At 68.1% G+C, this 57,255-nt stretch carries 52 protein-coding genes and 1 pseudogene (2 of these 53 running past the window's edge); 24 read left to right on the forward strand and 29 right to left on the reverse strand.

The features are described 5' to 3' along the window. Together GEMRO_RS0116720 and GEMRO_RS30135 are read right to left on the reverse strand one after the other, a co-directional pair. Positions 1–554 carry the start of an MFS transporter gene (locus GEMRO_RS0116720; RefSeq protein WP_027134926.1) on the reverse strand. The gene continues 694 nt to the left of window position 1, outside the view, so only the first 554 of its 1,248 coding nucleotides appear in the window; its start codon is at positions 552–554; the stop codon falls past the left edge of the window. Positions 555–561: 7 nt separating this feature from the next. Next, a pseudogene (locus GEMRO_RS30135) lies at positions 562–1,197 on the reverse strand (tetratricopeptide repeat protein); the annotation flags it as partial. Between the two features lie 107 nt (positions 1,198–1,304). Here GEMRO_RS30135 and GEMRO_RS34940 point away from each other — a divergent pair. Beyond that, positions 1,305–1,673, forward strand: coding sequence for a cupin domain-containing protein (locus GEMRO_RS34940; RefSeq protein ID WP_205625006.1), 369 nt, complete (start codon positions 1,305–1,307; stop codon positions 1,671–1,673). Between the two features lie 123 nt (positions 1,674–1,796). On the opposite strand, the gene GEMRO_RS0116735 is transcribed toward GEMRO_RS34940, so the two are convergent. From GEMRO_RS0116735 to GEMRO_RS30145, 8 genes are all read right to left on the reverse strand, one after another. Next, a complete protein-coding gene (locus tag GEMRO_RS0116735) occupies positions 1,797–3,053 on the reverse strand; it encodes a DUF2254 domain-containing protein (protein WP_027134927.1) in 1,257 nt (418 codons plus the stop codon). 67 nt (positions 3,054–3,120) lie between these two features. Further along, positions 3,121–4,125 (reverse strand): alpha/beta fold hydrolase, encoded by a 1,005-nt coding sequence (locus GEMRO_RS0116740; protein ID WP_240476703.1) that lies wholly within the window; start codon positions 4,123–4,125, stop codon positions 3,121–3,123. A gap of 110 nt (positions 4,126–4,235) precedes the next feature. Then, positions 4,236–5,306: an ABC transporter ATP-binding protein gene (locus GEMRO_RS0116745; RefSeq protein ID WP_027134929.1), complete on the reverse strand. Its 1,071-nt coding sequence runs from the start codon at positions 5,304–5,306 to the stop codon at positions 4,236–4,238. Position 5,307: 1 nt separating this feature from the next. Continuing rightward, entirely contained in the window at positions 5,308–6,186 is an 879-nt protein-coding gene (locus tag GEMRO_RS0116750) for a carbohydrate ABC transporter permease (protein ID WP_027134930.1), read from the reverse strand. Between the two features lie 102 nt (positions 6,187–6,288). Next, positions 6,289–7,560 carry an ABC transporter substrate-binding protein gene (locus tag GEMRO_RS0116755; RefSeq protein ID WP_027134931.1) on the reverse strand — a complete coding sequence of 424 codons (1,272 nt, stop codon included), beginning with the start codon at positions 7,558–7,560 and terminating at the stop codon, positions 6,289–6,291. 31 nt (positions 7,561–7,591) lie between these two features. After that, on the reverse strand, positions 7,592–8,407 hold the full coding sequence (locus GEMRO_RS0116760) for a carbohydrate ABC transporter permease (protein WP_051329151.1): 816 nt from the start codon (positions 8,405–8,407) through the stop codon (positions 7,592–7,594). A gap of 242 nt (positions 8,408–8,649) precedes the next feature. Then, positions 8,650–9,705, reverse strand: a complete 1,056-nt coding sequence (locus tag GEMRO_RS0116765) for an aldo/keto reductase (RefSeq protein ID WP_027134933.1) — start codon at positions 9,703–9,705, stop codon at positions 8,650–8,652. Between the two features lie 144 nt (positions 9,706–9,849). Further along, positions 9,850–10,689, reverse strand: a complete 840-nt coding sequence (locus tag GEMRO_RS30145; protein ID WP_051329152.1) for a sugar phosphate isomerase/epimerase family protein — start codon at positions 10,687–10,689, stop codon at positions 9,850–9,852. A 153-nt stretch (positions 10,690–10,842) separates the two neighbouring features. Between GEMRO_RS30145 and GEMRO_RS0116775 the strand changes: the two genes are divergently transcribed. Continuing rightward, a complete protein-coding gene (locus GEMRO_RS0116775) occupies positions 10,843–11,544 on the forward strand; it encodes a TetR/AcrR family transcriptional regulator (RefSeq protein ID WP_027134934.1) in 702 nt (233 codons plus the stop codon). A 15-nt stretch (positions 11,545–11,559) separates the two neighbouring features. Here GEMRO_RS0116775 and GEMRO_RS0116780 read toward each other — a convergent pair whose 3' ends face one another. The 6 genes from GEMRO_RS0116780 to GEMRO_RS0116805 all read right to left on the reverse strand — a co-directional run bounded on the left by GEMRO_RS0116780 (position 11,560) and on the right by GEMRO_RS0116805 (position 18,328). After that, positions 11,560–12,561: an SDR family oxidoreductase gene (locus GEMRO_RS0116780; protein WP_027134935.1), complete on the reverse strand. Its 1,002-nt coding sequence runs from the start codon at positions 12,559–12,561 to the stop codon at positions 11,560–11,562. Between the two features lie 109 nt (positions 12,562–12,670). Beyond that, positions 12,671–13,561, reverse strand: a complete 891-nt coding sequence (locus GEMRO_RS0116785; RefSeq protein ID WP_027134936.1) for a cation diffusion facilitator family transporter — start codon at positions 13,559–13,561, stop codon at positions 12,671–12,673. A 126-nt stretch (positions 13,562–13,687) separates the two neighbouring features. Beyond that, complete coding sequence (locus GEMRO_RS0116790) at positions 13,688–14,638, reverse strand: ABC transporter permease (protein WP_027134937.1); 951 nt, start codon at positions 14,636–14,638, stop codon at positions 13,688–13,690. A 10-nt stretch (positions 14,639–14,648) separates the two neighbouring features. Continuing rightward, positions 14,649–16,172: a sugar ABC transporter ATP-binding protein gene (locus GEMRO_RS0116795; RefSeq protein WP_035485482.1), complete on the reverse strand. Its 1,524-nt coding sequence runs from the start codon at positions 16,170–16,172 to the stop codon at positions 14,649–14,651. Then, entirely contained in the window at positions 16,169–17,152 is a 984-nt protein-coding gene (locus GEMRO_RS0116800) for an ABC transporter permease (protein ID WP_051329153.1), read from the reverse strand. The genes GEMRO_RS0116795 and GEMRO_RS0116800 overlap by 4 nt, the downstream gene beginning before the upstream one ends. A gap of 78 nt (positions 17,153–17,230) precedes the next feature. Beyond that, complete coding sequence (locus GEMRO_RS0116805; protein ID WP_051329154.1) at positions 17,231–18,328, reverse strand: sugar ABC transporter substrate-binding protein; 1,098 nt, start codon at positions 18,326–18,328, stop codon at positions 17,231–17,233. A 378-nt stretch (positions 18,329–18,706) separates the two neighbouring features. On the opposite strand from GEMRO_RS0116805, the gene GEMRO_RS30150 reads away from it, so the two are divergent. The 8 genes from GEMRO_RS30150 to GEMRO_RS0116845 all read left to right on the forward strand — a co-directional run bounded on the left by GEMRO_RS30150 (position 18,707) and on the right by GEMRO_RS0116845 (position 27,684). Beyond that, on the forward strand, positions 18,707–19,645 hold the full coding sequence (locus GEMRO_RS30150) for a PRC-barrel domain-containing protein (RefSeq protein ID WP_051329155.1): 939 nt from the start codon (positions 18,707–18,709) through the stop codon (positions 19,643–19,645). Between the two features lie 141 nt (positions 19,646–19,786). Then, a complete protein-coding gene (locus GEMRO_RS32785; RefSeq protein WP_051329156.1) occupies positions 19,787–20,770 on the forward strand; it encodes a CAP domain-containing protein in 984 nt (327 codons plus the stop codon). A 99-nt stretch (positions 20,771–20,869) separates the two neighbouring features. After that, complete coding sequence (locus GEMRO_RS0116820; RefSeq protein WP_027134941.1) at positions 20,870–22,471, forward strand: M10 family metallopeptidase C-terminal domain-containing protein; 1,602 nt, start codon at positions 20,870–20,872, stop codon at positions 22,469–22,471. A gap of 95 nt (positions 22,472–22,566) precedes the next feature. Then, entirely contained in the window at positions 22,567–23,547 is a 981-nt protein-coding gene (locus GEMRO_RS0116825) for a BMP family protein (protein WP_027134942.1), read from the forward strand. Further along, positions 23,544–25,064: an ABC transporter ATP-binding protein gene (locus GEMRO_RS0116830; RefSeq protein WP_027134943.1), complete on the forward strand. Its 1,521-nt coding sequence runs from the start codon at positions 23,544–23,546 to the stop codon at positions 25,062–25,064. The genes GEMRO_RS0116825 and GEMRO_RS0116830 overlap by 4 nt, the downstream gene beginning before the upstream one ends. After that, positions 25,045–26,091 (forward strand): ABC transporter permease, encoded by a 1,047-nt coding sequence (locus GEMRO_RS0116835; protein WP_027134944.1) that lies wholly within the window; start codon positions 25,045–25,047, stop codon positions 26,089–26,091. The genes GEMRO_RS0116830 and GEMRO_RS0116835 overlap by 20 nt, the downstream gene beginning before the upstream one ends. After that, complete coding sequence (locus GEMRO_RS0116840; RefSeq protein WP_027134945.1) at positions 26,088–27,029, forward strand: ABC transporter permease; 942 nt, start codon at positions 26,088–26,090, stop codon at positions 27,027–27,029. The genes GEMRO_RS0116835 and GEMRO_RS0116840 overlap by 4 nt, the downstream gene beginning before the upstream one ends. A gap of 103 nt (positions 27,030–27,132) precedes the next feature. Continuing rightward, positions 27,133–27,684, forward strand: a complete 552-nt coding sequence (locus GEMRO_RS0116845) for a hypothetical protein (protein WP_157505615.1) — start codon at positions 27,133–27,135, stop codon at positions 27,682–27,684. A gap of 177 nt (positions 27,685–27,861) precedes the next feature. Here GEMRO_RS0116845 and GEMRO_RS0116850 read toward each other — a convergent pair whose 3' ends face one another. After that, on the reverse strand, positions 27,862–28,665 hold the full coding sequence (locus GEMRO_RS0116850) for a creatininase family protein (protein WP_027134947.1): 804 nt from the start codon (positions 28,663–28,665) through the stop codon (positions 27,862–27,864). Positions 28,666–28,722: 57 nt separating this feature from the next. Between GEMRO_RS0116850 and GEMRO_RS0116855 the strand changes: the two genes are divergently transcribed. The 7 genes from GEMRO_RS0116855 to GEMRO_RS0116885 all read left to right on the forward strand — a co-directional run bounded on the left by GEMRO_RS0116855 (position 28,723) and on the right by GEMRO_RS0116885 (position 35,256). Then, positions 28,723–29,115 (forward strand): RidA family protein, encoded by a 393-nt coding sequence (locus tag GEMRO_RS0116855; RefSeq protein ID WP_027134948.1) that lies wholly within the window; start codon positions 28,723–28,725, stop codon positions 29,113–29,115. 167 nt (positions 29,116–29,282) lie between these two features. Further along, positions 29,283–29,924: an NAD(P)H-dependent oxidoreductase gene (locus GEMRO_RS30160; protein WP_051329639.1), complete on the forward strand. Its 642-nt coding sequence runs from the start codon at positions 29,283–29,285 to the stop codon at positions 29,922–29,924. A 113-nt stretch (positions 29,925–30,037) separates the two neighbouring features. Next, positions 30,038–31,042, forward strand: a complete 1,005-nt coding sequence (locus GEMRO_RS0116865) for an ABC transporter substrate-binding protein (protein ID WP_157505616.1) — start codon at positions 30,038–30,040, stop codon at positions 31,040–31,042. Further along, the gene (locus GEMRO_RS0116870) at positions 31,039–31,827 is read left to right on the forward strand and encodes an ABC transporter ATP-binding protein (protein WP_051329157.1); all 789 of its coding nucleotides are present in this window, start codon (positions 31,039–31,041) and stop codon (positions 31,825–31,827) included. Before GEMRO_RS0116865 ends, GEMRO_RS0116870 begins: the two co-directional genes overlap by 4 nt. A gap of 8 nt (positions 31,828–31,835) precedes the next feature. Further along, positions 31,836–32,660: an ABC transporter permease gene (locus tag GEMRO_RS0116875; RefSeq protein ID WP_240476705.1), complete on the forward strand. Its 825-nt coding sequence runs from the start codon at positions 31,836–31,838 to the stop codon at positions 32,658–32,660. Beyond that, positions 32,657–33,886: a cytosine deaminase gene (locus GEMRO_RS0116880; RefSeq protein ID WP_051329158.1), complete on the forward strand. Its 1,230-nt coding sequence runs from the start codon at positions 32,657–32,659 to the stop codon at positions 33,884–33,886. The genes GEMRO_RS0116875 and GEMRO_RS0116880 overlap by 4 nt, the downstream gene beginning before the upstream one ends. Then, positions 33,883–35,256, forward strand: a complete 1,374-nt coding sequence (locus GEMRO_RS0116885; RefSeq protein WP_027134952.1) for an FAD-binding oxidoreductase — start codon at positions 33,883–33,885, stop codon at positions 35,254–35,256. The genes GEMRO_RS0116880 and GEMRO_RS0116885 overlap by 4 nt, the downstream gene beginning before the upstream one ends. A 237-nt stretch (positions 35,257–35,493) precedes the next feature. Here the strand turns inward: GEMRO_RS0116885 and GEMRO_RS0116890 are convergent, their stop codons facing one another. The 4 genes from GEMRO_RS0116890 to GEMRO_RS30165 form a co-directional block, all read right to left on the reverse strand. Continuing rightward, positions 35,494–37,101, reverse strand: a complete 1,608-nt coding sequence (locus GEMRO_RS0116890) for a DUF1254 domain-containing protein (protein ID WP_035485486.1) — start codon at positions 37,099–37,101, stop codon at positions 35,494–35,496. Positions 37,102–37,639: 538 nt separating this feature from the next. Continuing rightward, the gene (locus tag GEMRO_RS0116895) at positions 37,640–38,437 is read right to left on the reverse strand and encodes a class I SAM-dependent methyltransferase (protein ID WP_027134954.1); all 798 of its coding nucleotides are present in this window, start codon (positions 38,435–38,437) and stop codon (positions 37,640–37,642) included. After that, positions 38,434–39,165 (reverse strand): MBL fold metallo-hydrolase, encoded by a 732-nt coding sequence (locus tag GEMRO_RS0116900; RefSeq protein WP_240476706.1) that lies wholly within the window; start codon positions 39,163–39,165, stop codon positions 38,434–38,436. The genes GEMRO_RS0116895 and GEMRO_RS0116900 overlap by 4 nt, the downstream gene beginning before the upstream one ends. Before the next feature lie 159 nt (positions 39,166–39,324). Further along, on the reverse strand, positions 39,325–39,885 hold the full coding sequence (locus tag GEMRO_RS30165; protein WP_240476811.1) for a class I SAM-dependent methyltransferase: 561 nt from the start codon (positions 39,883–39,885) through the stop codon (positions 39,325–39,327). A 175-nt stretch (positions 39,886–40,060) separates the two neighbouring features. On the opposite strand from GEMRO_RS30165, the gene GEMRO_RS0116910 reads away from it, so the two are divergent. From GEMRO_RS0116910 to GEMRO_RS0116920, 3 genes are all read left to right on the forward strand, one after another. After that, complete coding sequence (locus GEMRO_RS0116910) at positions 40,061–41,329, forward strand: aminotransferase-like domain-containing protein (protein WP_051329159.1); 1,269 nt, start codon at positions 40,061–40,063, stop codon at positions 41,327–41,329. Positions 41,330–41,421: 92 nt separating this feature from the next. After that, positions 41,422–41,922, forward strand: a complete 501-nt coding sequence (locus GEMRO_RS0116915) for a DinB family protein (protein WP_027134957.1) — start codon at positions 41,422–41,424, stop codon at positions 41,920–41,922. Further along, on the forward strand, positions 41,919–42,659 hold the full coding sequence (locus GEMRO_RS0116920) for a trypsin-like serine peptidase (RefSeq protein WP_169728405.1): 741 nt from the start codon (positions 41,919–41,921) through the stop codon (positions 42,657–42,659). The genes GEMRO_RS0116915 and GEMRO_RS0116920 overlap by 4 nt, the downstream gene beginning before the upstream one ends. A 24-nt stretch (positions 42,660–42,683) precedes the next feature. Here GEMRO_RS0116920 and ettA read toward each other — a convergent pair whose 3' ends face one another. Further along, on the reverse strand, positions 42,684–44,366 hold the full coding sequence (gene ettA, locus GEMRO_RS0116925) for an energy-dependent translational throttle protein EttA (RefSeq protein ID WP_027134959.1): 1,683 nt from the start codon (positions 44,364–44,366) through the stop codon (positions 42,684–42,686). Between the two features lie 160 nt (positions 44,367–44,526). Here ettA and GEMRO_RS0116930 point away from each other — a divergent pair, with 160 nt between their 5' ends. The 3 genes from GEMRO_RS0116930 to GEMRO_RS0116940 are packed head-to-tail and all read left to right on the forward strand — an operon-like array spanning position 44,527 to position 47,933. After that, complete coding sequence (locus GEMRO_RS0116930) at positions 44,527–44,940, forward strand: response regulator transcription factor (protein ID WP_240476707.1); 414 nt, start codon at positions 44,527–44,529, stop codon at positions 44,938–44,940. A 3-nt stretch (positions 44,941–44,943) separates the two neighbouring features. Further along, on the forward strand, positions 44,944–45,207 hold the full coding sequence (locus GEMRO_RS0116935; RefSeq protein WP_027134961.1) for a hypothetical protein: 264 nt from the start codon (positions 44,944–44,946) through the stop codon (positions 45,205–45,207). A 2-nt stretch (positions 45,208–45,209) separates the two neighbouring features. Continuing rightward, on the forward strand, positions 45,210–47,933 hold the full coding sequence (locus GEMRO_RS0116940) for a sensor histidine kinase (protein WP_035485490.1): 2,724 nt from the start codon (positions 45,210–45,212) through the stop codon (positions 47,931–47,933). Positions 47,934–47,970: 37 nt separating this feature from the next. Here the strand turns inward: GEMRO_RS0116940 and GEMRO_RS30170 are convergent, their stop codons facing one another. Continuing rightward, positions 47,971–48,450: an RrF2 family transcriptional regulator gene (locus GEMRO_RS30170; protein WP_051329162.1), complete on the reverse strand. Its 480-nt coding sequence runs from the start codon at positions 48,448–48,450 to the stop codon at positions 47,971–47,973. 269 nt (positions 48,451–48,719) lie between these two features. On the opposite strand from GEMRO_RS30170, the gene GEMRO_RS0116950 reads away from it, so the two are divergent. Next, positions 48,720–49,736 carry a sulfate ABC transporter substrate-binding protein gene (locus GEMRO_RS0116950; protein WP_027134963.1) on the forward strand — a complete coding sequence of 339 codons (1,017 nt, stop codon included), beginning with the start codon at positions 48,720–48,722 and terminating at the stop codon, positions 49,734–49,736. A gap of 33 nt (positions 49,737–49,769) precedes the next feature. On the opposite strand, the gene GEMRO_RS0116955 is transcribed toward GEMRO_RS0116950, so the two are convergent. The 6 genes from GEMRO_RS0116955 to GEMRO_RS30185 all read right to left on the reverse strand — a co-directional run. Further along, entirely contained in the window at positions 49,770–50,885 is a 1,116-nt protein-coding gene (locus tag GEMRO_RS0116955; RefSeq protein ID WP_205625010.1) for a serine hydrolase domain-containing protein, read from the reverse strand. A gap of 133 nt (positions 50,886–51,018) precedes the next feature. Further along, positions 51,019–52,314 carry a serine hydrolase domain-containing protein gene (locus GEMRO_RS30175; protein WP_084507070.1) on the reverse strand — a complete coding sequence of 432 codons (1,296 nt, stop codon included), beginning with the start codon at positions 52,312–52,314 and terminating at the stop codon, positions 51,019–51,021. Positions 52,315–52,486: 172 nt separating this feature from the next. Further along, positions 52,487–53,548 (reverse strand): endonuclease/exonuclease/phosphatase family protein, encoded by a 1,062-nt coding sequence (locus tag GEMRO_RS0116965; RefSeq protein WP_051329164.1) that lies wholly within the window; start codon positions 53,546–53,548, stop codon positions 52,487–52,489. A 172-nt stretch (positions 53,549–53,720) separates the two neighbouring features. Beyond that, positions 53,721–54,626, reverse strand: coding sequence for a diacylglycerol/lipid kinase family protein (locus GEMRO_RS0116970; RefSeq protein WP_051329165.1), 906 nt, complete (start codon positions 54,624–54,626; stop codon positions 53,721–53,723). Next, positions 54,617–55,342, reverse strand: a complete 726-nt coding sequence (locus GEMRO_RS30180; protein ID WP_157505618.1) for a phosphatase PAP2 family protein — start codon at positions 55,340–55,342, stop codon at positions 54,617–54,619. The genes GEMRO_RS0116970 and GEMRO_RS30180 overlap by 10 nt, the downstream gene beginning before the upstream one ends. After that, a protein-coding gene (locus GEMRO_RS30185) for an LTA synthase family protein (protein WP_051329167.1) crosses the window boundary here: on the reverse strand, positions 55,339–57,255 show its 3' portion. 72 nt of this gene lie beyond the right edge of the window; only the last 1,917 of its 1,989 coding nucleotides appear in the window; its start codon lies off the right edge, out of view — the gene reads right to left on this strand; its stop codon occupies positions 55,339–55,341. Before GEMRO_RS30185 ends, GEMRO_RS30180 begins: the two co-directional genes overlap by 4 nt.

Below are 57,255 nucleotides of genomic sequence, written 5' to 3' on the forward strand. Positions count from 1 at the left end.
AAGGTGACGGCGAACAGGTAGGGCGGCCACAGGTCCATGGTGAAGGTGACCAGCTGCGGTCCGATGACCCCGGCGAATACCCCGCCCGCCATGACGGCGGACAAGGCGCGCGGACGCCGCTCCGGCGGCGCGCAATCGGCGGCGGCGAAGCGGAAGGAGAGGACCACGGCGGCATAGGCTCCGCCGAAGAAGGTCGCAGCACAGAACAGCCAGAAGGAACCCAGCACCACCGCCAGGGCCGCCACCAAGCCGGCAAGCACTCCGCCGCCGGTTCCCGCCAGGAAGGCGGCCCGGCGGCCGTGGCGGCGGGCAACGGCGCCAGCAGGCAAGGTGCAGGCCGCCATGCCCACCACGAAGATGGAGATGGGCAGCGTGGCCAGCGCCGGGCTTGGCGCCAGCGAGTTGCCGACGATGGCGCCCGTCGCGAAGACGATGGTCGAGTTCGCCCCGGCCATGGCCTGCGCGACCGCCAGTCTCAGGACGTTGCCCCGCTCATACCGGTAGGCGGCGCTGGCTGACGGTCCGGCTGCGGCGCCGGCGTTCGTGTAGGACATGGTTTCCTCAAACAGCCAGAAGGCTTTGCCAATGCATGTCGCGCGGCGACGGGCGGCGATGCAGGCGACGGTCGAGAAGGGCACGGGCCTTCACGGCTTCGCCGCTCCGCATCAGGGCGAGGAGCAGCATGTCCTCGATCATCTCGCGCTGGGCGCCGCTGCCACCGATGCGCACGATTTCGGCCGCGACCGGCTCCAGGATACGCGCGCAGCCCGCATGGTCTTCCTCGGCGAAGGCGAGGGCCGCCCGGCAGATGGCGGGCACCACCGGCCCCGCGGCCAGGGCGCCCGCCTGGACCAGATCCCCCAGCGCCTCCACGCGCTGCTCAACCGCGGCCCGATTGCCAGTCGCCGCCGCCTCCTCCCACAGACCCGTCGGCGCGGTGTGGCCACAGGCCTGGAGCCGCCAAAGGAACGCGGCGGTGTCGCTGACCGCGTTGACCGGCATTCCGGCAGAGACCGACGGCTGGATATGGTCGGCATAGATCACGAGGGCCCCCTCCGGGTCGCCACGCTCCAGGGCGCCGAGGGCCGCGTGGCAGGCGATGTGGCCGTGGAGGGAAGCGGTGCGGTCGTAGCCCGGCAGCCACTCCGCGATCAACCTTCCCGCATCCTCGCCCGCACCGCTCTCACATGGAAGGTGATCGAGACGCCAGCTGGCCTGGCGCCGCCCCGGCCGACCACCGTCCGTGCCCAGGCGATCCGGAGTACCTGCACCGCTGGAACCAGATGGTGTAAGCGATCTCCGGCGTGCTGACCGTGGCCGTGGAGGGGCGCCCCTTCATGATCTCGCCGGAGCAGACCGTCTGGCTGCCGACCGGCCTGCGGCGCCGGGTGGGATCACTGCTCGGCGCAGAGTTCCGCAGCCTCTGGATCGCCGACGAGACTGGCCGCGACCTTCCGGCGATACCGACGATGTTCGGCGACACGCCGCTGCTCAACGCGCTGATCGTCGAGGCTACCCAGATCGAAGGGGACGAGGATCGTGACGGCTATGCCAGCCGCGTGATCGACCTGATCCTCGACCGGCTCCGGCGTGCGCGTGCCCTCCCGGGCGCTTCTTCCTTGGCCACGTGGGGGATCATCCCTGACGGCGCTGTGCGAGGCGCTCGACGCTGACCGGACCGACCTGCGCGGGCCGGGGGCATCGGGCCGGGAACTCGGGATGTCGGAACGGACCCTCGCCCGCCGCTTTGAGGCGGACCGCAGTGAGATGGGGTGTAGCCCCTAGTTGTTCGGTCCTCAGGCGCCGGTTTTGGGCTCGGGGATCTGGGCCGCGACCTCCGCCAGCCTGGTGTTGTCCTCGGGCAGCGACAGGGCTAGGCGCGCCCGCGCCAGCGCCATGGTCGACTGGTGCCGGGCGGCCCGGCGGTAGGCGTCGTCGCCAGTCCGGGCCAGGGCCAGCAGGGCCTTCTGCAGCCTGACCCCGACCGCCACCGAACTGGCGCAATCGTTGCCGATCGCCGCGAACGCATCGTCGAACAGGTCGTCGACCAGGATCGGCGGCACATAGATGCGGTCGAAGTAGAGCTCCGGCTCCTCGACCGGGCAGGTCCAGCGCGCCAGGACCCCGACCAGGGCGGCGATCACCGCGATCGCCGTCCCGGGATCGTTCACCCCGGGCGAGAGCGCCTTCGAGGCGATCTCCGCCAGCACGATCACCCCGAACCGCGGGTCCTGGTCATAGGATCGGTGCGTGTCGACGGAGAAGGCGTCGTGCAGGCGTTGGTGCTGCGCGTCGTCCAGCTCGAAATTCGTCCATAGCACCGGGCGCGACGGATCGACGAGCCGGCCCGGCAGCGCATCGACATGGATCTCGCCCTCGACCTCCTCCGCCAGGCGCTGCAGCGCCGCCATGTCGAGATGCTGGACATAGCCGATCTTCTCGAGCCGGACCGGATGGTGGGGACGGGGCCGGCCGGCCAGGGGGCGACCGCCCAGGTAGGGGTTCTCGCGGCGGTCATCCATCGCCTGGACCGCGGTCGCGGCCACCCGGTCGATCGAATCGCCGACCCGCCCGAGCTGGGATACATGGTCGATCGAGCGGATGAAGGTCACCACGATGAAGCCGGCCACCAGGATCGTGACGAAGAACAGCACGATCCGCCCGGCCTCGCCGTACAGCCCGGTGCTGAGGGCGATGATGCCGACCAGGCTGTAGAGGAACCCGCCGATGAAGGTCGCGATCGCGTTCTGGCTGTGGGTGTCGGCCATCAGCAGCTTGACGACCCTGGGCGTCGTGCCGCTGGAAGCGGCGGCGTAGGCCGACACCATGGTGGACAAAGAGAAGGTTGCGACCACCAGCATGCTGGAGGCCAGGATCTCCAGGATGTTGTCGATGGCGTCGGCGCCGATCTTGCTGGCCCAGCCGACCGGCAGGATCGGGCTCAGGACGATGGCGGCAAGCGCGCTGATGATGCCTACCAGGGCGAACAGGAAGGCCCGCACCCAGAGCTTCCGCGCATAGCGGATGAATACCCATTTCCATCGCGACAGCACGTCGGCACGCCTCCTGTCCTGCGCCGGCCCCAGCAGGCCCGCGATCCCCCCCAGCGTCTGGCGCGGGTCAGCCGGCGGCCTTGTCGATGGCTGCCATGACCTGCTCCGGCACGAGATGATGGATCATGTGCCCGCCCGGCGCGATCGGCTCGATGCTGCCCTGCGCCAGCACCTGGGCCAGGCGCTCCGACTGGCCGTGGAAGTCGACGATGCGGTCGCCGGTGCCGCACAGCACCACCGCCGGGATCGCCAGCTCCTTGTAGCGCCGCGCCAGGGAAGCGGCGGCCGGAACCATCATGGCAGTCTCCTCCGCGCTGGCGCGCAGCTGCGAGGGACGCAGGGACAGCTCCACCGGGAAGGCCTGGAACGAATCTGGGACAGGAGAGGGTGCGAACACCTTCCGGATCAGCCCGGGCGCCAGCATCCGGCCGATGATCGGGGCGATCGTGTAGCGCAGGATGTCCCCCAGGATCGGGATCGCCGGGCCGGAACCGAGGGGAACATCCCGGCGCAGGCTCGGGAAATAATAGCCCGCCAGGAGGACCACGCCGCGGATCACGGTCGGATGCTCGGTGGCCAGCGCCATGGTCACCAGCGTGCCCCAGGAGTGGCCGACGACCACGGGACGCTCGACGCCCAGTTGCCGGAATGCCTTCGCCAGCAGGCGCGCCTGCGCCGAGGGCGTCCAGATCCGGTCGCGCGGTCGCTCGCTGTAGCCATAGCCCGGACGGTCGAAGGCGATCACCCGGTAGCGCCCGGCTGCCAGGTCGACGAGTCCGCTGAGCTCGAAATCCCTCGCCATCGAGCCGTTGCCGTGCAGCATCACGACCGGCTGGCCGCTGCCGCGCTCGACATAGTGCAGGCGGACTCCGTCCACCTCCACGAAGCGGCCGCCGGGCGGGTGGTCGCGCTCGGCCTGGCGCGCCTTGAGGTGGTTGTAGAGCGCCATCGCTCCCAGGGCCGCGGCCGTGGCGGCGAGGGCGGGCGCCACGCCGGGCGACATGTTCCGATGGGGACGAGGCCGGTAATGCTTGGGCAGCCGGCCTGCCAGCAGCGTCTTGAGCGGGTTCATCTTTGCTCCTGGACCACCTCGGCCTCCCGGCAAGAGCAAGCCGCCGCTGCCGGAGGATGAGGTACTTCCATGAGAACAGGTGGCGTCCCCCCCGGCTCCCCGCCTACCGGCTAGACGTGGCGCGGGATCGCCCGGGTCGTCTTCACGTCGAACAGGCGGAGGCGGTCCGGGTCGAGATGGATGGTGACGGCGCTGCCGGGGGGCAGGCGGGTCTCGGCCGGCACCCGCATCTCGATCTCCTGGCCCTCCTTCAGGCCCGCCACCAGGATCGCGTCGGCGCCCAGGGTCTCCACGGCGACCACGCTCGCCTGGATCGGCAGGCCGTCCGGCCGCGGCTCCAGGCTGAGATCTTCCGGCCGGAACCCTGCCGTGACCGGACCTGAGCGGGCCTGGGCCTGGAAGGGCAGGCTGGTGCCGGCGAAATGCACAAGGCCGTCCTCGATCCGCCCGGGGATCAGGTTCATGGACGGGCTGCCGGTGAAGGTTGCGACGAAGGTGTCGGCGGGATTGCGGTAGACGTCCATCGGCGCGCCCACCTGGGCAACCTTGCCATCATGCATGATGCAGATCCGGTCGGCCATGGTCATGGCCTCGATCTGGTCATGGGTGACGTGGATGATCGTCCGGCCGACCCGGCGGTGCAGCTTGACCAGCTCGGTGCGCATCTGCGCGCGCAGCTTGGCGTCGAGGTTGGAAAGCGGCTCGTCCAGGAGAAACGCGATCGGGTCGCGCAGGAGTGCCCGGCCAAGGGCGACGCGCTGGCGCTGCCCGCCGGACAGCTGGCCGGGCTTGCGGTCCAGGTAGGGGCCGAGCCCAAGCATGCCGGCGACCTCCGCCAGCCGGCTCTGCTGCTCCGGGGCGGGGACACCGCGCAGCCTCATGCCGAAGGTCAGGTTGCCGTGCACGGTCAGGTGCGGGAACAGGGCGTAGTTCTGGAACACAAAGGCCAGGTCGCGGTCCTTAGGATCGACATCGTTCATCCGGCGCTCGCCGATGAACAAATCTCCCGACGAGATCGCTTCCAGGCCGGCGATCATCCGCAGCGTGGTCGACTTGCCGCAGCCCGACGGCCCCAGGAGAACGAAGAACTCGCCGTCCCGGATGGTGAGGTCGACCCGGTCCACGGCGGTCTGGCCGCCGGCATAGGTCTTGGTGACGTTGGCGAGGCGGATTTCGGTCATGTCATTGGGCCAGCGAGCGCATGTAGCGGTGGAGCCAGGCGGTGAGGAACAGGACGGCCAGCAGCAGGATCACCGCCATGGCGCTGGCCTGCGAGATGTCGAGGCCGACAAAGGCCTGGCGGTAGATGAAGTAGCTGACCAGGTCGGTCGCCTGCCCGGGCCCGCCCCGGGTCATGATGTAGATCAGGTCGTAGGTCTTCACCGCGAAGATCAGCCGGATCAGCAGCGTCACCACGATCACCGGGCGCATCAGGGGCAGGGTCAGCCAGAAGAAGCAGCGGATCGTGCCCGCGCCTTCCAGCCTTGCCGCCTCGTAGGGCTCCTTGGGCAGGGCCGCCAGGCCGGCCAGCAGGAGGACGACCATGAACGAGACCTGGTGCCAGATGTCGACCAGCACCACCGTCATGAACGCGTTGTCCGGGGTGCCCAGCCAGTCGACCGGCCCCAGGCCCACCAGGCTCAGCACGTAGTTCACGATGCCCAGCGTCGGGTGCAGGAACATCTTCCAGATCAGCCCGACCACCACCGGGTTCATCAGGAGCGGGAACAGCAGCACCACATAGTAGAAGGTCTTGCCGTGCTCGACCTTGTCCAGCGCCAGCGCCGCCGCGAACCCGATCAGGAACTCCAGCGCCACGACCGCCAGGACGAAGGACAGCGTCACCGTCAGCGTATGCAGGAACTCGGCGCTGTCGAACGCATTGGCGTAGTGGGCGAGCCCGACGAACGCGTCGTTGCTGGGCTTGAGCAGGGTGAAGTCGGAGACGCTCGTCCAGAGCGTGAAGAACACCGGGAACAGCACGACCAGCATGAGCGCCAGGAGACCCGGGGCGGACATGACAAGGCCGAACCGCCGGTCACGCCGTGCGATCGCGGTCATAAAGGGCCGTCTAGCTAGGGTGGCCGGAAGCGGGAAGGCCGCTCCCGGCCTGGGTTGCGCTCGTCGAGGGAGGGGCTGCCCCTGGAATGGACAGCCCTCTCGTCACTGCAGCTTGCCGTCCTTCTTCAGGAGCTCCGCGAACTCCCGGTCGACGGTTTCCAGGGCTTCCTTGGGATCCTTGCCGTCGGTCACCGCCAGGCTCAGCTCGCGGCCCAGCACCTCGACGAATTGCGGGGTGTAGGTGAAGACCGGGAAGTTGTGGGAGCTCTCCAGCAACTCCTTCAGCTGCGGATAGTAGGTGTACTTGTCGATCAGCTCCTGGTCCTCGAACACCGCCGCCTGGGTCGCGGCGCCACCCAGCGCGGCGCGCTTCTTGGCGATTTCCGGGCTCTCGATGAACTTGATGAACTCCCAGGCCGCCTCCGGATCCGGCGAAGAGTTCGGGATCGCCCAGCCCCAGGACCCGTTCAGCCCGCCACCCGGCACCGGGGCGATCTCCATCTTGCCGACCACCTGCGAGCTGGCCGGGTCGTCGTAGACCGGCCGGAACATGTTGAAGGTCAGGTAGCTGTAGGCCTTGCCCTGGGCGGCGACGTTGAAGGCGTCGTCGAAGCTGAAGTTGGCAGCGCCGATCGGGCCGTACTTCTGGATGTTGTCGCGGTAGTCCTCCAGCGCCTGGATGCCTTCCGGCGTCGCCAGGGTCGGCTGCCAGGTCGCCTCGTCGTAGTAGCGGCCGCCGCGGGCGAACAAATAGTTCGACCATTCCATGGCGATGGGATCGGGGCGCTGTCCCTGATTCACCACCCCGGTGAAGCCCTCGATCCCGGCGTCCTCGGAGAAGTACTTCACCTGGTCGAGATATTCCTGCCACTCGGTCGGCACCTTCAGGTCCCGGCCGTACTTGGCCTTGAACGCCTCCTGGTGCTTGGGGTCCTCGAGCAGGTCGGTGCGGTAGGTCAGGCCCATCGCGTAGTTGTAGAAGGGCAGCATCAGGGTCTGCCCGTCGACCGTGCCGGTCAGGTTCATGATCGAGGGGATGTAGCGGGAGGTGTCGATGCCGTCCGCCGCCAGGCGCTCGTCCAGCGGCTGCAGCCAGCCGGCCTTGGCGAACTCGCCGACCCAGTAGAAGTCCACGATGATCACGTCGTAGGAGCCTTCCGGCGCCACCAGCTGCGGGACCAGCTTGGTGTGCATCTCGGCGTAGTTCACGACCTCCAGCTGGACGTCGATCCCTGTCTTCTCCTTGAACTCGGGAAGCATCTGCTGGACGTAGTTGGTGTCCGGCACGCCTTCCATCAGGATGTTGATGGTCTGGGCATCGGCGGCGAAGCTCGACGCGATCAGCATGCTGGTGGCAAGCAGGAGTTTCTTCATGACGGCTCCAGGTCGTTGTTCGGAGAAGGCTCTACTTTAGTGCACCGAGCGATAGACCCTTGATCAGGTAACGTTTGAGGAACGGCATCAGCAGGAACACCGGCAGGATCGCCACCATGTTGGCGGCGGCCAGCAGGGCGATCTCGACGCCGCGATGGGTGTCCAGCGTGGACAGGCCGACCGGCAGCGTGGCGGTGCTCTTGCCGGTCAGGATCAGCGCGAACAGGAACTCGTTCCAGGACATGATGAAGGCGAGCAGGCTGGCCGCGAGCAGTCCGGGCGCGGCCACCGGCACCGCCACCTTCCAGAACGCCTGGAAGCGGGTGGCGCCCTCGATCCGGGCGGCCTCCTCGAGCTGGCGGACCTCGCCCTCGAAGAACGCGATCAGCATCCAGGCCAGGAACGGCAGGTTCATGCCGACATGGGCGATGATCACCGCCGAGCGGCTGTTCAACAGGCCGATGCTGAGGAACACCGCGAACAGCGGCAGGACCATCACGATCGGCGGCAGCATCTGGCTGGCCAGGATCGACAGGCGCAGGGGCGCCCCGCCGGTGTCGTAGCGGGCGAACGCGAAGGCCACCATGGTCGCCAGCGGCATGGCGATCGCCGTGGAGACCAGCGCCACGGTCAGGCTGTTCGCGAACCAGGTGGCGAACGGGTAGGCCGTGAAAATCTCGACATAGTTGCCGAGATGCGGCTGCGTCCATTCGGGCGGGATCTGGTAGGCGGTCCGCTTGTCGGTGAGGCTGACGCGCAGGAGCCAGAGCAGGGGCAGCACGATGGCGAGCGAGAAGGGGATCAGGACGAGGTGAGGCACCAGCCGGCGCAGGAAGGACGTCCGCACCCCGGCCTCCTCAGCTCGTGGCCGGGCGCGGGCCCGGAACGGAGCCTGACGTCATGCGGACAAAGAAGGCGGCAGTCACGCGTCAGAATGTCCCCATAAAAGCCAGGAACACCACATTTGGTGCCCGGCTTGCCAACTTGTCATGACATGCGCATCGCCCCGCTGCCAAGCGGGTTCTCCAGTTAATTTGCGTGGCATCGTCCGGCGCCGGGCGGCCCGGCATCCTCCCGGCGCCGGATGGTTCAGCGCTTCAGATGCGGCGACAGCAGCGACAGGTCGGCCGGGGACAGGCGGTCGGCGGCGGTCTTGGCCTGGTGCCAGTAGGGGTAGAGCAGCGGCGGCGCGCTCACCTCGTCCAGGCGGGCGCGCTCTTCCGGCGCCAGGCTCAGATCGGCGGCGGCGAGGTTGGCGGCGAGCTGCTCGTCGGTGCGGGCGCCGATCACCAGCGAAGCGACGCCTGGCCGGCCGAGCAGCCAGGCGAGCGCCACCTGCGCCGCCGGGACGTCCCGCTCCTTGGCGATCGACACCAGCACGTCCACGATGTCGTAGAGCTTGCCCTCGTCACGGATCGGCGGCTCGCCCCAGTTGGCGAGATGGCGGCTCCCTTCCGGGCTGGCCTCGCCGCGCCGGTACTTGCCGGACAGGAGGCCGCCCGCCAGCGGGCTCCAGACCAGGATGCCGACGCCCTGGTCGATCGCGATCGGGACCAGCTCGTACTCCGCCTCGCGCGCCTGCAGCGTGTAGTGGATCTGCTGGCTGACCGGGCGGATCAGGCGGTGCAGCTCGGCGGCCCCGATCGTCTTCATCAGGTGCCAGCCCGAGAAGTTGGACACCCCGACATAGCGGACCTTGCCGGCGCGCACGAGGCTGTCCAGCGCCTCCAGCGTCTCCTCGATCGGCGTGTGCCCGTCCCATTCGTGGAGCTGGTAGAGGTCGATATGGTCGGTGCCCAGCCGCCTCAGGCTGGCCTCGCAGGCGGCAATCAGGTGCTGGCGCGAGGAGCCCGCGTCGTTGGGGCCGTCGCCCATCGGGAAGCGCGCCTTGGTGGTGATCAGCACCTGGTTGCGCTTACCCTGGAGCGCCTGCCCCAGGATCTCCTCGGACTGCCCGGCCGAGTACATGTCGGCGGTGTCGAACAGGTTGACCCCGGCATCGATGCACCGGTCGATCTGACGCCGCGCCCCCGTGACGTCGGTGGCGCCGGTCTTGGCGAAGGCGCCCTTGCCGCCAAACGTCATGGTGCCGAGCGTGAGCACGGACACGCGCAGGCCGGAGCGGCCGAGCTGGCGATATTGCATGGGAGCGGTTCCTCGGTTGGTCGGGCCTGGGTGGCAGGCCGGTCGGGGCAGGCGGATCGCCAGGGCGCGACCCGTCCCGTCACCCGGCAAAGGTGATCCCATCGATGGTCCGTCGCTGTCCAGGCAGACCGACGCGATTGGGGCCTAGTCTTCCGTCAACGCCAGCCGGGCAAAGCGGGCGCACAGCACGTCCAGGGTCTCCGCCATCGGCCGCTGGTCCCAGTCCAGGGCGGAGAAGATCTCGACCTCGACCATGCCCTGCCAGCCGGCATCGAGGACCTGGCGATGCATCCGCCGCAGGTCGATCACGCCGTCGCCGATCATGCCGCGGTCCTGCAGGAGGTCGCGGGTCGGCACCTGCCAGTCGCAGATCTGCCAGCCGAGCAGGCGGTCCGCGCCGGCCCGGGCCAGGCCGGCCGCAAAGTCCGGATCCCACCAGAGATGGTAGGCGTCGATCATCACCCCCAGCTCCGGGCCGACCCGGTCGCAGATGTCGAGTGCCTGGGCCAGGGTTGAGACGCAGGAACGGTCGGCCGCGTACATCGGGTGCAGGGGCTCGACCGCCAGGCGCACGTCGTGGGCGCGGGCGTGCGGGAGGAGGGCGGCCAGCTGCTCGGCGACCTGCCCGCGGGCGCGGGCCAGGTCGGTCATGCCGTCCGGCAGCCCGCCCACCACCATGCACAGGGTCGGTGCGCCGATCGCGGCCGCCTCGTCGATGGCGCGCCGGTTGTCTTCCAGGATCGCGTCGCGCTGCAGTTCCGAGCCGAAAGTCAGGTAGGAGCCGCGGCAAAGGCAGGTCACCGCCAGACCGGCATCGGCGAACAGCCGGCGGGCCTGCGAGACCGGCGTGTCCTGGAACTCGCGCCGCCAGGGAGCAATCCCTGCTATGCCGCGCGACGCTGCCGCATCGACGACCGCCGCCAGCGGCTGCTTGAACCCGAGGGTCGCGGTGTTGAGCGCCAGCTTGCACAGGGGGGCGGACATGGAGGCTCTTTCTTGTTGCAGGAAGCGGTCTCGCCGGGTGCCGCAGCCGGCAAAAGTAACGGACCGGTTCGTTCGCACAAGACCATCGCGGAGGGAATTGCTAGGGTCCGGATCGTCGAGGCCAGGGCCAGCCTGAACCAGGGATGACGGTAGATGAGTCGCGCCAGCGAGGCGGAGCCCATCACGACGGGCAAGAGCAAGGACGAGGCCGCGCCTGCCCGAACCCCGCGCGCTCGCGATCCCAAGATCACCAGCGGCCGGATCCTGGCCGCGGCCAAGACCGAGTTCGCCCGCAAGGGCCTGGCCGGGGCCAGGGTCGACACGATCGCCGCCCGGGCCAAGATCAACAAACGGATGATCTACCACTATTTCAAGAGCAAGGAGGACCTTTATCTCTGCGTGCTGGAGGAGGCCTATGGCGACCTGCGCCGGGCCGAGCGGCTGGTCGACTTCGAGGGGCGCGAGCCGGAAGATGCGATCGTGGCGCTGGTTGAGTTCACCTGGGGCTACTACCGCGCCAACCCGGAACTCCTGCGCCTGATCGTCACCGAGAACATCCACCAGGCCCGCTACCTCAAGCGCAGCAAGAAGATCCGCGAGATGCACTCGCCGTTCGTGGCTCTGATCGGCGACCTGCTGGACCGGGGGGTGCGCAAGGGCGTGTTCCGCGCCGGCATCGACCCGAACCAGCTCTACATCTCGATCGCGGCGCTTGGGTTCTACTACCTGAACAACCGCTGGACCCTGTCCGTGATCTACGGCGTCGACCTCGGCGCCGAGCCGGAGATGGAGAAGCGCCGGGCCGCGATGGTGGACACGATCCTGAGCTACCTGCGGAGCAACCCGGCGCTTTGAGGAACCGCGGCGCCGTCAGGAGCGCCGGCTGCTCCTGCTGGCCAACGCGATACCGGCTACCGCCAGCAGCGCCAGGGCTGGGACGGGATGCCGCTCCACCAAGGTATAGGCGCTGAACGGCCTGCCCCGACCCCGTGAGCAGTAGCGCTCGCCGTCGCCTGCCGGCTCGAACAGGTTGTCGGTCGGCGTCGACGGTTCGCCGGTGCGCTGGATGGCCGGCAGGGTCCAGCTGAACAGGCGGTCCATCAGCGTCGGGGCCACTGTGGTTGCTCCCGCCATGATGCGACCGGCGCCACCGACCACCACATCCCGCACCTGATGCTCGGCGGCATGCAGGATGGCCCGCGCCACCACTTCCGGAGCATAGACCGGCGGAGCGACAGCCGGCTCGGAATCGAGGTGGTTGCGCGCATGCTGCGGGAAGGGGGTGCCGATTCCGGACGGCTTGACCAGGGTGACCGAGACAGGGGTGCCGGCATGCAGGAGTTCCATGCGCAGCCCGTCGGTGAAGCCCTTCACCGCATGCTTGGACGCGGCGTAGGCGCTCAGGAGCGGAATGGCGAAATCGGAGTTCACCGAGCCCACGTTGATCAGCGCGCCACCTCCGGGCCGGCCCGCAAGATGCCGGACCGCCACGCGCGAGCCGTGCACGACGCCCCAGTAGTTGGTCTCGAAGATCTGCCGATGCTCCTCGAGCGGCAGATCGGTTAGCTCGCAATAGACGCCGACGCCGGCGTTGTTGACCCAGGTGTCGAACCCGCCGAACCGGTCGGCCGCGACCTCGGCGACCCGCTCCACGGCGGCCTGGTCGGCGACGTCGGCGACCACATGGACGGCCCGGCCGCCGGACCGGCGGATGTCGTCCGCAACCTTTGCGAGCGCATCCTCGTTGCGTGCCACCAGCACGACCGCGGCGCCCGCTTCCGCGGCAAGCGACGCCGTCGTCAGGCCGATGCCGGAGGAAGCGCCGGTGATGACGATGGTCTGCTGCGCAATCGGCTTGAGGTGGATCGACATCTTGCTGGCCATCCGGAACGAAACGGGGTGCCATCCGAATGCCCCGTGGCGGGCGGGGTTCCATGGGCGGTGGCGCGACAGGCTCCGGCTCCTCGGGACCCCAAGCGGATCAGAGCACCGGCACGCCGCCCGGATGCTTCGCCTTCTCCTCCGGCTCCACATGGATGTTGACCACGATGTCCTCGATGCCCTCGCGCAGGGCCGCCTCGATGCGGTCGCACAGCGCGTGGGATTCGGACACGGTCATCGATCCCGGCACCACCAGGTGGAATTCCAGGAACACCATGCGCCCGGCATGGCGGGTGCGCAGGTCATGCGCCTCCAAAGCACCCTCGGCATGCTGGGAGATCACCTCGCGCACCCGGGCCAGCGTGGCCTCCGGCGCGGTCTCGTCCATCAGGCCGCCGATCGATTCGCGCATCAGCCGCCAGCCGGACCACAGGATGTTGACGGCGACCAGGGCCGCCAGGATCGCGTCGAGCTGCAGCCAGCCGGTGAGTGGCACCAGGGCTACGCCCAGGATCACGCCCAGGGAGCTGACCACGTCGGTCCACAGATGGCGGGCGTCGGCCACCAGGGCCGGTGAGCGCCAGCGCCGTCCGTAGCGGAGCAGGATCCAGAACCACACGGCGTTGATCGCGCTCGCCATCCCGTTGATCAGCAGGCCCTCAAACGGCGCGTCGATCGGCTTGGGCGTGATCCACCCGAGATAGGCTTCCCGGAAGATCGACAGCGCCGCCACGATCACCAGCGCGCCTTCCAGCACCGCCGACAGATACTCGGCCTTGTGGTGGCCGTAGGGGTGGTTGGCGTCGGGCGGCACCGCGGCCAGCCGCACCGCGAACGACGCCGCGATCGCCGTGGCAACGTTGATGATGCTTTCCAGGGCATCCGAATAGAGCGCCACGCTTCCGGTGATGTGGAACGCGTAGTACTTCAGCCCCAGGACCACCAGGCCAACGACAATACTCCCGAGCGCGAGCTTGAAAGTCTTGTCCATTGGGAAGGTCACCCGGTGCGCCATGTTGCAGATCGACGACCGTCGCTTCCGGCCGCACGCGTGGGGGCGGCAATAGCCACCGCCACCGCGAGCGACAATCGCAATCTTCTTAGCCGGGACTGAACTTCATTTGACGATCGGGATCTTGGCGCGGTCGATGGTGATCCACACCGCCACGATCAGCACGACGCCCAGGACGATCTGCTGGACGAACACGTCCACGCCGAGAAAGGTCATGCCGACCCGGACCACCGAGACGATCAGGGCGCCGATCAGGGTGCGCCAGACGCTGCCGACCCCACCGGTCAGCGCGGTGCCGCCCACCACCACCGCGGCCACCGCCGGCAGCAGGAACTCGTTGGCGAGCGTCGGCGAGCCGGCGACCAGCCGGCCGCCCAGCACCAGGCCGGAAAAGGCGGCGAAGGTCGCCGAGAACACGCAGGCGCCGAGCTTGACCAGCCCCACCGGCACTCCCGAAGCGATTGCCGCGGGCTCGCCGGCGCCCACCGCCAGGCTCCAGCGGCCGAACAAAGTGTAGCGCTCCAGGAACAGGCAGATCAGCAGGACCAGCAGGCCCAGCCAGAGCTCGGCGGGGATCCCCAGCATTCGGCCGGTGATCCACCAGAGATAGGCGTGGCGCAGTTCCTCGCTGATCGGGATCGAGCGGGTGCCGGAGAACGCCAGGGCCAGGGCGGTGGCGATGCCGCCGACCGCGAGCGAGCTGATGAAGGAGGGGACCTTCAGCCGGGTGAAGGCCAGGCCGTTCATCAGGCCGAGCAGGGCGCCCGCACCCAGCGCGACCGGGAAGGCGGCATAGCCCATGCTCGGCAGGAGCAGCGCCATGACGACGCTGGTCATGCTGGCGACTGCCTGCACCGACAAGTCGATGCCGCCCAGGAGGATCACGAAGGTGATCCCGGCGGCCATGATGAACAGGGTCGAGGTGTCGGCCGCCAGCACCAGGAGGGTCTCGGGCGACAGGAAACCACGGCTGCCGACGCCGACGATCAGCACCAGCAGGAACAGAGTCAGGATGGGGGCTACGTCGCGCAGCCTCGCAGCGGTGGTGGCGTTCATCGACGGGCCCTCAAACCATGTGCCGGATCAGGTCGAGCTGGTCGGGTTTCGCCCCGGGCATCGCCTCGAACCGCTGCGTCACCCGCCTGTCCTTCATCACGATGATCCGATGCGACAGGCCGATGGTCTCCTCCAACGTGTCGGAGGTCAGCACCACCGCGACGCCTTCGGCCGTGATGCTGCGCACCAGGTCGTAGACCTCCTCCTTGGCGCCCACGTCGAGGCCGCGCGTGGGATGGTCCAGCACGATGATCTTGGCCCCGGCATTGATCCACTTGGCCAGCACCACCTTCTGCTGGTTGCCGCCCGAAAGATTCATCACCAGCGTGCGGATGCTGGGGGTCTTGATCGCCAGGCGCTTCACCCAGGTGTCGGCGGTGGCGCGCTCCTTGGCGTGGTTGATCAGCCCGCCCTTGGTCACGGCGTGCAGGTTGCCCAGCGTGATGTTGGCGACCACCGGCAGGAAGCCGACGATCCCCTCGACCCGCCGCTCGCGCGGCACGTAGCCGATGCCGAGCGACACCGCCTCGCCGGGCGTGGCGAGGCGGGTGGACCGGCCGAACACGGAAAGCTCGCCGCCGGACGCCGGCTCCAGCCCTCCCAGGGTGCGCGCCAGCTCCTCGCGGCCGGAGCCGATCACCCCGGCAATGCCCAGGACCTCGCCGGCATGCAGCTGGAAGTCGACATTCTCATAGGCGCCGGCCAGGGAAAGCCGCTTCGCCTCCATCACCACCTCGGGCCGGCAGGCGGTCTGCCGGTTCTCCTTGTAGTACTCGGCGTTGCGCGAGCGCCCGACCATCAGGGCGTGGAGCTGCTCGGTGTCGGCCTCGGCGGACGGCATCTCGGCGACCACCGCGCCGTCCTTCATCACGTAGACCCGGTCCGACAGGTCCAGGATCTCGTCGAGCCGGTGGCTGACGAATACGAAGGAGGCGCGGTCGCGCAGGGCCCGCACCCGGGCGAACAGGATGTCGATCTCGGCCTGCTCCAGGACGGAGGTCGGCTCGTCCAGCATGATCACCAGGTGGCCGTCGATCTCGTCGGCGAGGGTGAGCACCTTGGCGAGCTCGACCATCTGGCGCTGGGCGAAGGAAAGCTTGGCGGTGATGGTGTAGGGATCGACGTCGAGCTGGACCTTCTCCAGCTGCTTGGCCGCCGCCGCCGCCATCGCCTTGTGGTCGATCAGCCGCCCGCGCAGGAACGGCTTCTCCTTGCCCAGCCAGATGTTCTCGGCGACCGAGAGGTTGGTCAGGAGCGACTGCTCCTGGTGGACCATGCCGATGCCGGTGGCGGCGGCGTCGATCGGGTTGCGCAGCACCACCACCTTGCCGTCATGGCGGATCTCGCCGCTGTCCGGCTGGTAGACCCCGGACAGGATCTTCATCAGCGTCGACTTGCCGGCGCCATTCTCGCCGATCAGGCCGACCACCTCGCCCGGGCGCACCTCCAGGCTGACATTCTTGAGGGCGTGCACGCCGGGGAAATGCTTGTCGACCCCGACCAGCTCCAGGGCTGCCCTGACATCCGCACTCATTTGACGATCCTCGACCGGCTGCGGTCGGCGGCCATCGCGACCGCGGCGATGATCAGCAGGCCCTGCACCCCGGTCTGCACGTAGGGGGGCACGCCCATCAGCACCATGCCGTTGGCCAGGCCCACCACGATCAGCACCCCGATCACCGTGTTCTGCACGCCGCCCTGGCCGCCCATCAGCGCGGTGCCGCCCACGACCACCGCGGTGATCGTGGTGAACAGCCGGCCCTGGCCCATCAGCGCATGGCCCTGGCCGAGCTGGGCCGCCGAGAGCAGGCCGCCCAGGCCGTAGAAGGTCCCGGCGAGCGTGAAGGCCAGCACCCGGACCCGTCCGACCGGCACCGAGGTGAGCCGCAGGATGTCCTCGCCGCCGCCGACCGCGTAGATCCAGCGTCCCAGCCGGGTGCGGGTCTGGACGACATAGGCGACCAGCGCGGCGGCGATCGCGATCCACACGCCCATCGGGATGCCCAGGAAGCGTCCGAGCGCCAGGTCGCGGAACCCGGTATCCAGGATCCGCACGCGCTGGCCGGCCAGCATCACCGTGGCGATGCCGATCGCGATGAAGCTCATGCCGAGCGTCACCATGAAGGACGGGATCTGCAGGCGGACATGGACGAAGCCGTTCACGAAGCCGAAGGCCGCGCCCATCAGGAGCACCAGCGGGATCGCGAAGAAGCCGAGGTCGCTGCCGTTGACGCCGTTCTGGACCAGAAGGGCGGTCGCCACGGCGCCCATCGCCACCACACCTTCCACCGACAGGTCGATCGAGCCCATCAGGATGATGAACGTCGCGCCCAGCGCCAGGCAGAGCGGGATCGCCGAGGCGTTCATGATCCGCACGAGGTTGTTGATCGACAGGAAGGCCGGCGCCACCAGCCCGATGACGACGAACACGATCACCAGCACGATCGCCGGCGCGAACGGCCGGATCCGGTCGATCCTGGAAATGGGGGCACGTGTGACGGCAGAAGCGGCCATCGGCGGTTCGCTTCCCTGAAATGGAAGTGCTTGCACGACAATGAGGCGGGGGAGGGTGGTCTCCCCCGCCGGTCCGGATCAGCCCTGACGGATCTGCCCGGACACCCGACCCCACCAATCGTTCCAGTCGATGGTCGGCGTCTTGTCGACGTAGTTGGCGATGTATTCCTCAACGTTCTCGTAGGTCACCGGCACACCGGTTCCGTAGAACTCGCGATGCTCGTGCGGCTCCTTGGCGATGTCGATGTTGCCGACATGGGCGTTGTAGGCGATCGACAGGCCCATGCCGCCCACCCAGATCGGATCCCAGTCCACCGTGCCGACCATCTCGCCGGACTGCACCGCGTCGACTGCCTGCTTGATGCCGTCGATGCCGGTGACCGGGATCTCGCCGGCCAGGCCCTCGGCGCGCAGGGCCTCGATGGCGCCCAAGGCCATGCTGTCGTTGGCGGCCCAGATGCCCTTGATCTCCGAGCCGAACCGGGTGAGCCAGGCCTGGGTGATCTCGAACGACTTGGTTTCCAGCCAGTCGGCGACCTGGAAGTCCAGGAGCTGGACGTTCGAGTTGGCGGCCAGCGCCTCGTCCAGGCCCTGCTTACGCTCGATCGCGGGCGTGTTGTTGAAGATGCCGCCTAGCGCCACGATGCCGCCGGACCCGCCCATCTTGTCGATCAGCGTCTCGGCCATCAGCTTGCCGTACGGCGCGCCATCGAAGCTGATATGCGCCACGTAGTGCGGGTCGAAGTCCCACGGGTGCAGGTCGGCAGGCTTGTTCCAGATCGACACGACCGAGGCGCCGGCCTTGGCGCAGGCTTCCACGATCACGCGGGTGTCCGGCGTGTCGTTCGGGTCGATGCACAGCGCCAGGTTGCCGCCGGACTTGGCGAGCAGCGCCCGCACGTCCGAGATGCCCTTCTCGCTGTTGCCCTCGGTGACCAGCACCTCATAGGGCGCTCCCACCGACTGGGCGAACATCTCGCCGCCCTTGGCGAACGACGCATGATAGGGGTTGGTCAGCGAGCGCAGCGAGTTGGCGAGCTGCGGCTTGTCCTGGCCGAAGGCGCGGCGACCGCCGAGCCCGGTCATGCCGGCAGCGCCTAGGCTCGCCAGCGAGGTGAGGAGCAGGCGACGCCGCTCCATCTTGGCCCGTTCGAGAATGGTGCCCAACGAATCCATTGGTTCTGCTTCCCTGATCGTCCTGTCGGTGGCCGCGCACGGCTCCACCAGATAACCAGATGGTTACTTGCGGCGCAAGAGGAAGCCGCGCCTGCACCGGCCGGGCTGCGTGGTCCGGGAACAGCCGGCACCGATCACGGATGAGCTTGAGGCGACTGATGATGCGTCGGATCGGCCATGATGACCGTCAGGTTGGTGCATCGGAAGAATGAACTTCTTCTTCTTCAGGACTTGGCAGAAATCGCATAAACTTGATGTTGATTTTGAGCGCATTCATATTGTGAAGGAAAATTTGGAACCTCGACATATACGATCCTTTTGTTGGGCATGCGCCGCTAGCAGGCGTGATCAAACTGATCTTCAGGAAAGGGCCCGACCATGAAGATGTACTTGATGGGTGTCTCCGCAGCCGCCCTGCTGACTGCCGTGTCGGTTGGCGCTGCGCATGCCCAGTCCGAGGACGTTCAGGATCAGGCGGCCACAACCGATCAGACCGAGCAGCAGGCGGTTGACCAGTCCGCGGCGGCCGAACAGTGCCGCAACGACCTCCAGGCGATGCGCCAGAAGATGGAAGAGGATGGCTACTGGCTGTCCGGTTGGCGTGGCGCCGGATATGGCACCGCGATGATGCCTGGAGCGCCGGTCGCCGCCGCCAACAATGACCCGGCCGAGGTCGACCAGATGGCTGGCCAGGATGCCGGCGTCGCCTCGCCGGTGGCGGTGGGGCCCTGGGGGGCGGTGGGCTGGCAGACGCGTCCGCACATGGAGCTGCGCACCCTCTACCGCGCGGCCAGCGTGCTTGCCGCGCGCGGCAAGCAGGAAGCCTGCCAGAGCGTGGTGACGGCCGCGGAGGCCATCTACCAGGACTACTCCAGCCAGCTCCAGGAGCTGGGGGTGGATCCGAATGAGGTCAGCGTCTGGCGTCAGGAGCAGATTGCGAACGCCATGCCCGTGGCGCAGCTCGGCTCGTCGGTGCGCATCGACGACGTGATCGGGTCCGACATCCGCAACCACGAGGACGACAGCCTGGGCGAGGTCGACGACGTGGTGGTCGATCCGCAGTCCGGCCAGATCCGCTATGCGGTGGTGGCCGAGGGCGGGTTCCTGGGTATCGGCCAGGATCATGTGATCGTGCCGTGGAACCAGCTGCGGGCGACCCCGGGCTTCGAGACCCTGATCCTGCCCGTGAGTCAGGACCAGCTTGACCAGGCGCCGGACTACGACCGCATGGCAGGCGAGCAGGTCGACCTCCAGAGCGTCGACCAGTACTGGTCGCAGGCTCTGGGCGAGCAGGCGATTGGCGAGCAGGCCCAGTAAGCCGGATCAGCACTAAGCTCCGCCGTGCAGAACCAGACGATCCGCCGTGTCACCGATGCGGCGGATCGATCTGTCCTGGACTACCATGAGCCGCTGCCCTGGCAGGGAACAGCGCGCCTGAGCAAAAGGGGAGGAACGGTCATGGGATGGCATGTCCATCACGCTCGGCGGGTCCTTGGCGCCATGCTCGCGACCGCGACGATCATGATTTTGCTGGCCGGGACGGGGATGGGCCCGGCGGTCGCCGCCAGCAGTCCCGACAACCTTCCCGCGTTGCGGGAGCGGGCGCTGCAGGTCCTGAATGCCGATCGCCAGGAACATGGGCTGCCGGCCCTGAGCCGCTCGGAAAGCCTTGATGCCGCCGCCCAGGCCCATGCGGAGGACATGCTGGAGCGGGACTATTTCGCCCACGAGTCGCCGGAAGGCGAGGATGTGCGGGACCGCTACCTGGAGCAGGGCGGCTCGGGGGCGCGCCTGGTCGCCGAGAACATCTCGCAATGCACGGGCTGCAGCGCTCCGATCGGCCAGGAGCGGATCGATGCCCTGGAGGAAGGCTGGATGAACAGTCCGGAGCATCGCGCGAACATCCTCAAGCGCGGCCTCGACCAGTTCGGCTTCGGGATCGCAGTCAGCCCGGATGCCCGCCTCTACGCCGTGCAGACATTCTCCGGGGCTGGCATGCCGCTCGGGATCGGGCCGGACGAAGAGGCCCGGCAACTGGCGCCGGGCCAAAGGCGGGACGCGGTGCTGGAAGGCATCAACGCGGAGCGGACGGAACGCGGCATGGCGGCGCTCGAGCCCAGTCCCGTTCTGGACGAGGTCGGCGAGGCCTTGCTCCCGAAGGAGGGAGAGGCGTTCGAGGTGGCCGGAAAGAACCTTGCCGACGTCGTTCCGGCCGATGCCCGACAGGGTTGGGCGCTGCTGAGCGCCGCCTCGGCCGGTTGCGGAGGCTGCGGCCCGGCGATCACCGCCGCCGACCTGCGCTGGTTCCAGGACCGTTGGCTCGGCAGCGCCGAGAACAGCGAGGTCCTGCTCGATCCGGACATGACCCATCTCGGTTTTGCCGCCGTGGCCGACGGCAATGGCCGCAAGCTCGCCACGCTCGTGGTCGGGCAGGCGCGCTGACGGACGAAGCTTTTCCGTCCCGTCGAATCGGGATGCGGTGTTCCAGCCGCGCTGCAATGATGGCCGGGTTCTGCCGAGGAACATGCAGGCGAGGCTTGAATGGCGCAGATTCTCGATGGTGCCGGTCCGGAGACGAGATTGCCCGTCCGCCGGATCGACGGCCTCCTGGACGCGGATGACGGGCTGCTGGGCGACTACAAGCTCGGCCTGGAGCCTCCGGGCAATCCGCTGGTCGTCACCTACAGCTTTGCCTCGCCGGCATCGCCCTGGTCGGTGGAGTATCCGGCACAGATCCTGGCCGACACGGCCGTGGAACTCACGCCCGCGCAGCAGGATGCCACCCGGACCGCTCTGGCGGCATGGTCGAGGATCGCCGACATCACCTTCGTCGAGGTCCAGGAGACCGCCGAGAGCGTGGGGGTCATCCGGCTGGCCCGCTCGGAGGTGGCGACCGGAGCCTTCACCTTCGTGATCCGGGGCGGCGCCGCCTACGGGGCCGACATCTGGTTCGGGACGGACTTTCCCGCCGCCGCCGACCTGCTGCAGCCCGGCAGCTACGGCTACATGGGCTTCGTCCACGAGATCGGGCATGCCCTGGGCCTGAAGCACCCGCACGAGCCGCCGCGCGTGCTCCCCTTCGACGAGGACTGGCTGGGCGCGTCGCTGATGAGCTACCGGACCTTTCCCGGGCAGCCGACCGACGACCTCCTCACCGCGGAGACCTTTCCCGACGGGCCGATGGCAATGGACATCGAGGCGATCCGCTTCCTTTACGGCAAGCGGGCGGTGGCGATCGGCAACGACGTGTACCTTTTCGAGCCGGGCGAGCGGATCTTCACCACCCTGGTCGATGAGGGTGGCAACGACCTGCTCGACTGGTCGAACCAGACCGTTGCTGCCACCATCGACCTGCGCATGGGCGCCTGGAGCCTGCTGGGAGAGCCGTTCTCCTGGCAGGCCGGGTTCTTCTCCGACGCGGGAAGCTTTCCGGGCTCGCTGCGCCTGGCACCCGGCACCGTGATCGAGGCGGCCTTCGGCGGGCAGGGGGACGACCGGATCATCGGCAATGCTGCGGCGAACGTGCTGGCCGGCCGGGCCGGCGACGACGTCATCGTCGGGGGCGACGGCAACGACCGGCTCGATGGCGGCAGCGGCGACGATCTCCTGCTCGGCCAGAACGGCGACGACCGTATCCTGGGGCTTGGCGGCTCCGATCACCTGCAGGGCGGCAATGGCGCCGATCAGATCAATGGCGGCACCCTCGACGACATCCTGGACGGCGGGGCCGGGGCCGACGACCTGTTCGGCGGCGATGGCGACGACCGGATGGGCGGGGGCGGTGGCGCCGACCGCATCCATGGCGGCAATGGCCGGGACGTCCTGGCGGGTGGCCATGGCGGCGATCAGCTGGGCGGTGGTGCCGGCGACGACCTCCTCAATGGCGGGCCGGGCAGCGATTTCCTGACCGGCGGCACCGGTCGGGACCGTTTCGTCCTGGAGCCGGACGCGGGCAGCACCGACCGGCTGACCGATTTTCGGCCCGGCATCGACCAGATCCTCTTGCGGGGCGGCTACACGGCAGGGCAGTTCCTGGCCGCCGGCAGGAGCAGCGGCGGGAGCACCCTGTTCGAGCTGGACGGGGGACATGACGTGCTGGTGGTTGGAGCCGCCGGGGCCAGGATCGACTGGTTCGTCGGCTGAGCCGCCCGCCGGCGGACGAGCTCGTCAGAAACCCTGGAATCTTGACAGCCCGGTTCCGTGGGGACCGAATCAGCGGCGCCCGCTCTGGAGGTCCCATGCCCGTATCGATCACCCGCCGCAGCCTCGTGGCCGCTTCCGCCCTCGTCCCGGCTTTGAGCCTGATCCGCCCGGCGGCCGGCCAGGAGAAGCTGAAGGTCGCCGGCATCCACACCGTCCCGGTCGAGAACGCCTGGAACTCCCGCCTGCACCAGGCGCTGGTCGACGCCGGCGAGGCGGGCACGATCGAGTATGTCTACAGCGAATCAGTCGCCAACACGGACTATGTCCGGGCGATGCGGCAGTATGCCGACCAGGGCGCCAGGCTGATCGTCGGCGAGATCTACGGCGTGGAGCGCGAGGCGCGCCAGGTGGCCCAGGACTATCCCGACACCGGCTTCCTGATGGGTTCGTCCCTGCCGGCGCAGGAGCCCAATCTCGGCGTGTTCGGGACCTGGAACCACGAGGCTGCCTACCTGACCGGCATGCTCGCGGCTTCCGTGTCGGAGAAGAACGTCTACGGCGCGGTCGGCGGCTACCCGATCCCCGAGATCAACCGGCTGATCAACGCGTTCCGGGCGGGCGTGGCCGACGTGCGCCCCGATGCCAAGTTCCTGGTCCAGTTCATCGGCACCTTCTTCGATCCGCCCAAGGCGAAGGAAGCGGGGCTGGCGCAGATCGACGCCGGCGCCGACATCCTGTTCGGCGAGCGGATCGGCACCGCCGATGCCGCCAAGGACCGCGGCATCCTGGCGATCGGCTCGCTGCTGGACTACACGCCCCGCTATCCGGAGACGGTGTTCGCGAACGCGCTCTGGTTCTTCGACCCGATCCTCGCCGCCGCCGTGGCCGACGTGAACGCCGGGACCCCCACCGGCAAGGACTACAGCCAGTTCAGCTTCATGAAGTTCGGCGGCAACGACATCTCGTTCCAGCCGGAGATGGTCCCGGCCGATGCCGTGGCGGCCATGGAAGCGCGGCGGCTCGAGATCAAGTCCGGCGCGTTCACGGTCGAAATCGACGATTCGCAGCCGGCGTGAGCCTCGCCCTCGAACTGACCGGCATCACCAAGCAGTTCGGGCCTCTCCTCGCCAACGACGCCATCGATCTCGCCCTGGCCAAGGGCGAGGTCCTGGCGCTGCTCGGGGAGAACGGCGCCGGCAAGACCACGCTCATGAACATCCTGTTCGGCCACTACGTGGCCGATGCGGGGACGGTGCGCGTGTTCGGCCGCGAACTGCCGCCGGGGGACCCGCGCGCCGCGATCGACGCCGGGGTCGGCATGGTCCACCAGCATTTCACGCTGGCGGCCAACCTGAGCGTGCTGGACAACGTCACCATCGGCACCGAGCCCCTGTTCGCGCTGCGCTCGCGGCGCGGCCCGGCGCGGGCGCGCCTCCTGGCGCTGGCCGAGCGCTTCGGCCTGCAGGTCGATCCGGACCGCCGCGCCGGCGACCTGTCGGTCGGCGAGCAGCAGCGGGTCGAGATCCTGAAGTCGCTCTATCGCGACGCCCGGATCCTGATCCTGGACGAGCCCACCGCGGTGCTCACCCCGCAGGAATCCGAGCGGCTGTTCCAGACGCTGCGCGGCATGGCCAAAGAGGGGCTGAGTGTCGTCTTCATCAGCCACAAGCTGCACGAGGTCGTCTCCCATGCCGACCGGGTCGCCGTGCTGCGACAGGGCCGGCTGGTGGCCGAGCGGCCAACCGCCGGGGCCTCGCGGGCCGAACTCGCCGAGCTGATGGTCGGGCGCCGGGTCGTCCATGCCGAGCGTACCCCGCTGGCTCCAGGCCGCAGCCTCCTGCGCCTGGAAGGCGTGCGGGTCGAGCGCGCGGGCCAGCGCGAGCTGGACGGCGTGGCGCTGGACCTGCGCGAGCGCGAGGTGCTGGGCATCGTCGGGGTCGCGGGCAACGGGCAGGGGGCGCTTTCCCGCCTGTTCGCCGGGTTGGCCAGTCCCGCCGAGGGGACGATCGAGCTGGCGGGAATGCCGGTCGAGCGGCCGGATCCGGTGGGTTTCAGCCGCGCCGGCCTGGCCCATATCCCGGAGGACCGCCACCACGAGGGGGTGGTGGCCGACCTGGCGCTCTACGAGAACGCCGTGCTGGAGCGGATCGGCGACCCGCGCTTCTCCCGGCTGGGGCTCCTGCGCAAGGACGCCGCCATCGCCCATGCCAGGAGCCTGATCGAGGGGTTCGACATCCGCGGCGCCGCACCCGGCACCCGCACCCGGCTCCTGTCCGGCGGCAACATGCAGAAGCTGATCCTCGGCCGGAACCTGGTGGAGAATCCGCGCATCATCGTCGCCAGTCAGCCGACCCGCGGCCTGGACGAGGGCGCGGTGGCGGAGATCCATCGCCGCCTTCTCGAAGCCCGGGCGGCGGGCGCCGGCATCCTGCTGATCTCCGAGGACCTGGACGAGATCTTCCGCTTGGCCGATCGGGTCCAGGTAATCTTCAAGGGCCGCCTGTCGGCGTCCATCCCGATCGAGGCCGCAACCGAAACCATGCTGGGACTGATGATGGCAGGAGAGGACGGCCATGCGCCTCGAGCGGCGTGAGCGCGTTCCCCGGCTCCTGCTGGTCGCCGCCCCGACCGGGGCGATCCTGGCGGCGCTGGCCCTGTGCAGCATCCTGATCGGGCTGGCGGGCGCACCGGTGCTCGCCGCCTACGGCACGCTGTTCCAGGAGGCCTTCGGCAGCCGGCTGGGCATCACCGAGACGCTGACCCGCGCCACCCCATTGATCCTCACCGGGCTGGCCGCCGCGATCGCGTTCAGGGCACGCTTCTGGAATATTGGCGCCGAGGGCCAGTTCTACCTGGGCGCCATCGCCGTGGCGGCGATCGGGTCGCTCGACTGGGGCGCGCCCGGCTACCTGATGGCTCCCTGCCTCCTCCTGGTCGGCGCGCTGGCGGGGGCTCTGTTCCTGCTGGGGCCGGCGGTGCTGAAGCTGCGCTTTGGCGTGGATGAGGTGGTCACCACCCTGCTCCTGAACTTCGTGGCGCTGCTGCTGGTCTCGCTGCTGATCGAGGGGCCGATGAAGGACCCGCTGGCGTTCGGCTGGCCGCAGTCGGTGCCGGTGGTCCCGGAAGGGACCCTGCCGCAGCTGGTCGGGCGCAGCCGCCTGCACCTGGGCTTCCTGCTGGCCCTGCTGGCGGCGGCCGCGATTGCCTTCGTGAATGCCCGGACGTTGTTCGGCCTGTCCGCCCGGGCGGTGGGGCTGGGGGCGCCCGCTGCCCGTCATGCCGGCATCCGGGTCGGCCGGGTGCTCCTGCTCACCGCGCTTCTGTCCGGCGCCATGGCCGGCCTGGCCGGGGCGGTCGAGGTCATGGGCCTGAAGGGCTATGTCACCACCGACCTGTCGCCCGGCTTCGGCACCGCCGGGGTGATCGTGGCGATGCTGGCGGGCCTCAACCCTCTGGGTGTCATTCCCACCGCGATCTTCGTGGCGGCGGTGTTCGTGGGCGCCGACGCCATGGCCCGCGCCCATGGCGTGCCGTCCTTCATCGCCGACGCGATCGTCGCCACCTCGCTGCTCTCCATGCTGGTGGCGCTGTTCCTCGTCGAATACCGGGTGCGCCGATGACCGAGTTCCTGGACATCGTCCTGGCGGCCTCGTTCTGGGCGGCCGCCCTGCGCATCGCGACGCCGCTGATCTTCGGGACACTGGGCGCGCTCCTGGGCGAGCGCTCGGGCGTGCTGAACCTCGGCATCGAGGGGATCATGACAGCCGGTGCCATGACCGGCTGGCTGGCGGTCCACCTGGGCGCGCCGCTCTGGGCGGGCATCCTGATCGCCGCGACGGTGGGCGCGCTGATCGGGCTCCTGCACGCAGCGCTCACGGTCCATCTGGGCCTGTCCCAGCATGTCACCGGCCTGGGCATCACCCTCTTCGCCGCCAGCCTGTCCTGGTATCTCTACCGCCTCTACGTGCCGTCCTCGGGCTCGCCGCCGAAGATCACCCCGTTCGCGCCGGTCGAGCTGCCGGTGCTCAGCGGCCTGCCCTGGCTGGGCGATGCCCTGTTCGACCACACCGCGCTCACCTGGCTGGCGCTCGCCTGTGTGCTGCTGGTGGCCTGGGTGCTGTGGCGCACGCCGCTAGGCCTGGCCCTGCGCATGGCCGGGGAAAGCCCGCAGGGCTGCGAGGCGCAGGGGGTGAGCGTGTTCGGCATGCGCACCGGGGCGGTGATGGCCGGAAGCGCGCTGATGGCGATTGGCGGCGCCTTCCTCACCACCGCGGCGTTCGACAGCTTCTATTTCACCATGATCCAGGGCCGCGGCTGGGTTTGCATCGCCCTGGTGGTGTTCGCGTCCTGGCAGCCGGGCAAGGCGCTGCTGGGGGCGGTCCTTTACGGGATGTTCGACGCGTTCCAGCTCCGGCTTCAACCGCTGGTTCCGAGCATCCCTTATCAGCTGTTCCTGATGATGCCCTACCTGCTTTCAATCGTCGCGTTGGTGCTGGTCTCGCGGCGTGCGCGGGTTCCCCAGGCGCTGATGCAGCCTTTCCGCAAGGGCGAGCGATAGCGGCGTACGGCTTCGGGCAGACCACCAGCATATTCATCCCGGAAACAGGTAAGTTCTCATCCTCGAAGCGGCGTGACTGCCGAGCTTGAGCATGAGGTCGACGATGAGGATGTTCACCGCCTGCTGCCTGCTTCTTGGCGTGATGCTGGCCGCGCCCGCGCAGGCGGCCTCGAATGTCCTGGCCCGGGTCGGCCAGTGGGAAGCCTACCATACGGTGGCCAACGACGGCGGGCAGATCTGCGGGATCCTCCAGTTCAACAACGGACTGGGCCTGCTCATCAAGATGAACCAGGCGCGCCAGGCCTTCGTCCATCTCAGCAATGACGGCTGGGTGGTGCCGAAGAACGCCCGGATGGAAGTGTCGTTCGTTGTCGACGGCGCGCAGGTGGCAAGGCTTCCGTTCACCGCCACGAACCTTCCCAGCATGATCGAGGGAAACCTGGCGCCGGAACAGGCGGCCATGCTGCTCGACCGGTTCGCCCTGGGCCGGCAGATGACGATCCATTTCCTGACCGGCGACGAGGGCGCCTGGAACGTGCCGCTGCGGGGCACCTACCAGATCGCCCAGGCATTCTTCCGGTGCCTTTCCACCAGCCTGCGGAGTCGCCAGCCGTTCGGCGCTTCCGCACAGCAGCCACAGAGCCAGCCGTTCTGAAGACTGCGAAAGAAAAAAGGGGCCGTGCTCGCACACGGCCCCTGAGTGGGAGGAAACGCCTCAAGTCGGGTGTCATCGGGTGATAACCCTGCGACGACTTAAGAGATAACCCAGCTTCCGAGTTCGCGCAATAGTAGAAAATCAGAAAAAACGCTCAATTCTAAATTTGGTTCCGTCTCACCGGACGGTTGTGCGCTCCAGCCCCTCCAACGGGTAGTCGACCACCTCGCGCAGCAGCGCAGCGAGGCCCTCGGCGGCATGGTTCAGCGCCGCCTCGCCATGGTCCGGCCACGCCGCCGAGGCATCCCCGGCCGCGCCGTCCGGGTGGATGTCCTGGGCCATCCAGCCAAAGCCCGCCGCACCGGCCGCCGCCAGTCTCGGGAAGCGCGACGCCATCCGGTGCCGGGTCGCCGGGACGAAATCCTGCGCCAGCTCCATCCGCACCAGGCCCGGCTCGACCGCGCGCATCATCGAGGTCTCCACCGCGCCCGCATGGATGCCGAAACGCAGTTCCTCCTCGGAGAACAGGCCGTCGGGATAACCGAACTGCCACCAGTTGCAGGCGACCGCGAACATGCCGCTGCCGATGCGGAGCTCGCGTGCCGCCATCTGCATGGGCTGGATCTGGCCGCCATGGCCGTTGACCATGACCAGCTTGCGCACCCCCGCCCGCGCGACGCTCTGGCCGATCTCGATCCAGACCCGCAGCACGGTCTCGGCGGAGAAGGTGAGGGTGCCCGGATAGTCCAGATGCTCGTCGGACTTTCCGACCGGCATGGTCGGCAGGCGCAGGACTGGCAAATCCGCTGCCAGCGCGGTCAGCGCCCGGTCGGTGACCTCGCCGGCCAGGCGCGCGTCCACCATCACCGGCAAATGGGGGCCATGCTGCTCAATGGCGCCCAGCGGCATCACCGCCACGGTCCGTTCCGGGTCCAGATCCCGGAACTCGGGACTGCGCAATTCCTCCCAACGTCTCGCCACCGCCTGCTTCTCCCGCTAGCCTCGACCGGACAGCCAGCATCGGGGGGAGAACGGCGGGTGCGCAAGCCGATCACGGGCGAGGGGAGGGTGTTTCCGCCCTATGGCCGCTATCACCACGGGATCGCACTGGACGGCGCCAGCCGGCTCCTGTTCTTGTCCGGCCAACTCGGCATCGGCCCGGACGGCAGCATTCCCGAAGGGGTGGCCGCGCAGGCGGAGCAGATCTTCGCCAATATCGACGCCCTTCTGGCCGAGGCCGGGATGAGCCGTGGCAACGTCGTGCGCCTGAGCACCTTCCTGATCGACCCCGCCGACCGCGGCGCCTACATGGAGGTGCGCGACCGCTGGGTGGACAACCCCGCTCCCGCCTCGACCCTCCTGTTCATCAGCGCCCTGGCCCGGCCGGAGTTCAGGATCGAGATCGAGGCGATCGCGGCTGGATCAGAATGATCCGTCCCCATCCGCCAAGCGGGTCATGACCCGGCGGGCCTCCCCCGCGCGCCTTCAGGAAAGCTCCTGGACCACTTCAACATCCGGGCCGCATCCGAACCACCCTCTTGCGACGTGAAAGCCGGTCCGTCATGTCCGTCCGGCAACCTTTCTCGCCGGAGACCTTGGTGCGCATCCTGGTCGTTCACGCCCATCCCGATCCCGACAGCTTCAACGCGTCGCTGTTCCGCACGACCTGTCGGGTGCTCGCCGAGCAGGGCGGCGAGGTGGACGCGCTCGATCTGTATGCGGAAGGCTTCCAGCCGGTGATGGATCGGGCCGAGCGCGGCCGCTACCACGACCAGGGCGTCAACGAGACCGGCATCGAACGCGAGGTCGAGCGGCTGATGTCCGCGGACGGCCTGGTGTTCGTCTACCCGACCTGGTGGTACGGGCTGCCGTCGATGCTGAAGGGCTGGCTGGAGCGGATCTGGCTGCCGCACCGCAGCTTCATTATTCCACCGCCGGGCTCGCGCGGGCCGATTCGCCCGGGCATGACCCGGATCCGGCTCCTGGGAGGCATCTCGACCTACGGGGCGCCCTGGCTCTGGACGAAATGGGTGGGCGATCCCGGCCGCCGGACGGTGATGCGCGGCGTGGGGGCGCTCTGCCACCCAAGGCGCGAGACGTTCTGGCAGGGCCACTACCTGATGGACCAGTCGACGCCGGCCAGCCGCGCCACCTTCCTGGACCAGGTCGAACGGCGCCTGCGACGCCTGAGATCGGTGCAGCGCGAGCGGTCGGCTTCCTCCGTCCTGCCGCTGGCCTGAGCCGTGGGACCGGACCCGGGATGGTCTTGCCCGTGCGCCATCCAGCGGCATGGCGCTTGCTTCTTTCGCGGCACCTCGCCATGCGCGTCGTCACAGTTCAAGGGGAGATGGACATGATCGCTCGAAGGTCCCTGGCTAGCTTATGCCTCGGTCTTGGCGTGCTCGCGGCAGGGCCAGCACTCGCCCTCGACGAGGTCACCTTCGGCACCAACTGGAAGGCGCAGCCGGAACATGGCGGTTACTACCAGGCGGTCGCGACCGGCATCTACGAGGAAGCTGGGCTGAAGGTGACGATCCGTCCGGGCGGACCGCAGGTCAACCACGCCCAGCTCCTGGCCGCCGGCAAGATCGACTTCAACATGGGCGGCTCGATGTTCGAGGCGTTCAACTTCGTCCAGAACGACGTGCCGATGGTCACCATCGCCGCGATCTTCCAGAAGGACCCGCAGGTCCTGATCGCCCATCCGGACGCCGGCAACGACAGCCTGGAGGCGATCAAGGGCAAGCCGGTGATGATCGCGGCGGATTCCCGGACCACCTTCTGGGAGTTCCTGAAGATCAAGTACGGCTACACCGACGACCAGATCCGCCCCTATACCTTCAACATGGCGCCGTTCCTGACCGACAAGGACGCCGTCCAGCAGGGCTACCTCACCTCGGAGCCCTTCGCGATCCAGAAGGAAGGCGGCTTCGAGCCGGTCGTGCATCTCCTGGCCGATGCCGGCTACGACACCTACTCGACCACGATCCAGACTTCCTGGCAGCTGGTGAACGAGAACCCCGACCTGGTCCAGCGCTTCGTCGATGCCTCGGTCCGAGGCTGGTACTCCTACCTCTACGGTGATCCGGCACCGGCCAACGAGCTGATCAAGCAGGACAATCCGGAGATGACCGACGAGCAGATCGCGTTCTCCTACGCCAAGATCAAGGAAAACGGCATCGTCGATTCCGGTGATTCGCTGGATCTCGGCATCGGCGCCATGACCGACGAGCGGATCAAGTCGTTCTTCGACATGACGGTGCAGGCCGGCCTCTATCCGGCGGACCTGGATCTGTCGAAAGCCTACACGCTGCAGTTCGTGAACAAGAAGCAGGGCATGGAGATGAAGTCGAAGTGACCTTGGCTTCTCCTGGACTGCCCGATCTCGCCGCAGCCGCCCCTCTGGTCCGCTTCGAGGGGGTCGACAAGCGCTTCAAGAACGGCACCACGGCGCTGTCGGGGCTGGATGTCGGCATCGGCGCCGGCGAGTTCGTCTCGCTCCTGGGGCCGTCCGGCTGCGGCAAGAGCACGGCGCTCCGCCTCCTGGCCGGCCTCGGCCGCCCCTCCCAGGGCAGGATCGTCTGGAGCGGCCAGCCCGGCCTGCGCGATGTCGGCTTCGTCTTTCAGGAGCCGACCCTGATGCCCTGGGCGACGGTGGCGCGCAACGTCCACCTGCCGCTCAAGCTCCAGGATGTCGGGTTCGCACAGGCCCGGCCGCGCATCGAGGAGGCGCTGGCGATGGTCGGGCTGGCGGGCTTTGCCGACAGCTATCCGCGCGAGCTGTCCGGCGGCATGAAGATGCGGGTCAGCATCGCCCGGGCCCTGGTCACCCGGCCCAGGATCCTGCTGATGGACGAGCCGTTCGCGGCCCTGGACGAGATCACCCGCGGCCGCCTGAACGACGACCTGCTCCGCCTCTGGCTGGAGCGCGGCTTCACCACCGTGTTCGTGACGCACAGCGTGTACGAATCGGTGTTCCTGAGCTCGCGCATCCTGGTCATGGCGGCGCGGCCGGGCCGGATCGTCGCCGACCTGGCCATCGACGCTCCCTACCCGCGCGATGAAGCCTTCCGCATGTCGGGCGAGTATAATCAGCGCTGCCGGGCGGTCTCCGCCGCCCTGCAGCGGGCGATGGAGCCATGAGGGGCGCCATGAGCCAGGCCATGACCGACGAGATGCCGGAGAGCCGGGGACGCGAACGCTTCCTGCGGGTGGCGCTGCCGCTGCTGGTGGCAGCCCTGCTGCTCAGCTCCTGCGAGGCGGCGGTCCGCTACTACGAGATCCCGCATTACCTGGTGCCGTCGCCGTCCCGGGTGTTCGCCTATCTCTGGACCGACTTCACCTCGCTGGTGCCCTCCTGGCTGGTGACCCTGCAGATCACCTTCCTGGCCCTGCTGTTCTCGGTCCTGGGCGGGGGCGCGCTGGCGCTGCTGTTCGCGCAGAGCCCGTGGATCGAGCGGGCGTTCCTGCCCTATGCCGTGGTCCTGCAGGTCACCCCGATCGTGGCGGTGGCGCCGCTGATCATCATCTACGTCCCCAGCACCTATGTGGCGCTGCTGCTGTGCGCCTGGATCGTGGCGTTCTTCCCGATCCTCTCCAACACGACCATCGGCCTGCACTCTGCGGACCACAACCTGGTCGACCTGTTCCAGCTCTACGGCGCCTCGCGCTGGCAGACCCTGCTGCACCTGCGGCTGCCCTCGGCCCTGCCGTTCTTCCTGGCGGGCCTGAAGGTCTCCGGCGGGCTGTCGCTGATCGCGGCCGTGGTCGCCGAATACGTGGCCGGCACTGCCGGTACCGGCACCGGGCTGGCCTACCGGGTCCTGGAGAACAGCTACCGGATGAACATTCCCGGGATGTTCGCCTGCCTCCTCCTGCTGGCGTTCACCGGCGTGGCGATCTTCGGCCTCACCTCGTTCATCTCCTGGCTCCTGCTGCATCGCTGGCACGACAGCGCCCGGGCGCGCGAACGATGAAGCTCACCAACCTGACCCTGCCCAACCGCGCCGGCCGCTTCGACCTCGTGATCACCGGGGCGATGATCACCTCGGTGCTGCCGCACGATCCCAGGGTCCATGGCGACGGCCGCGATCTGGAAGGGCGGATGATCTGGCCCTGCCCGGTCGACCTGCACACCCATCTGGACAAGGGCCACGTCACGCCGCGCCAGGCCAACCCTGACGGCAGCTTTGGCGGTGCCCTGGATGCGGTCCATGCCGACCAGGCGCGATGGACGCGGGCGGACGTGGTCGTGCGCATGAAGTTCGGCCTGGAATGCGCCCTGGTCCACGGCACGAGGGCGATCCGGACCCATCTCGATTCGATGGGGCCTTTGCGGAACTGCACCTGGCCGGCCTTCGCCGAGCTTCGCGAGGCCTGGTCGGGCCGGATCGCCCTGCAGGCTGTCTGCCTGGTGCCGGCCGAGTTCTACGAGGGCCCGGACGGTGAGGACCTGGCCCGCATGGTCGCCGAGCATGGTGGCCTGCTGGGCGGCTTCCCGCTGATGGGCCCGGAGATCGACCGGCAGCTCCGGCGCCTGTTCGACCTGGCCGGGCGGCATGGCCTGGACGTCGACCTGCATGTCGACGAGAACCTCAACCCGGACGCCCAGGTCCTGGACCGGGTCGCCCGGACCGTGCGCGAGACCGGCTTTGCCGGGCAGGTGGTGTGCGGCCATTGCTGCTCGCTGGCGGTCCAGGAGGAAGCGGTCGCTTTTGCGACGCTGGATCGGGTGGCCGAAGCCGGCATCGCCCTGGTCTCGCTGCCCATGTGCAACCTGTACCTGCAGGACCGCGCCTCCGGGCGCACCCCGCGCGCCCGGGGGATTACCCTGGTCCACGAGGCGCGGGCGCGCGGCATTCCGGTCGCGTTCGGCTCGGACAACACCCGCGACCCCTTCTATGCCTATGGCGACCTGGACGGCGTGGAACTGTTCCGGGAGGCGGTGCGGATCGCCCATCTCGACCATCCCCTGGATGGCTGGCTGGACGCGGTGACCGCCGTGCCGGCCGCGCTCATGGGCATGCCGTCGCCGCTGGAGCCGGGCAGGCCCGCCGACTTCGTGATCCTGGAAGGGCGCAGCTTCAGTGAGGTGCTGAGCCGCCCGCAGGCGCGTCGCCAGGTGGTCCGCCACGGCCGGGTGCTGGACCTTGCCCTGCCATCCTATGAACTTCTTGATCCGATCGTCGGAGATCCCGCTTGAGCGCCGTCGCCACCTTCCTCGAGGCCATCAGCGGCCTGGACGTCGAGACCCAGCCGCAGAAGGTCCGCCGCCGCTCCCGCGACTTCTACTGGTACTCGCCGGTCCTCAAGCGCGAGCTCGATCACTGCCAGGCGGACGCCGTGGTCAGCGCCAGCGACGAGGCGGAGGTCGTGCGGGTCCTGCGCGAGGCCTTCCGCCATGACGTCCCGGTCACCGTGCGCGGTGCCGGCACCGGCAATTATGGCCAGGCGATGCCGCTGAAGGGCGGGATCGTGCTGGACCTGTCCCGGCTGAACCAGGTGATCGGGATCGAGCAGGGCAGCGCGCGCGTCCAGGCTGGCGCCCGGATGATGGACATCGACCTCGCCGCCCACCCGAGCGGCCAGGAACTGCGCTTTCATCCGAGCACCCACCGCACTGCCACGATCGGCGGCTATGTCGCCGGCGGCAGCTCCGGCATCGGCTCGATCACCCATGGTCTCCTGCGCGACCGCGGCAACATCATCGCCGCCCGCATCGTCACCATGGAAGCAGAGCCGCGCATCCTCACCCTGCACGGCGACGACATCCAGAAGGTCAACCACGCCTACGGCACCAACGCCGTCATCACCGAGCTGACCGTGCCGCTGGCGCCGGCCTACCCCTGGGTCGAACTGGTCGCCGAGTTCGACGACTTCATGCCGGCGGTGCGCTTCGCCGACGCGTTTTCCGGCGAGCCGGGCATCCTGAAGAAGCTGGTCACCCCGATCGCGGCGCCGGTTCCCGCCCAGTACCTGTTCCGCGACCAGGTCGGGCCGGACAAGTCGGTGATGCTGCTGATGGTGGCGCCGTTCGCCATGGATGCCACGCGCGACATGCTGGCCGAGCATGGCGGCCGGATCGTGAAGCAGCAGGCCTATGCCCTGGACGAGCGCAGTGTCCCGCTGTTCGAGTATTCCTGGAACCACACGACCCTGCACGCCCTGAAGTACCAGCGCGACATCACCTATCTGCAGGTATTGTTCCCGCCGCCCAACCACGTGGCCCTGGTCGAGCAGATGTGCGCCCGCTACGGCGACGAGGTGCCGATGCACCTGGAGTTCGTCCGCTTCGGCAACCAGATCGCCTGCTTCGGCCTGCCGCTGGTGCGCTTCACCACCGAGGAGCGCCTGAACGAGATCATCGCCGACTACAACGCGTCCGGCTGCCCGATCTTCAATCCGCACGCCTACACGCTGGAGGAAGGCGGCATGAAGCGGGTCGATCCGGTCCAACTCGCCTTCAAGCGGGAGACCGACCCGAAGGGCCTGCTCAATCCGGGCAAGATGATCGGCTGGGACAATCCGGCCTATGACGAGAGCGTCAACGACCGGGCGCTCTACGAGCGCTAGGCGGCGCTCCTGAGCCATTGGTTGCTACCGGAGCGCCAAACCCCTGCCAGTCAGCGGAAATCAGCCTGGCTGGTCTCGTGCCGAAGCACCAGGTGCAAGTGCTGGCGCCGGCCGCCTCAAGCGGGTCCGGCGCATCGCCCCTTGCGACGAGAAACGTGCTGCCGGCCATGTCGCACCTCGCCGTCGCCCCGCTCTGGCTCAAGGTCGGAGCATTCGGCTTGGCGGCATCGTGTTGGCTTAGTCGACAAGCTCGATCTCGCTGATTCGCCAGCTCTTGTCGAAGAACGGCTCGAGCGGACTGTAGAGACGCAGGCCCACGAACCAGCCATTTTCCGGCATCGTCTGGATCCAGTTGCCCCGGTCGACGCCGTCCGGCTGTGTCGGCGAGAAGTAGATGGTGGTGGAGCCGTCGGCATCGGCTTGCGCCGCCGGCGAAGGATAGCTTTGGCTGCCCGCCCGCGGGTAGCGCTGCGGCGTGTCGAGCATCGAGCGGGTCATGTTGTCGTAGACCGTCAGCGACCAGAAGTTCGCCTCGGGGATGCCCTTCGGCAGCGTGACCTTGTAGGTCTTCGACCCGTCGAAGAAGTTCTTGTCGGCGTCTTTCGCGGTGAGGAGATATTGCGAGCCGACTCCCGTCAGCCGCATCGCCATCGCCGGGGTGATTCCGGTGACGCCATAAAAGAAGCTCGTGCGCGCGTCCATCTGCCGGTAGCCCGTCGGCGGGAATGGCTTCACCCCTTCCGGCGTGATCTCGGGAATTGGGGTTTCGAACTCGTAGCCGCTCTCGAAGAGCATGTTGAACCAGGACGAGTCGGGGTAATAGAACCAGTCCGGGTCCCGCGGGTTCATGAAAAGGTTGCGCGACGCGGCATTCGCCACCGCCACGGCATCGGTCATGATCCCTTTCATGCGCTGGTCGGGCGCGAACGGCTTGCCTTTCACGATGCCGAGGGCCGCGATCGGACCCATCAACTCGACGTCGAACGCGGTCGCAGCCTCGCTCTGGACGACCTCGTTCAGAAGCTCGAAATACTCCCAGTCGTTCGGCGGGATGGTGTTCATCACCTTCCCGCTTCCCTCATGGAAGACGGTTGCCGGGGGCTCCGAGATCTTGCCGAGGCGGGCGGTTCCGGCGAGGAAGGCTGCGATCGGGGTGCCGACGCCTCCCGGAACGTAGGGATAAACCTTCGTGGACGCCTTGATCACATCGACAGAAGGCTTCGGGTCGCTTCCATCCTTCAGGAAGGAGCGGCCGAACCACAGGATGCCGTTCGTCTTGGCGTGGGCGATAAAATAGCCGCCCTGGGGCAACTCGCCGTCGTAGCCGGGCGGAACGATCAGGTATTTCCCTCCGAGGCCACGGTCGGGGCCCGGGCTGCCCATGTCGGTCACCCAGTGGAACCAGGCGTCCTGCACGATGCCGAGGAACTCGGGCGGCGATTCGATCACCACCGGGCCGTCGTTGAGGTCGAGCCAGCCCATCACATAGATCGTGTCCGCATTCGGCGTCAGGAACAGCGACTTGGCGTCCATCAGCTCGGAGAAGACCATGACCTCGTTCTTCTTGACGCCTGCGTCCTCCATTCCGCGGCGAAGCGCCCGGATGCTGACGCCGCGCATCGTGTCCATGAAGGTGCGGTAGGCGTAGGTGAAGTCGAGCTGATCGTAGAGCGCGCTGCTGGTCGCTTCAGTCGGCACGCCGTTCTTGAAGTCGAACGTGCCGTGCGACGTCTCAACAACATCAGGCGTGACGATCGAGGGTGGGATTGCTGTGTCAGCCCGTGCCTGTAGTGGTGACAGCAGTACACAGGCTGCAGCGACGGTAAACGGCAATCGATTGAGCATGGCGCTCCCCTCCAATATTCGTTGAAAAGGCAATGGCCGACCTTGCGCGGAGTGACTCGCAACTGTCACATAGCACAAGATCTCTTCCGGCTCTTCTTCTATTCAAGTTCTAAATGCCGGCCCATCAGTAGGTATCCACAAGAGAGCTTATGCGCAGTTCCAAATGTGTGAAAGCTGGTATTGTCAGGGTGCGTCTTTCTTGCGCCTCTCGGCGTCATGCGAGGGGCGGCGGCCAGCGGTTGTGGGGGCTTGCACTGCGCCCTGTGCCGGCAAAGGCGGGCAAGCGGACTTGGAGCCTTGCCAGGTTTCCTCGCCGCCTCTTCAATTGCTGCGAGCGGTCGCCCGTGCACATCGCAATATAGGCAAGTCCTTCCACGTTCTCCTGGACCGGCAACGAAATGCCGTGTGGCCCTTCATCGTCGAGAACCCGCCGCGCGAGCGCCATCTGCCCCGTGCTGCTGCCCTTTTTTAGGCCAGCGCCGTTCCGGTGCGTCTGGACCGCCTTGCCGTCTTGATCCTCTGCTTCAGCCAGGCCCGCTCAGTTCCGCACCAGCCACATCGAGGTTTCCGGAACGCCCGGCCGCAGCGCCAGTTCGGCCAGCGGGCCGGCCGCCACCCGGGCGGCATGGCGGGTCGCCAGCCAGTGGCTGGACCAGAGCAGCGACCAGCCGCCGGTGTGCAGAAGCGGAGCGATCACGCTCTGCTCCGCATAGCCGCGCCACGACCAGGCCTTGGGATAGGCATCGGGCAGGAAGATGTCGTGCACGTGCAGGAGAACCCCGGCCGGAAGCCTGGGCAGGAGGTCGTTGACGATCCGGTCCACGTCGCAGCCCGGCACCAGCAGGTGGCTGGAATCGACGAACAGGATGTCGCCCGGCCCCAAAAGGCCCGCGAGCGCCTCCGTGTCGACCTCCTCGAAGCGGCGTGGCTCGTGTCGGAGCGGGAGGGCGGTGATGTCGGCGCGGGGCTGGGGATCGATACAGTGGAGATCGGTGGAGCCGCCGCTGTCGGCGATCGCCTGGGCGAGGAACCGGGTGGAGTGGCCGCTGCCGATCTCGATGATCCGCTTGGGCCTGCGGCGACGCACCAGGCCATAGGCGCCGACGGCGTCCAGACGTGGGAACCATTCCTGGTCGAAGCGGGGGCGGGGCGGCGGGCCGTCCATCGCTCGGAATGCCGATGCGTATTGTTCCGCCTGGGCGAGTTCGGCCAGCATCGCCGGCTCCGCCGCCCGGAACAATGGCTCCAGGGCGGGGTAGGGGCAGGGGCGGACTTCATCAGCGTAGCGATAGGGAATGAAGAAGCCCGAACCGTGCGGATCGCGCGGCCGGCTCACAGCTCGACGACCATGCCTTCGCGCGCGACCATCGAGCCCGGCATGGCGGCTTCCAGCGCCTTGGCGACGCCATCCAGGAAGGCGTCGTCGTGGTCGGGCTCGTGGTGGAACGTCACCAGGCGCTTGACGCCGGCGGCCTTGCACAAGCGCACGCCCTCCTGCCAGGTCGAGTGGCCCCAGCCGCGATAGTTCACATATTCTTCGTCGGTGAAGGTCGAATCATAGATGACCAGATCGGCACCATCGATGAGGCGCAGCACATCCTCGTCCAGCCGGCCCTCGGCATGCTCCAGATCGGTGACATAGCAGGCCGACCGGCCATCATACTCCACCCGGTAGCCGGTGGCTCCGCCGGGATGGGGGAGGAAATGGGTGCGGATCTGGACCCCGGGAACCGGATCCAGCGTGTCGCCCGCCTGGAAGTCCTCGAAGCCGATCGTGGCGTGCATGATGTCGAAGGGCACCGGGAAGAACGGCCGCTGCATCAGGCTGCCGACCACCTCGTGCAGCCGGCGTCCCTGACGGAGCAGGTGGCCGTTCCAGAGCTTCAGCCGGTTGCCGCTCTGGTAGGCCGGCTTGAAGAACGCAAAGCCGTTGATATGGTCGACATGGGTATGGCTGAGAAAGATATGGGCGCCGCAGGTCTGGCAGTCCTGGATCATTTGCCGGCCCAGGGCGCGCAGGCCGGTGCCGGCATCGAAGATCAGTTGCTGGCCGCCGCAGTTCATCTCGACGCACGGGGTATTGCCGCCGTACCGGAGCGTCGACGGTCCTGGGACCGGAACGGTACCGCGTACGCCCCAGAATCGAACCAAAAATCTCGACGGCTGGCCCATGTTCCTCGCCGTTGTACTGGCGACACTCCTAGACGGCGCGGATGACGCTGATCAAGGGGCCGCGCCAACCATGATGTGGTCACGGTCGCGGCTTGTCACGCGATATAGATGATAACGTCCCACCTCGACGCCTTCCGGTACCGGCAATGTTTCGAGGCGCTCACTCGGGAGCGCCTGATCGCTCACCACGACGCATCCGTCCGGCAGGAACTTCTCCAGATGACTGGCGACCAGCCGCGCCAGCCGGGCATTGCGCTGCTCGTCGCCGGTACCGATGTCGGCATGAACCAGGACAAGGTCGCCGGGCAGTCGGCGATCCGCCTGCGGCAGGATCTCCTCGAACGTTCCGACCACCAGGTCGGCACCGGCCGGCATGCAGGCCGGGTGCGGCTTGGGATCACGCTCGATGACCACGATCCGGCGCCCCGGCAGCCTCGTTCGCAGATGGTCGAAGCTGCGGCCATTGCCCAGGCCCATCTCGAGCACGGATCCGGGGCGGTCGCCCAGCAGCACGATTGCCGCCTCGAGGCAGGCGCGCTGGGCGGTCAGCCGACGGATGAAACTGTCCAGCCTGGTCAGGGTAGGGCTCCGTTGCGATGGGTGCCGGGGCATGATCGGGCCGGCGACGGGACGCTGTCCAGCCTGCCGAACGGACGATGAGGCCGGGGCCGGATGCGATTGAACCGCAAATTGTTTCGTTGCGCTGCGTCGAGACATGCATCTCGACCTGAAACAAACGAATCGATACCCTGCTGTTCCTGATCAAATTGGCAGAATGTATCGATACATGTCCGAGATCGCCGTGCCTCCGTCCCCTGCGGCGGACATCCCATGGGAGCAGCAGTTCGCCACCCGGGCCAGCGGGATGGTCGCCTCGGAGATCCGGGAGCTCCTGAAGATCCTGGCAAGGCCGGACATTGTCTCCTTCGCCGGCGGCATCCCCGACCCGGCGCTCTTTCCAAGCGAGGCGTTCGCCGAAGCCTACCGATCGGTCTTCGCCGATCCGTCGCGCACCGCCGCCGCCCTGCAATACTCGATCAGCGAGGGGCATCGGCCCCTGCGCGACTGGATCGTGGCGCACATGGCAGGGCAGGGCGTCGCTTGCTCGGCCGACCATGTCCTGATCACCTCCGGCTCGCAGCAGGCGCTCGATTTCCTCGGCAAGCTGATGCTGTCGCCGGGCGACACGGTGCTGGCGACCACGCCCACCTATCTTGGCGCCCTGCAGGCGTTCTCCGCCTACGAGCCGCACTACCAGCGCCTGCATCCGGAGGGGGGCAACCAGACGCCGGATCACTACCTCGCCCAGGCGGCCCGCCACGGCGGACGGCCAAAGCTCCTCTATGTCGTCCCGGACTTCGCCAACCCGACCGGGGAGACCCTGAGCGAGGCCGCGCGCCTTCGCCTCCTGGACCTGGCGGAAGAGACCGGCGCCCTGGTCGTGGAGGACGCCGCCTACCGGCAGCTCCGCTACGAGGGCCTGCCGGTCCCATCGGTCCTGGCCTTGGATTGCGGGCGGCGGGGCGGGATCGAGCGGGCGCGCAGCGTCTATTGCGGGACCTTCTCCAAGACGCTGGCCCCAGGCCTGCGGATGGGCTGGATCGCCGGGCCACGGCCGCTGATCGAGAAGCTCGTGCTGATCAAGCAGGCCGCCGACCTGCACAGCGGCACGCTGGACCAGGTGGTGCTGGGGGACGTGGCGCAGCAATGCCTGGAAGACCGGCTGCCGCTCCTCTGCGGGACCTATCGGCGCCGCCGGGGCGCCATGCTGGCGGCGCTGGAGGCGTCGGCCCCGGCGGGCACGACCTGGACCCGGCCGCAGGGCGGCCTGTTCGTCTGGGTGACGCTGCCCGAACAGGTCGATACCCGGGCGCTGCTGCCCCGCGCGGTCGAGGAAGCCAGGGTCGCCTATGTGCCGGGGGGAGCCTTCTTCTTCGACGGCCGTGGCGGCAACACGCTGCGGCTGAGCTTCTCGCTGGCGGACGAGGCGACCATCGACCGTGGCATCCGCAGCCTGATGGCGCTGGTGGGGGAGTTCGTGCGCGGGCATGGCTGAGATCCGCTCATCCCGCCCGCAAGGCAGGTCACTGGTGGGTCGCCGCCGCCAGGGCTAGGGGTGAACGGGTCGCAAGACAGGAGGCAGGCTGGATGCACGCACATCTTCAGCGGATGGGACGCTACAATCGCTGGGCCAACCAGCGGCTCTACGATGCCTGCGCGGCCCTGCCCGCCGGCGAGTTCGAGAAGGACCGCCCGGCCTTCTTCCGCTCGATCTCGGGCACGCTGAACCATCTCCTGGTGACCGACCGGATCTGGCTCGACCGGATCCTCGGCCGTCCTTTTGGCGGCGGCAAGGTCGACGACCGGCCATTCCCAAGGCTGGACGATCTGCTGCCCGAGCGGGAAAAGCTGGACCGGGAGATCATCGACGCGGTCGCCGCCATGGACGACAGCACGCTCGCCGGCATCACCACCTACCGGATGATGACGAGCCCGACGCCCCGCCAGGTGCCGACCGCGCTGTGCTGGCTGCACATGTTCAACCATCAGACCCACCATCGCGGCCAGGTCCACGACCAGATGAGCCAGACCGCCACGCCGCCTCCCTCGATGGACCTGATCTATTTCGTGTACGAGGAGATGGCGTGACCGCGAGGAGCCGGGCCGCGCTTGCAGCGCTGGGGCTCGTTCTCGCCGGCTCGGGGGCGGGCGCCGCGGAACGGCCCTCGGTGGACGGCTGGCCCGGCCATGCGGTGGGCAAGGTCAACATTCGCGGCGGCGGCTTCTGCACCGCCACCCTGATCGCCCCGGACCAGGCGCTCACCGCCGCCCATTGCCTGCGCGACCGTCAGGGGGCCTGGTACCCGGTCAACCGCATGGTGATGGAACTCGCCCCGCACCGCGCCGGGCGCAAGGGCCATGCCCTGGTCCAGCAGGTGATCCCGGCGCCGGGCCTTGCCTGGACAGCGGAGGGGCAGCCGGCCCCGCCGGCCCGTGACTGGGCGATTCTCGACCTGGAGGAAGGCAGCGCCCGTCCGGCCGGGATCCACCCGGTCCGCATCGCGTCCGGCTCGGAGCGCGCCGGGCTGATGCCTGGAAGCCGCGTCGTCCTGGTAGCCTACACGCCGCAACGCCCGTTCATCGCGACCCTGGCGGAAGGCTGCCAGATCAGGGAGATACGCGGCGAGCCTGAGATCCTGCTGCATGACTGCGCGTCGAGCGCCGCCATCGCCGGCGCGCCGGTCCTGATCGACACGGCCGATGGACCGGCGATGGTCGGGATCCAGGTGGGGACCGGCGCGCTGGACGGGGAGCCGGTCGGGGTGGCGGCTCTTTTGGAACGCACGATCGAACCCGACGCGCTCGCCGGCGGCGCCGTCCCCTAGTCGGGCGGCGCCGCCGGGCGCGGGTCAGGCGGCCTTGAGGGGCTTGTACTTGATCCGGTGCGGCTGGTCGGCGTCGTGGCCCAGCCGCTTCTTCCGGTCCGCCTCGTACTCGCCGTAATTGCCCTCGAACCAGACCACCTGGCTGTCGCCCTCGAACGACATGATGTGGGTGCAGATCCGGTCCAGGAACCAGCGGTCATGGCTGATCACCACCGCGCAGCCGGCGAAGGACAGCAATGCCTCCTCCAGGGCCCGCAGGGTGTCGACGTCCAGGTCGTTGGTCGGCTCGTCGAGCATCAGCACGTTGGCGCCGCTGTTGAGCAGCTTGGCCATGTGCACGCGGTTGCGCTCGCCGCCCGAGAGCTGGCCGACCTTCTTCTGCTGGTCGCCGCCCTTGAAGTTGAACGCCGCCACGTAGGTCCGGCTGTTCATGGTCCGCTTGCCGAACTCGATCACGTCCAGCCCGTCGGCGATCTCCTGCCAGACGGTCTTGTTCGGATCGAGCGCGTCGCGGCTCTGGTCGACATAGCCGAGCTTCACGGTGTCGCCGACACGGATGGTGCCCTCGTCCGGCTGCTCGGTGCCCATGATCATCCGGAACAGCGTGGTCTTGCCGGCGCCGTTCGGCCCGATCACGCCCACGATGCCGCCCGGCGGCAGGTTGAACGACAGGCCGTCGATCAGCAGCTTGTCGCCGAACGCCTTCTTGATCCCCTCGGCCTCGACCACCAGGCCGCCCAGGCGCGGCCCCGGCGGGATCATGATCTGGGCCGTGCCCGGGACCGCCTCGTTGGCCTCGCGCAGCAGTTCCTCATAGGCGGTGATGCGGGCCTTCTGCTTGGCCTGCCGTGCCTTGGGGCTCTGCCCGATCCACTCGGCCTCGCGCGCCAGGGTCTTCTGGCGGGCGACGTCCTCGCGCTCTTCCTGCTCCAGGCGCTTGCGCTTCTGCTCCAGCCAGCCGGAATAGTTGCCCTGGAACGGGATGGCCCGGCCGCGGTCGAGCTCCAGGATCCAGCCGGCGACATTGTCCAGGAAGTAGCGGTCATGGGTGATCGCCACGACCGTGCCCCGGTATTCCTGCAGGAACCGCTCCAGCCAAGCGACCGATTCGGCGTCCAGATGGTTGGTGGGCTCGTCGAGGAGCAGCAGGTCGGGCTGGCTGAGCAGCAGGCGGCACAGCGCCACCCGCCGCCGCTCGCCGCCCGACAGGGTGGTCACGTCGGCGTCGCCCGGCGGGCAGCGCAGCGCGTCCATGGCGATGTCGACCGTGCGCTGCAGGTTCCAGCCGTCGACCGCGTCGATCTTTTCCTGGAGCTCGGCCTGCTCGGCCAGCACCTCGTTCATCTCGTCGTCGGTGAGCTCTTCGGCAAAGCGGGCGGAGACCGCGTCGAACCGATCCATCAGCGCCTTGGTCTCGCCGACGCCCATCAGCACGTTGTCCAGGACGTTCTTGTCCGGATCGAGCTGCGGCTCCTGGGCGAGGTAGCCGACCTTGGCGCCTTCCGCGACCATGGCGTCGCCGTTCACGTCGTGGTCGATCCCGGCCATGATCTTGAGCAGGGTCGACTTACCCGCACCGTTCGCGCCGAGCACACCGATCTTCGCACCCGGCAGGAACGCCAACGTGACGTTCTCGAGGATCTTCTTTCCGCCCGGGAAGATCTTCGAGAGGCTCTTCATCACGTAAACGTATTGATAGGATGCCATGCACCGCTCCGGCTGAATCAAGCACTGAAAAGGGGGGTCGAGGATCGCGAGCGGGTCCTACCACGTGATGCGAAATCACGAAAGGCGAAGCGGCTTCATGGGTTCGCTGTGGCTTGTCCCTGGCCTACGGTGCCGGCAACCACAAGGAAGGCGCCCCAAGATGCGTGAGGAACCCATGGCGACCCCGGCTCCTGCCGCTGCTCACGGGAAAAGGATCCTGGTGGTTGACGATGAGCCGAACATCGTCATGTCCCTCCAGTTCCTGATGACCAAGGCTGGCTTCGCGGTGGAGATCGCCCGCAACGGCCGCGAGGCGATCGAGGCGCTGGAACGCGTTCCGCCCGACCTGCTGCTGCTCGACGTCATGATGCCCGAGTTCGACGGCTACGTGGTGTGCGAGCGGATCCGCCAGGATCGCCGCTGGGACGGGACCCGGATCGTCATGCTGACCGCGAGGGGACGCGAGGCGGAGCGCGCCCGTGGCCTGGCGCTGGGCGCCGATGACTACGTCACCAAGCCGTTCTCGACCCGGGTCCTGGTGGAGAAGGTCAAGTCGCTGCTGGGCGTGGAGTGATCCTTGCCAGCCGAGCCCGACCTCCTGGACCCGCTCGCCCGCGCCGCCCGCACCCAGAGGGCCGGGCGGTTCGCCATCGCGACCGCGATCGTGATGTGCCTGTGCATCACCCCCTTCGTGCTCGGCATGATCGACCGGCTGCTGCCGGGCCTGCTGCCGGTCTGGATCGCCCTGGTCTGGCTGGTGGCGGTGGTTCTGGTCGCGCTGGCGGCCGAGCATGCGGTGGAGCGGGAGCAGGATGACGCGCAGACCGGCGAGGAGGGCTGAGCGTGCAGGTCCTGTTCGTGCCGCTCCTGGCGCTGGTCTATCTCGCGCTGCTGTTCGGCATCGCCGCCTGGGGCGACCGTTCCGGCCTGCGCGGCATGCGCCTGGGCGGGCCCTGGGTGTATACGCTCAGCCTCGCCATCTACTGCACCGCCTGGACCTTCTACGGCAGCGTCGGGCAGGCAACCCATTCCGGGCTGGCCTTCCTGCCGCTCTATCTCGGCCCGACCCTCGCGATGTTCCTGAGCGGCCTCGTCCTGCACAAGATGCTGCGCATCGCGAAGGCCTACGGGATCACCTCGATCGCCGACTTCCTGGCCGCGCGCTACGGCAAGCGCTCCAAGCTGGGCGTGTTCGCCACCTGCCTGGCGCTGGTGGGGCTGACGCCCTACGTGGCGGTCCAGCTGAAAAGCATCGCCACCTCGATCGACGTGCTGATCCGCAACCAGACCGGCCTGCAGATCCCCACGCTGGCGGCGGACACCGCGCTTTATGTCGCGATCGGCCTTGGCGCGTTCAGCATCCTGTTCGGGACCCGCCAGGTGGACGCGACCGAACGCCATCAGGGGCTGATGCTGGCCGTGGCGTTCGAAAGCCTGCTGAAGCTCGTGGTGTTCCTCGCGGTCGGGCTCTTCGTCGTCTGGGTCATGTATGACGGCCCGGTCGACCTGTACGCACGGGCGTCGTCTGCCGGCCTCGACGATCTCCTGAGCTTTGCCGGCGCCGGAATGTCCGGATGGGACTGGATGCTTCTGACGCTGGCCTCGGGCCTGGCCTTCCTGTTCCTGCCGCGCCAGTTCCAGGTGGCGGTGATCGAGAACCACAACTCGTCCCATCTGGCCCGCGCCTCCTGGGCGCTGCCGGCCTACCTCCTGCTGATCACCCTGTTCGTGGTCCCGATCGCGATGGCAAGCCTGCTCCACGGCCTGCCGAACCCCGATCTGGCGGTGCTGAGGCTTCCGTTGGATCATGGCGCCTACCTGTTGGCGGTGGCGGTGTTCCTGGGGGGCTTCTCGGCGGCGGCGGCGATGGTGATCGTCGAGACGGTGGCCCTGTCGACCATGGTGAGCAACGAGCTGGTCGTGCCGGTCCTGCTGCGCTCGGGCTGGCTGCGGGTGGACAGCAACCAGGATCCGAGCCGCCTGATCCTCCTGATCCGCAGGATCTCCATCATCCTGATCCTGGCGGTCGGCTACGTGTTCTTCCGGCTGGTCGGCAGCAGCTATCCGCTGGCGGACCTGGGAATGATCAGCTTTGTGGCGGTCGCCCAGTTCGGCCCGCCGATGCTGCTGGGCCTGTACTGGCGGGATGCGAACTGGGTGGGCGCGCTGACCGGCCTCTGCCTTGGAGCGGGGGTGTGGTTCTACACGCTCCTGCTGCCCAGCCTGGTCAAGCCCGGCGTGATCGCCGCCAGTTTCCTGGTTCCGGGACCGCTCGGCATCGAGCTGCTGCGTCCGCAGGCCCTGTTCGGCATGGACGGGCTGAGCCCGGCAGGCCATGCGATCTTCTGGTCGCTCCTGCTCAACCTCCTGGGCCTCGTGCTGGGCTCGCTGCTCAGCCGCACCACCGGTTTGGACCGCACCCAGGCGGAGATGTTCGTGGATGTGTGGTCGCGCGCGGACGCGACCCGGATGTGGCGCGGCGAGGTGCGGATCCGCGACCTGCGCGACCTGCTGCTGCGCTATGTCGGACCGGAACGCACGCTCGCGATGTTCGCCGCCGACGCGCGCCGCCTGGGAACGCGCCTGCCGCTGGAAGGCCGCGCCGACGCCCGGCTGGTGCAGATCGCGGAGCGCCAGCTGGCCCGCTCGGTCGGCTCCGCCTCCGCGCGCGCCCTGATCGGGTCGATGGTGAAGGGCGAGTATATCGGCTCGCAGAACGTCATGGAGATCCTGAAGGAAACGTCGCAGGTGATCCGGTACTCGCGCGAACTGGAGCGCAAATCCGTGGAGTTGGAGCGGGCGACCGAGGATCTGCGCGACGCGAACAAGCGGCTGCGGGATCTCGACCGGCTGAAGGACGACTTCATCGCCACGGTCAGCCACGAGCTGCGCACCCCGCTCACCTCGATCCGCGCCTTCTCCGAGATCGTGCGCGACAATCCCGACCTGACCGAGGAGGAGCGCGAGAGCTTTCTCGGCGTGGTGACCCGGGAGACCGAGCGTCTTTCCCGCCTGATCAACGACATCCTGGACATGTCCAAGATCGAATCCGGCCGGATGCACTGGCGGATCGCGCCGGTTCCGCTCGCCGGGATCATCCGCGACGCGATCGACACCACCATGCCCCTGCTGGACGAGCGGCAGGTCACGCTCAGCACGAGCCTGGGGCGGGAAGGGCTGATCGTCCAGGCGGATCCGGATCGCCTGGAACAGGTGATCATCAACCTGATCGGCAATGCCTGCAAGTTCGTGGGCGTGGGGCGCGGCCGCGTGCATGTCGCCATCGAGGAGGGACCGCACCAGGTGAGCGTGCGGATCGAGGACGACGGCCCGGGCGTGCCGCCCGACGAGCGCGAAGCGATATTCGGCAAGTTCATCCAGCTGGGCGACCGGCTCACCGCCAAGCCCGACGGCACCGGGCTCGGCCTGTCGATCAGCCGGCAGATCATCGAGGCGTTCGGCGGGACCCTGCGGGTGGAGGCATCGGAACTGGGCGGGGCTGCCTTCGTCGCAACCCTGCGTGTTCCCGACGAAGCTCGGACCGCCGCGCCGGCAGAGGCCGACTAACCATCAAGGCGCCCGCGCTGCCCGGGATCCCGCCGTCTCAGGACGAGCCGGCGGGGTGCGGCTCGTCCTGGATGGCAAGCTCGTCCGAATCGAGCGCCGGGTCGGCCTGGTCCCGCATCTGCGCCAGCGTGGTGCGGTCGAGGACCTCCGCCATGGCGTCGCGGACGCTCTGCATCAGGATCCGGACCGAACAGGTCGGGACATCCCGGCAGTCGGTGCAGGGAAGGTAGTTCTTGCGCCGTGCGCAGGGGATCGGGGCGATCGGCCCGTCCAGCGTGCGCACGACCTGGCCCATGTGGATGTCGTCCGCGGAGCGGGCCAGCATGAACCCGCCCCCCGGCCCCTTCTTGCTGCGCACGAACCCGGCCTTGCGCAGGTCGAGCAGGATGGTGTCGAGGAATGGCTTCGGGATACCGTTGGTCTCGGCGATCTCCGCCGCCTGGGTGGAGCGGCCTTCTGGCAGCTTCGCCAGATGGACCATCGCTTTTAGGCCATATTTGCCCTTGTTCGTGAGCACGATCGATCCCGCAAGGCCGATTCCCGATTAAACCCGCCATGCAGGGCGAGTACCCCGATTCCACCCCCTCCCGCAATTGCATGCAGGGCGACGGCGGCGCTTCCCCGACCAATGATCGGGCCGCGAACGCCGCGAGCACCGTCGGCAAACGCGGTTGTTGATAAATTTCGTAAACTATATAATCTTTCCTGCGCCATCGCATGAGCGATCCGGCAGCGTTCGGCCGGCCGCTGAGCGGTCTCTTCCGGGAATGGAGAACGGACATGACCCTGCTGACCCGCCGAAAGGCGTCCCTCCTGCTGGCCGGAGGCATGGCGGCCATGGCTGGCGGCCGTCCCGCCCGGGCGGCCACCGAGATCCTGAACGTCTCCTACGATCCGACCCGCGAGCTCTATGTCGACCTGAACGCATTGTTCACCGCTGCCTGGCAGCAGCGGACGGGCGAGGAGGTGACGATCCGCACCTCCCATGGCGGCTCGGGCAAGCAGGCGCGCTCGGTGATCGACGGGCTGGACGGGGATGTGGTGACCCTGGCCCTGGCCGGGGACATCGACGCGATCGCCGAGCATGGCGGAAAGCTGCCCAGGGACTGGCAGACAAGGCTGCCCTACAACAGCACGCCCTACACCTCGACGATCGTGTTCCTGGTGCGCAAGGGCAACCCGCAGGGGATCCAGGACTGGGGCGACCTGGTGAAGGAGGGCGTGCGGGTGATCACGCCCAACCCGAAGACCTCCGGAGGAGCCCGCTGGAACTACCTGGCGGCCTGGGCCTGGGCGCTGCGGCAGCCGGGCGGCGACGCCGCTAGCGCGGAGGCGTTTGTCGGCGAGTTGTACCGCCATGTCCCGATCCTCGACACCGGCGCCCGGGGCGCGACCACCACCTTCGTGCAGCGCCGCCAGGGCGACGTCCTGCTCGCCTGGGAGAACGAGGCGCTCCTGTCGCTCGCGGAGTTCGGGGCGGACCGGTTCGAGATCGTGGCGCCTTCGGTCAGCATCCTGGCCGAGCCGCCCGTGGCCCTGGTCGACAGCGTGGTCGATGCCAAGGGCACCCGGGAGGTGGCGCAGGCCTATCTGGAGTTCCTCTACACGCCCGAGGGCCAGCGCGCCGCGGCCCGGCATTACTACCGCCCGCGCGAGCCGCAGCATGCCGATCCGGAGGACATGGCCCGCTTCTCCGCCCTCGAACTCGTCGGGATCGACGAGATGTTCGGCGGCTGGGGCAAGGCGCAGCCCGAGCATTTCGGCAATGGCGGGATCTTCGACCGGATCTATCGTCCCGGGTGAGGTGCGCCGCCGGCACGGTCGCGGCCCGCGGCCTCACCAGGGCACGTGGTCGGGGAACAGGGCCTTGCTCAGCTTGAAGAACAGCGGGCCGGACTGGCTCACATCGTCCTCGTCCAGCCGGTTCACGTTGATCACCATCACCGCCTGCAGGGCCGGCAGGTACCACATCTCCGAGCTGAAGCCGAAGATCGTCCCGTTATGGCCGCAGAACGGGCCGAGCTTGATGACCCCCTCTCCGTAACGGGCGACGCCGATCCGCTTGCCGAGGGTGCGGGTCCGCAGCCGGGCCTCCTGCGTCGCCGGCTTCAGCAGGTGGCCGGCGCACAGCTCCTTGGCCCAGATCCGCAGGTCGGTGAGGTTGGAGACGATGGCGCCCGCCCCGCCGGCGGGCGCCGGGTTGAGCAGGGTCGTATCGATGAACTGCCCGACGTCCGGGTCGAGGCTGTAGCCGTGCAGCCGCCCGTAAAGGAACGGCACCTGCGGATAGAAGGAGTTCTTCATGCCGAGCGGCCGGAAGATCCGGTCGGCGAGCAGGCGGTCGATCCTTCGGCCGGTGACCTTCTCCAGGATCACGCCCAGCATGAGATAGTTCAGGTTGTTGTACTGGGTCGTCTGGTTCGGCGGCGTGAATTGGTCGGCGAGCTTGGCGCCGCGCTCGATCATGTCGGCAGGCGTGAGCGTGGTCAGGCGGTTCTGGAAGTATTCCTCGATGAACTCCTGCCCCAAGGGGTCGGCAAGCCCGCTGCGCATCCGCAGCAGGTCGACGACGCGGATCCGGTCGGCATGGGGAAAATCGGGAAACCACTTGGAGATCTTGTCCCACTTGCTGAGCCTGTTCTCGTCGGCGAGCTGCAGGATCGCCGTGGCGATGACGGTCTTGGTGATGCTCGCGATACGGAACAGCTCGGTGGGCTCGCGCCGCCGCCCGGTGCGCAGGTCGGCCTTGCCCATGCTGGCGACATAGCGGCCCTCGCCGGGAACCCAGATCCCCACCACGACGCTTGGCAGGTTCTCCGCCTTGATTTCATCAGCGATGATCCGGTCCAGCTTCTGGATGTTGTCCGCCGAGAAGCGATCGGCCGCATGGGCCAGGCCTGCCCAGCAACAAACTAATCCGGCGGCGGCCAGTGCCGCCCATCGGGGAATCATGAACATGGTTCCTCCCAGTCCGGTCGCCTGCTGCCGAAGCCATCGCGGCAGCAGCGCCATTCCCGGCTTCGCGCGGTCCTTCACCAAGAGCGGGCGACCGACCGGCACGACGCATGATCAAAATGATGTTCAGTCAGTCGAAATCTTGCGGTGCCTCTGGACCGTCGTCCGGGGCTGACCGGTCGGTGATCAGCTCGTACAGCTTGAGGGCCAGGGGAGGGAGCTCGTCCTTTCCTTCTGGAGCCTGACTGTTGGCGAACACCGTTACCACCAGATCGTCCTTGGGAAAGTAGAAGTGGACGGCGCGGTAACCCAGCGTGATCCCCTCGTAGAACCAAAGATGCCCAAGGCCGGGTGCATAGGCGGCCGCCACGCCCAGGCCAAATCCGCGCGGATCCTCCGCCGTCGTTTCGGGGATGGGCTTGCCGGATTCCAGCGAGACCAGCTCCAGCATCTCCTTGAGCTGCTTGGGCGGCAGGACCCGCCCAGCGAACAGGCCGCGCACCCAGCGCTGCAGGTCGCGCGGTGTCGATACGACCCCGCCGGCCGCACCTGCCCAGCTGATGTCGGCGCGGCGCATGTTCTTGCCGACCAGGGGCGCCAGCGGCGCCACCTTGCAGTCGGGCTCGTAAACGCCGCAGGTCGGATTGTTGAAGTAGCCGCTCGACATGCGGGCAAGCACACTTTCGGGCAGGGCCCGTGGCTCGTAGAAGCTGTCCTTCATGTACAGCCGATCGAAGAGGCCGGTCTGGTAGAGCTGCTTCAAGCTCCTTCCGGACGCCTTCTCCGCGATCATGCCAGCCAGAATGTAGTTGGTGTTCGAGTAGAACCAGCCAGTGCTGGTCGGCAGCTGGTTGGTGGGCGTCGGATAGGCGAACGCGATCAACTGCTCAGGCGTGTAGTGCCGGTTCGGGTGGTTCGCCTGTGAGGCCATGAACGCATCCGCCTCGGTATAGGTCGGAATGCCGCTGGTCATGTTCAGCAGCCGGCGGATGCTGACCTTGCGCCAGGCCGGGTATTGCGGGAGCCAGTCACCGACCGTCTGGTCGATGTCGAGCAGGCCCTGGGCTTCCAGCTGCAGGAGCACCGCCGCGGTCATCTGCTTGGTGTTGCTGCCGATCTGGTAGAGGGTCCGGCGCGTGATCCGCTCGCCGCTGTCGTAGAACTTGGTGGTGCCGGCCACCGCGCTGATGCCGGTCTCTCCATCCCTGAAGCTGACGAACGCGGAGACGCCGCTGATCAGCTCGATCTTCCGCCGCTCCTTCAGGTAGCTCTGGAGAGCGGCGGTCATCTTCGCCCGCAGTTCCTCGCGGCTTTCTGCGGCGGCCGGAAGCGCCCCGGCGCCCAGCAGCAGGCCCATCATGAGCGCGCCTAGAAGCGAGCGGCGGACACAGCCGGCACCTTGAGCCAGCGTCTGAGTGATCGTCATGTTTCCTCCGGGCCGTCCGACGGGATTCGGGGGATCAGCGCATCAGCTCGAGCCCTTATCCAATGGGTGGCACGGTGGGCGGCGGTGAGTCCTGCGCCGCTTGTGGAAGAAGATGGAATTGAATGGAAATTCCATCAGAACAGCGGCGACTGGAACGGACCTCCGCTGCGCTCTAATCGGACCGCCCCTTGCCGGACCCGGATTCAGCGGCCTCCTCCTTGGCTTCCGCCTCCGCCCCCTCCTCGATCTTTTCATCGGCCTCGGCGACATCATCCTCTTCCGCCTGATGCTCGGGCTTCTGCGCTTCTTCGGCATCGGCTTCGAACTGCAGGCGGATGAACACCGGGAAGTGGTCGGACCCGAAATAGTTCAGCACCTTGAGTTCCTGCAGCCGGAAGCAGGCATCGTGGAACACATGGTCGAGCGGCCAGCGGGCGAACCAGTGCTCGGCATGGAAGGTGGGATAGATGCCGCGGCCGACCCGCGGATCCAGCAGGCCGCTGATCCGCTGGAACAAGCGGGTGGTATGCGACCAGGCCACGTCGTTGAGGTCGCCGCACACCACCGTCGGCCGCTTGTCCACGACGACCTGCTTGCCCACGAGCAGGAGTTCGGCATCGCGCTGGTCGACATCGTTGACCGGCTGGGGCGGCTCGGGATGCACGCAGTGCAGGTCGAACTGCCGGCCCGAGCGCAGCCGGACCCGCGCGAAGATCGAGGGGATGTCCTTGGCGATCCGCTCCAGGAGCGTGATTTCCGACAGCTCGAGCCTGGAGAACAGGAGCATGCCGTAGGTGTTGTCCAGCGGGTGCAGGACGTGATGGGGATAGCGCTCGCGCAGGGGCGCCAGCTGGTCGGCCCACCACTGATTGGTCTCGACCGTGAGGACCAGGTCGGGATCCATGGCCTCGACCTCCCGCAGGAACAGGTCCGCCCGGCGGTTGCTCTGCAGGACGTTGGCGATCAGGATCGCGACTGAATCGTCCGAGGGCGTGGCTTCGGTGTCCTGGACCTGCTTGGGCGCCACCGGCGTGTACATCCAGATCCGCGAGATCTGCCATCCGAGGCAGGCGAAGGTCACCAGCAGGAGCAGCAGGCCTTCAGCCACGAAGTCGAACATGATCAGTTCGACGACGATCACGAGTGCCAGAAGGACCACGATCTGGAGGCGCGGGTAGTCCCAGACCCGGATCCACCAGATCGGGCTGCGCCACATCGGCAGGATCGTCAGCACGATTGGTATGATGGCCAGACACCATACCACCCAGCTCTGCCATGCCATCGTTCGAGCACCCCCGTCATTCCATGCCGACTGCAGCACCTATCCGGCCTGGGCCCCGATTGCCACCGGGTGGCCGTGGAAAATCGACATGGGGCCGGAGGTCGAGCCCGATGAAAGAACGGGGTCAGGGACCCTGGCACACCACGCGCAGCGGGGTAGGCGCGATGGAGAGGTTCAGGGTGTCGGCCTGGAGCGGGTCACCGTCGATCTGAATCATCTGTCGCCCGTCGACCTGGGATTTCAGGATGCGCAGGTGGCGGACGCCCGGCCAGCGATGCAGCTGGCGGGTCGCCAGCGCCAGCGCATAGCCCAGGGCTGCGAGGCGGCTGCCCCGCTCGAACAGCACCAGATGGAGATCCGGCTCGTCGAGCCTGGCCGCATGGGCGCCCACGAACGAGCCCGCATAGAGCCGGCAGCGCGCCACGATCGCCGAGGCGGCGCGGTGGCTGACGCCATCGGCCTCCAGGACCTGCTCGCCCGGCTGCCAGTTCCACCAGAGTCTGGCCGCGGCGATCAGGTAGGCGAGCTGGCCGAAGCGACGTTTCAGCGCCGGCGAGACCGCGGCCACCACCGCCGCATCGAAGCCGATGCCGGCCATCAGCAGGAAGGCACGCCCGTTCGCCAGGCCCGGCCAGACCAGCCCGATCTGGCCGCCACGGATCGCCCGGGCGGTCTCGGCGACGGATGGGCCGAGGCCGAGTTCCCGGGCCAGCACGTTCACCGTCCCGATCGGCATCAGGGCAAGCGGCAGGTCGCTGCCGAGAAGGCCGTTGGCCACCTCGTTCACGGTGCCGTCCCCGCCGGCCGCCACCACGACATCCGGCCGGTCCGCCGACGCGACGGCTTCCCGCGCGATCCGCTCGGCATCTCCCGCTCCCGTGGTCGCCTGCACCTCGACCTCGATGCCGGTCGAGCGCAGCAGGTCGGCCAGCTGGGCGACCTTCTCCGCCCGGCGCCCGCCCGCGGTGGGATTGTGGATCACCAGCACCCGCCGGAGCTGGTCGAGCCGCTGGGTGGCGATCAGCGCCATGCCGTTCCTCCCGCCTGCCGGCGCGGCAGGTTCATCCAGGCCGCCACCGCCGCCACCAGCAGCCAGGCCAGCGCCAGGCTGGTCAGGGTGTGGCTCAGGAAATGGGCCCCTTTTGCCATCTGGTACACCGCCATCACGCTGCCCGCCCCCAGGCCCATGGCGGCCCCGGCTGCCCGCCAGGACCTTCTGCGGTCGAGGAAGCCCAGGGCGAGCAGGGCGTAGCCGCCCGAGGCATGGCCCGCGGGAAAACAACGCCCGGCCTGCCGATCCGTTTCCGGGTGGGGCCGGAACGGCGGGACGTGGAGGTAGCGCCCGCCGAACTCCCGGATCTGGCTTGGGCAGTAGACGTCGGTGACCAGCTTGAGGTTGCTGATGATGGTCGGGACCAGCGCCAGGCAGATCAGCAGATAGACGAGCTCCCGCCGCATCCGCGCCCAGCGGGCCGACCAGAAGCCGCCCAGGATCAGGACCAGCGCGATCCCCCCGGCGATGCCCAGCGCCACCTTCGGGCCGTCATAGAAGAGGAGGCGCGGGAGAGGCGCCTTGGCGTCGACCAGCCAGCCGCTGCCGGGCACATAGAACCAGTGCTGCAGTTCCATGTCCCAGGCGGACTGGCTGACGAGCAGGGCGGCGGCAAGTGCCAGGAGCGGCAGGATCAGGCCGGCCCACCGGCTGCCAGCGGTTGCCGGTGCAAGGATGCCGTCCACTCGGATCACTGCGACAGCTCGTGATATTGGTGATGGTAGAACATGCGATGCGCCGTCTGGGTCGCCGCGATCGCATGGGTCGAGAGGACCGGGTCCGGCTCCTCCTCCGGGACCAGCGGATGGGGACCCGGTTCCATGCGGTATCCGGTCAGGTCGTGCTGGGGTCCGAGCGCGACCACCTGGCCGCCCTTGCCATAGGCCACCGAGTAGTTGTGCGCCATCGCCACGCGTCCCTGGCCTGCGGGCACATGCCGGAGATCGACCCCGAAGAACGGGCTATCGTAGCTCCATCCGAGCAGCCCCAACAAGGTCGGGGCCATGTCCATGCTCGACCCCAGCGTCTCGTCGCGGCCCGGCTGGATGTGCCCGGGCGCGTAGTAGAGCAGCGGGACCCGGAACCGCTCCACCGGCACCTGCGCCGCACCCGACACGCGCGGACCGTGGTCGCCGATGAAGACGAACACGGTGTTGTCGAACCAGGACTTGCTGCGCGCCCGCTCGATGAAGTCGGTGAACGCCCATGCCGCGTAGTGCGCGACGTTCTCCTTCTCGCCCATGGCCGGATCCTTGCGGACGACTCCTTCAGGGAAGGTGTAGGGGCGATGGTTGGAGACGGTCAGCAGGGAAAGGAAGACAGGCTCCTTGGCGGTGGTCGCCTGGTCGAGCCGCTTCAGCGCCTCGGTGAACAGAAACTCGTCCGCCACCCCCCAGATCGTGGAGAAGCCGTCCTCCGCGATGTCGCTCTGGTCCCAGACATGGTCGAAGCCGGTGGTCGACCAGAAATGCCCCATGTTGTCGAACTCCGACGCGCCGCCATAGAGGAAGGCGGTCTGGTAGCCGTTCTTCTTCAGCAGGAAGGGCAGCGAGTTCATGCCTTCCGAGCCGGCGCGCCGCGCGGTGGAGATGCCCGGGATCGGGGTGAAGCTGGTGAGCAGGGCTTCCAGGCCGCGCACGGTGCGGTCGCCGGTGGCATAGATGTTGGTGAACAGCAGCCCGTCCCTGGCCAGCTCGGTCAGCTCCGGCGACACCGGGTAGCCTCGCTGGTTGTCCAGCCCGTCCATGTAGGTGCTGCCGAAGCTTTCCTCGATCACCAGCACGATGTTCAGCTTCTGCGGATGGTCGCCATTGTCGACATGGCGCAGGAGCGTGCGGCCCCCGGCAGGCGCCGGTCCCTTGCCGGTCAGGAACGAGGTGTTGTCCTGGGCGACGTCGTCGCGCAGGGTCGCCACCGCGGTCCGCTCGTCGATGGTGGCATAGAGCCCGTCATAGTCGGTGTCGTTGGTCAGGAACGCCCGGAACAGGCCGCGCAGCCCGTTGTCGGCGACCTGCAGCACCTCGCGGTCCCGGCCGAACGCCACCGGCCCGTGCTGGAGCACGGGCACAGCGGCCAGCAGGCCGACCAGCGACAGGCCGGCCAGCGACAGCCGCCGGCGGCCGGACAGTTTCGCGTCCAAAGCGCCAGTCAGGGCGCTGCGTACCAGCCAGTAGAGGACCCCACCCGCGATCGCCACCATCGGCAGGTAGAGCGGCAGGTTGAAGCTCTCGCCGATATTGCCGATCACCTCCTTGGGAAAGATCAGGTAGTTGACCGCGATCCCGTTGAAGCGGCTGTCGAACTCGTTCCAGAAGAACAGTTCGGCGACGGCGCCGAACACCAGCCCGGTGACGACCCCATAGGCCAGCAGATGGGCGATCCAGCGGCCATGGCGGCGGCGCAGGAGCGGGTGGAACAGCAGGAAGGCCAGGAACAGCGGCAAGGTGAACCACAGGCCGACCGCCATGTCCTGGGTGACGCCCGACACCACGGCCGCGAGAAGGGCGGCGCCGTGCCCCGGCTCTCCGGCGACATAGACCCAGCCTGCCAGGATGATCCGGACCAGGCTGGCGATCCCCATGAACAGCGCCAGGCAGGCCAGCCAGAA

The organism is Geminicoccus roseus DSM 18922 (assembly GCF_000427665.1).
GTDB lineage: Bacteria > Pseudomonadota > Alphaproteobacteria > Geminicoccales > Geminicoccaceae > Geminicoccus > Geminicoccus roseus.

Coding starts and splice junctions, on each gene's coding strand:
- GEMRO_RS0116740 (WP_240476703.1), bottom strand. CDS start 4,125: ATGAACCCGCTCAAGACGCTGCTGGCAGGCCGGCTGCCCAAGCATTAC.
- GEMRO_RS0116745 (WP_027134929.1), bottom strand. CDS start 5,306: ATGACCGAAATCCGCCTCGCCAACGTCACCAAGACCTATGCCGGCGGC.
- GEMRO_RS0116750 (WP_027134930.1), bottom strand. CDS start 6,186: ATGACCGCGATCGCACGGCGTGACCGGCGGTTCGGCCTTGTCATGTCC.
- GEMRO_RS0116755 (WP_027134931.1), bottom strand. CDS start 7,560: ATGAAGAAACTCCTGCTTGCCACCAGCATGCTGATCGCGTCGAGCTTC.
- GEMRO_RS0116765 (WP_027134933.1), bottom strand. CDS start 9,705: ATGCAATATCGCCAGCTCGGCCGCTCCGGCCTGCGCGTGTCCGTGCTC.
- GEMRO_RS30145 (WP_051329152.1), bottom strand. CDS start 10,689: ATGTCCGCCCCCCTGTGCAAGCTGGCGCTCAACACCGCGACCCTCGGG.
- GEMRO_RS0116775 (WP_027134934.1), top strand. CDS start 10,843: ATGAGTCGCGCCAGCGAGGCGGAGCCCATCACGACGGGCAAGAGCAAG.
- GEMRO_RS0116780 (WP_027134935.1), bottom strand. CDS start 12,561: ATGTCGATCCACCTCAAGCCGATTGCGCAGCAGACCATCGTCATCACC.
- GEMRO_RS0116785 (WP_027134936.1), bottom strand. CDS start 13,561: ATGGACAAGACTTTCAAGCTCGCGCTCGGGAGTATTGTCGTTGGCCTG.
- GEMRO_RS0116790 (WP_027134937.1), bottom strand. CDS start 14,638: ATGAACGCCACCACCGCTGCGAGGCTGCGCGACGTAGCCCCCATCCTG.
- GEMRO_RS0116795 (WP_035485482.1), bottom strand. CDS start 16,172: ATGAGTGCGGATGTCAGGGCAGCCCTGGAGCTGGTCGGGGTCGACAAG.
- GEMRO_RS0116800 (WP_051329153.1), bottom strand. CDS start 17,152: ATGGCCGCTTCTGCCGTCACACGTGCCCCCATTTCCAGGATCGACCGG.
- GEMRO_RS0116805 (WP_051329154.1), bottom strand. CDS start 18,328: ATGGATTCGTTGGGCACCATTCTCGAACGGGCCAAGATGGAGCGGCGT.
- GEMRO_RS30150 (WP_051329155.1), top strand. CDS start 18,707: ATGAAGATGTACTTGATGGGTGTCTCCGCAGCCGCCCTGCTGACTGCC.
- GEMRO_RS32785 (WP_051329156.1), top strand. CDS start 19,787: ATGGGATGGCATGTCCATCACGCTCGGCGGGTCCTTGGCGCCATGCTC.
- GEMRO_RS0116820 (WP_027134941.1), top strand. CDS start 20,870: ATGGCGCAGATTCTCGATGGTGCCGGTCCGGAGACGAGATTGCCCGTC.
- GEMRO_RS0116825 (WP_027134942.1), top strand. CDS start 22,567: ATGCCCGTATCGATCACCCGCCGCAGCCTCGTGGCCGCTTCCGCCCTC.
- GEMRO_RS0116835 (WP_027134944.1), top strand. CDS start 25,045: ATGCGCCTCGAGCGGCGTGAGCGCGTTCCCCGGCTCCTGCTGGTCGCC.
- GEMRO_RS0116840 (WP_027134945.1), top strand. CDS start 26,088: ATGACCGAGTTCCTGGACATCGTCCTGGCGGCCTCGTTCTGGGCGGCC.
- GEMRO_RS0116845 (WP_157505615.1), top strand. CDS start 27,133: ATGAGGATGTTCACCGCCTGCTGCCTGCTTCTTGGCGTGATGCTGGCC.
- GEMRO_RS0116865 (WP_157505616.1), top strand. CDS start 30,038: ATGATCGCTCGAAGGTCCCTGGCTAGCTTATGCCTCGGTCTTGGCGTG.
- GEMRO_RS0116875 (WP_240476705.1), top strand. CDS start 31,836: ATGAGCCAGGCCATGACCGACGAGATGCCGGAGAGCCGGGGACGCGAA.
- GEMRO_RS0116880 (WP_051329158.1), top strand. CDS start 32,657: ATGAAGCTCACCAACCTGACCCTGCCCAACCGCGCCGGCCGCTTCGAC.
- GEMRO_RS0116890 (WP_035485486.1), bottom strand. CDS start 37,101: ATGCTCAATCGATTGCCGTTTACCGTCGCTGCAGCCTGTGTACTGCTG.
- GEMRO_RS0116900 (WP_240476706.1), bottom strand. CDS start 39,165: ATGAACTGCGGCGGCCAGCAACTGATCTTCGATGCCGGCACCGGCCTG.
- GEMRO_RS30165 (WP_240476811.1), bottom strand. CDS start 39,885: ATGCCCCGGCACCCATCGCAACGGAGCCCTACCCTGACCAGGCTGGAC.
- GEMRO_RS0116910 (WP_051329159.1), top strand. CDS start 40,061: ATGTCCGAGATCGCCGTGCCTCCGTCCCCTGCGGCGGACATCCCATGG.
- GEMRO_RS0116915 (WP_027134957.1), top strand. CDS start 41,422: ATGCACGCACATCTTCAGCGGATGGGACGCTACAATCGCTGGGCCAAC.
- ettA (WP_027134959.1), bottom strand. CDS start 44,366: ATGGCATCCTATCAATACGTTTACGTGATGAAGAGCCTCTCGAAGATC.
- GEMRO_RS0116930 (WP_240476707.1), top strand. CDS start 44,527: ATGCGTGAGGAACCCATGGCGACCCCGGCTCCTGCCGCTGCTCACGGG.
- GEMRO_RS0116955 (WP_205625010.1), bottom strand. CDS start 50,885: ATGATTCCCCGATGGGCGGCACTGGCCGCCGCCGGATTAGTTTGTTGC.
- GEMRO_RS30175 (WP_084507070.1), bottom strand. CDS start 52,314: ATGACGATCACTCAGACGCTGGCTCAAGGTGCCGGCTGTGTCCGCCGC.
- GEMRO_RS0116970 (WP_051329165.1), bottom strand. CDS start 54,626: ATGGCGCTGATCGCCACCCAGCGGCTCGACCAGCTCCGGCGGGTGCTG.